At 71.8% G+C, this 54503-nt stretch carries 45 protein-coding genes, 1 pseudogene and 1 riboswitch; of the genes and pseudogenes, 22 read left to right on the top strand and 24 right to left on the bottom strand.

The genetic code is table 11. The annotated features are described in order from the left end of the window. From DSC45_RS34075 to DSC45_RS34055, 5 genes and pseudogenes are all read left to right on the top strand, one after another. A pseudogene (locus DSC45_RS34075) lies at positions 1 to 163 on the top strand (xylose isomerase); the annotation flags it as partial. 158 nt (positions 164 to 321) lie between these two features. Beyond that, the gene (locus DSC45_RS34070) at positions 322 to 1584 is read left to right on the top strand and encodes an ABC transporter substrate-binding protein (RefSeq protein ID WP_119295911.1); all 1263 of its coding nucleotides are present in this window, start codon (positions 322 to 324) and stop codon (positions 1582 to 1584) included. Between the two features lie 11 nt (positions 1585 to 1595). Next, on the top strand, positions 1596 to 2549 hold the full coding sequence (locus DSC45_RS34065; protein ID WP_119295910.1) for a carbohydrate ABC transporter permease: 954 nt from the start codon (positions 1596 to 1598) through the stop codon (positions 2547 to 2549). A gap of 5 nt (positions 2550 to 2554) precedes the next feature. Further along, positions 2555 to 3403: a carbohydrate ABC transporter permease gene (locus DSC45_RS34060; RefSeq protein ID WP_162929424.1), complete on the top strand. Its 849-nt coding sequence runs from the start codon at positions 2555 to 2557 to the stop codon at positions 3401 to 3403. 8 nt (positions 3404 to 3411) lie between these two features. Beyond that, the gene (locus tag DSC45_RS34055; protein WP_119295909.1) at positions 3412 to 4818 is read left to right on the top strand and encodes a GH1 family beta-glucosidase; all 1407 of its coding nucleotides are present in this window, start codon (positions 3412 to 3414) and stop codon (positions 4816 to 4818) included. A gap of 58 nt (positions 4819 to 4876) precedes the next feature. On the opposite strand, the gene DSC45_RS34050 is transcribed toward DSC45_RS34055, so the two are convergent. The 6 genes from DSC45_RS34050 to lnt all read right to left on the bottom strand — a co-directional run bounded on the left by DSC45_RS34050 (position 4877) and on the right by lnt (position 11653). Continuing rightward, entirely contained in the window at positions 4877 to 6118 is a 1242-nt protein-coding gene (locus DSC45_RS34050) for an ROK family transcriptional regulator (RefSeq protein WP_119295908.1), read from the bottom strand. A gap of 82 nt (positions 6119 to 6200) precedes the next feature. Next, the gene (locus DSC45_RS34045; protein WP_119295907.1) at positions 6201 to 7025 is read right to left on the bottom strand and encodes an ABC transporter ATP-binding protein; all 825 of its coding nucleotides are present in this window, start codon (positions 7023 to 7025) and stop codon (positions 6201 to 6203) included. Next, a complete protein-coding gene (locus DSC45_RS34040) occupies positions 7022 to 7981 on the bottom strand; it encodes a FecCD family ABC transporter permease (protein ID WP_119295915.1) in 960 nt (319 codons plus the stop codon). The genes DSC45_RS34045 and DSC45_RS34040 overlap by 4 nt, the downstream gene beginning before the upstream one ends. Positions 7982 to 8115: 134 nt before the next feature. Beyond that, entirely contained in the window at positions 8116 to 9186 is a 1071-nt protein-coding gene (locus DSC45_RS34035; protein WP_240435005.1) for an ABC transporter substrate-binding protein, read from the bottom strand. Between the two features lie 87 nt (positions 9187 to 9273). After that, positions 9274 to 9398, bottom strand: a riboswitch (cobalamin riboswitch). 141 nt (positions 9399 to 9539) lie between these two features. Beyond that, the gene (locus DSC45_RS34030) at positions 9540 to 10013 is read right to left on the bottom strand and encodes an NUDIX hydrolase (protein ID WP_119295905.1); all 474 of its coding nucleotides are present in this window, start codon (positions 10011 to 10013) and stop codon (positions 9540 to 9542) included. Positions 10014 to 10039: 26 nt separating this feature from the next. Then, positions 10040 to 11653 carry an apolipoprotein N-acyltransferase gene (lnt, locus tag DSC45_RS34025; protein ID WP_119295914.1) on the bottom strand — a complete coding sequence of 538 codons (1614 nt, stop codon included), beginning with the start codon at positions 11651 to 11653 and terminating at the stop codon, positions 10040 to 10042. Positions 11654 to 11882: 229 nt separating this feature from the next. Here lnt and DSC45_RS34020 point away from each other — a divergent pair, with 229 nt between their 5' ends. After that, positions 11883 to 12956: an O-antigen ligase family protein gene (locus DSC45_RS34020; protein ID WP_119295904.1), complete on the top strand. Its 1074-nt coding sequence runs from the start codon at positions 11883 to 11885 to the stop codon at positions 12954 to 12956. A 12-nt stretch (positions 12957 to 12968) separates the two neighbouring features. Here DSC45_RS34020 and DSC45_RS34015 read toward each other — a convergent pair whose 3' ends face one another. Together DSC45_RS34015 and DSC45_RS34010 are read right to left on the bottom strand one after the other, a co-directional pair. Then, the gene (locus DSC45_RS34015) at positions 12969 to 13547 is read right to left on the bottom strand and encodes a hypothetical protein (protein WP_240435004.1); all 579 of its coding nucleotides are present in this window, start codon (positions 13545 to 13547) and stop codon (positions 12969 to 12971) included. Between the two features lie 140 nt (positions 13548 to 13687). Continuing rightward, positions 13688 to 14476 (bottom strand): glutamate racemase, encoded by a 789-nt coding sequence (locus DSC45_RS34010; protein ID WP_162929423.1) that lies wholly within the window; start codon positions 14474 to 14476, stop codon positions 13688 to 13690. A 58-nt stretch (positions 14477 to 14534) separates the two neighbouring features. On the opposite strand from DSC45_RS34010, the gene DSC45_RS34005 reads away from it, so the two are divergent. Next, positions 14535 to 15785: a glycosyltransferase gene (locus tag DSC45_RS34005; protein ID WP_119295902.1), complete on the top strand. Its 1251-nt coding sequence runs from the start codon at positions 14535 to 14537 to the stop codon at positions 15783 to 15785. Positions 15786 to 15802: 17 nt separating this feature from the next. Here the strand turns inward: DSC45_RS34005 and DSC45_RS34000 are convergent, their stop codons facing one another. After that, entirely contained in the window at positions 15803 to 17107 is a 1305-nt protein-coding gene (locus DSC45_RS34000; RefSeq protein ID WP_240435003.1) for a TerD family protein, read from the bottom strand. A 170-nt stretch (positions 17108 to 17277) separates the two neighbouring features. Here DSC45_RS34000 and DSC45_RS33995 point away from each other — a divergent pair, with 170 nt between their 5' ends. From DSC45_RS33995 to DSC45_RS33980, 4 genes are all read left to right on the top strand, one after another. Next, positions 17278 to 17856: a DUF5655 domain-containing protein gene (locus DSC45_RS33995; protein WP_119295900.1), complete on the top strand. Its 579-nt coding sequence runs from the start codon at positions 17278 to 17280 to the stop codon at positions 17854 to 17856. Between the two features lie 1362 nt (positions 17857 to 19218). After that, on the top strand, positions 19219 to 19671 hold the full coding sequence (locus tag DSC45_RS33990) for a DUF6643 family protein (RefSeq protein WP_119295899.1): 453 nt from the start codon (positions 19219 to 19221) through the stop codon (positions 19669 to 19671). A gap of 401 nt (positions 19672 to 20072) precedes the next feature. Beyond that, positions 20073 to 20678: an Rv1733c family protein gene (locus DSC45_RS33985; RefSeq protein WP_119295898.1), complete on the top strand. Its 606-nt coding sequence runs from the start codon at positions 20073 to 20075 to the stop codon at positions 20676 to 20678. A 121-nt stretch (positions 20679 to 20799) separates the two neighbouring features. Next, a complete protein-coding gene (locus DSC45_RS33980) occupies positions 20800 to 23202 on the top strand; it encodes a right-handed parallel beta-helix repeat-containing protein (RefSeq protein WP_119295897.1) in 2403 nt (800 codons plus the stop codon). A 19-nt stretch (positions 23203 to 23221) separates the two neighbouring features. On the opposite strand, the gene DSC45_RS33975 is transcribed toward DSC45_RS33980, so the two are convergent. Further along, on the bottom strand, positions 23222 to 25546 hold the full coding sequence (locus DSC45_RS33975) for a hypothetical protein (RefSeq protein ID WP_119295896.1): 2325 nt from the start codon (positions 25544 to 25546) through the stop codon (positions 23222 to 23224). Positions 25547 to 25781: 235 nt separating this feature from the next. Here DSC45_RS33975 and DSC45_RS33970 point away from each other — a divergent pair, with 235 nt between their 5' ends. Both DSC45_RS33970 and DSC45_RS33965 read left to right on the top strand, forming a co-directional pair. Beyond that, positions 25782 to 26612, top strand: a complete 831-nt coding sequence (locus DSC45_RS33970) for a DeoR/GlpR family DNA-binding transcription regulator (protein WP_119295895.1) — start codon at positions 25782 to 25784, stop codon at positions 26610 to 26612. A 70-nt stretch (positions 26613 to 26682) separates the two neighbouring features. Beyond that, on the top strand, positions 26683 to 27162 hold the full coding sequence (locus tag DSC45_RS33965) for an SRPBCC family protein (protein ID WP_119295894.1): 480 nt from the start codon (positions 26683 to 26685) through the stop codon (positions 27160 to 27162). A 30-nt stretch (positions 27163 to 27192) separates the two neighbouring features. On the opposite strand, the gene DSC45_RS33960 is transcribed toward DSC45_RS33965, so the two are convergent. Beyond that, positions 27193 to 28332, bottom strand: a complete 1140-nt coding sequence (locus tag DSC45_RS33960) for a PLP-dependent cysteine synthase family protein (RefSeq protein ID WP_119295893.1) — start codon at positions 28330 to 28332, stop codon at positions 27193 to 27195. 294 nt (positions 28333 to 28626) lie between these two features. Here DSC45_RS33960 and DSC45_RS33955 point away from each other — a divergent pair, with 294 nt between their 5' ends. Next, positions 28627 to 28989 (top strand): hypothetical protein, encoded by a 363-nt coding sequence (locus tag DSC45_RS33955; protein WP_119295892.1) that lies wholly within the window; start codon positions 28627 to 28629, stop codon positions 28987 to 28989. A gap of 264 nt (positions 28990 to 29253) precedes the next feature. After that, positions 29254 to 29769 (top strand): ATP-binding protein, encoded by a 516-nt coding sequence (locus tag DSC45_RS33950; RefSeq protein WP_119295891.1) that lies wholly within the window; start codon positions 29254 to 29256, stop codon positions 29767 to 29769. Positions 29770 to 29810: 41 nt separating this feature from the next. Here DSC45_RS33950 and DSC45_RS33945 read toward each other — a convergent pair whose 3' ends face one another. The 4 genes from DSC45_RS33945 to DSC45_RS33930 all read right to left on the bottom strand — a co-directional run bounded on the left by DSC45_RS33945 (position 29811) and on the right by DSC45_RS33930 (position 35128). After that, positions 29811 to 32381: an ABC transporter permease gene (locus DSC45_RS33945; RefSeq protein WP_119295890.1), complete on the bottom strand. Its 2571-nt coding sequence runs from the start codon at positions 32379 to 32381 to the stop codon at positions 29811 to 29813. Further along, the gene (locus DSC45_RS33940) at positions 32378 to 33169 is read right to left on the bottom strand and encodes an ABC transporter ATP-binding protein (RefSeq protein ID WP_119295889.1); all 792 of its coding nucleotides are present in this window, start codon (positions 33167 to 33169) and stop codon (positions 32378 to 32380) included. The genes DSC45_RS33945 and DSC45_RS33940 overlap by 4 nt, the downstream gene beginning before the upstream one ends. Then, positions 33166 to 33450: an SHOCT domain-containing protein gene (locus DSC45_RS33935; protein ID WP_119295888.1), complete on the bottom strand. Its 285-nt coding sequence runs from the start codon at positions 33448 to 33450 to the stop codon at positions 33166 to 33168. Before DSC45_RS33935 ends, DSC45_RS33940 begins: the two co-directional genes overlap by 4 nt. Before the next feature lie 184 nt (positions 33451 to 33634). Beyond that, complete coding sequence (locus tag DSC45_RS33930; protein ID WP_119295887.1) at positions 33635 to 35128, bottom strand: ketol-acid reductoisomerase; 1494 nt, start codon at positions 35126 to 35128, stop codon at positions 33635 to 33637. A gap of 89 nt (positions 35129 to 35217) precedes the next feature. Here DSC45_RS33930 and ilvY point away from each other — a divergent pair, with 89 nt between their 5' ends. After that, positions 35218 to 36135 (top strand): HTH-type transcriptional activator IlvY, encoded by a 918-nt coding sequence (gene ilvY / locus DSC45_RS33925; protein ID WP_119295886.1) that lies wholly within the window; start codon positions 35218 to 35220, stop codon positions 36133 to 36135. Positions 36136 to 36197: 62 nt separating this feature from the next. On the opposite strand, the gene DSC45_RS33920 is transcribed toward ilvY, so the two are convergent. Further along, entirely contained in the window at positions 36198 to 37433 is a 1236-nt protein-coding gene (locus DSC45_RS33920; RefSeq protein ID WP_119295885.1) for an ROK family protein, read from the bottom strand. A gap of 166 nt (positions 37434 to 37599) precedes the next feature. Between DSC45_RS33920 and DSC45_RS33915 the strand changes: the two genes are divergently transcribed. Further along, positions 37600 to 38805, top strand: coding sequence for an MFS transporter (locus DSC45_RS33915; protein WP_119295884.1), 1206 nt, complete (start codon positions 37600 to 37602; stop codon positions 38803 to 38805). Between the two features lie 83 nt (positions 38806 to 38888). Then, entirely contained in the window at positions 38889 to 39635 is a 747-nt protein-coding gene (locus DSC45_RS33910; RefSeq protein WP_119295883.1) for a maleylpyruvate isomerase family mycothiol-dependent enzyme, read from the top strand. A 26-nt stretch (positions 39636 to 39661) separates the two neighbouring features. Here DSC45_RS33910 and DSC45_RS33905 read toward each other — a convergent pair whose 3' ends face one another. The 3 genes from DSC45_RS33905 to DSC45_RS33895 all read right to left on the bottom strand — a co-directional run bounded on the left by DSC45_RS33905 (position 39662) and on the right by DSC45_RS33895 (position 42508). Beyond that, positions 39662 to 40327, bottom strand: coding sequence for a response regulator transcription factor (locus DSC45_RS33905; protein ID WP_119295882.1), 666 nt, complete (start codon positions 40325 to 40327; stop codon positions 39662 to 39664). A gap of 78 nt (positions 40328 to 40405) precedes the next feature. After that, positions 40406 to 41662: a sensor histidine kinase gene (locus DSC45_RS33900; RefSeq protein ID WP_119295881.1), complete on the bottom strand. Its 1257-nt coding sequence runs from the start codon at positions 41660 to 41662 to the stop codon at positions 40406 to 40408. A 123-nt stretch (positions 41663 to 41785) separates the two neighbouring features. Further along, positions 41786 to 42508: a TetR/AcrR family transcriptional regulator gene (locus tag DSC45_RS33895; RefSeq protein ID WP_119295880.1), complete on the bottom strand. Its 723-nt coding sequence runs from the start codon at positions 42506 to 42508 to the stop codon at positions 41786 to 41788. Between the two features lie 478 nt (positions 42509 to 42986). Between DSC45_RS33895 and DSC45_RS33890 the strand changes: the two genes are divergently transcribed. Continuing rightward, complete coding sequence (locus DSC45_RS33890) at positions 42987 to 43448, top strand: nitroreductase family deazaflavin-dependent oxidoreductase (RefSeq protein WP_119295879.1); 462 nt, start codon at positions 42987 to 42989, stop codon at positions 43446 to 43448. A 61-nt stretch (positions 43449 to 43509) separates the two neighbouring features. Here the strand turns inward: DSC45_RS33890 and DSC45_RS33885 are convergent, their stop codons facing one another. Further along, on the bottom strand, positions 43510 to 44889 hold the full coding sequence (locus DSC45_RS33885) for a geranylgeranyl reductase family protein (RefSeq protein ID WP_119295878.1): 1380 nt from the start codon (positions 44887 to 44889) through the stop codon (positions 43510 to 43512). Positions 44890 to 45059: 170 nt separating this feature from the next. On the opposite strand from DSC45_RS33885, the gene DSC45_RS33880 reads away from it, so the two are divergent. Next, a complete protein-coding gene (locus DSC45_RS33880; RefSeq protein ID WP_119295877.1) occupies positions 45060 to 46418 on the top strand; it encodes a dipeptidase in 1359 nt (452 codons plus the stop codon). 64 nt (positions 46419 to 46482) lie between these two features. Here the strand turns inward: DSC45_RS33880 and DSC45_RS33875 are convergent, their stop codons facing one another. Further along, entirely contained in the window at positions 46483 to 47520 is a 1038-nt protein-coding gene (locus DSC45_RS33875; protein ID WP_119295876.1) for an NUDIX hydrolase, read from the bottom strand. Positions 47521 to 48137: 617 nt separating this feature from the next. Here DSC45_RS33875 and DSC45_RS33870 point away from each other — a divergent pair. Continuing rightward, entirely contained in the window at positions 48138 to 48611 is a 474-nt protein-coding gene (locus DSC45_RS33870; RefSeq protein WP_119295875.1) for an excalibur calcium-binding domain-containing protein, read from the top strand. 294 nt (positions 48612 to 48905) lie between these two features. Here the strand turns inward: DSC45_RS33870 and DSC45_RS33865 are convergent, their stop codons facing one another. Then, entirely contained in the window at positions 48906 to 49862 is a 957-nt protein-coding gene (locus tag DSC45_RS33865; RefSeq protein WP_119295874.1) for an ROK family protein, read from the bottom strand. Between the two features lie 254 nt (positions 49863 to 50116). Here DSC45_RS33865 and DSC45_RS33860 point away from each other — a divergent pair, with 254 nt between their 5' ends. Continuing rightward, positions 50117 to 51103, top strand: a complete 987-nt coding sequence (locus DSC45_RS33860) for a LacI family DNA-binding transcriptional regulator (protein ID WP_119295912.1) — start codon at positions 50117 to 50119, stop codon at positions 51101 to 51103. 85 nt (positions 51104 to 51188) lie between these two features. On the opposite strand, the gene DSC45_RS33855 is transcribed toward DSC45_RS33860, so the two are convergent. Together DSC45_RS33855 and DSC45_RS33850 are read right to left on the bottom strand one after the other, a co-directional pair. Then, positions 51189 to 52928 carry a serine/threonine-protein kinase gene (locus DSC45_RS33855; protein ID WP_119295873.1) on the bottom strand — a complete coding sequence of 580 codons (1740 nt, stop codon included), beginning with the start codon at positions 52926 to 52928 and terminating at the stop codon, positions 51189 to 51191. Between the two features lie 96 nt (positions 52929 to 53024). Next, the gene (locus DSC45_RS33850; protein ID WP_119295872.1) at positions 53025 to 54314 is read right to left on the bottom strand and encodes a DUF6986 family protein; all 1290 of its coding nucleotides are present in this window, start codon (positions 54312 to 54314) and stop codon (positions 53025 to 53027) included. Positions 54315 to 54503: the final 189 nt, after the last annotated feature.

Genomic DNA, 54503 nt, shown 5'->3' with positions numbered 1-54503 from the left:
ACTCGACGAACTCGCCCAGCCCACCGCCGCCGACGGCCTCACCGCACTCCTCACCGACCCCAGCGCCTACGACACCTTCGACGCCGACACCGCAGCCACCCGCTCCATGGCCTTCGAACACCTCGACCAACTCGCCATGGACCACCTCCTCGGCACGCGCTGAGCACTCCCCTATCGGGTGCCCGGCCCCGGCCGGGCCGGGCACCCGGCCTCTCCCCCACCCCGGTACGGCACCGCCGGACCCGTACCGGCGCATGGCCAACCTCCGCGGACACAGGAGTCCTTGACGGACCGGCACCCCACCCGAGCAAGGGCACCATCGTGACAGCACACACCCCAGACGGGACGCAGCGCAGGCGTCGCCGTCCCGGCCGGCGGGCCGTCGTCCCGCTCACCGTTGTCTCCGCACTCGTCGCCGGTATCGCGCTCTCCGGCTGCGCACAGGAGCGCGACGACGACGTCTACACGCTGCTCAACTCCTCGACGGACGAGTCGTACCACCGCTGGGACGGCCAGACCCTGGCGCGCTGCAGCAAGAAGCTCGGGATCACCATCGAGCAGCAGAGCGTCCCGGCCGCCCAGGTGATGACCAAATCCCTGCGCATGGCCTCCTCCAAGTCCCTCCCGGACGTCATCCAGTTCGACGCGTCCGAGATGCCGACCTTCGCCGAGGCCGGCGGTCTGGTGAACCTGCGCGACCTGGGCCTGTCCACGGACGGCGTCCCGAAGGGCATCGTGGACTTCGGCTCCTACGAGGGCACTTACTACGGTGCCGCGCGCACCGTGAACACCCTCGCGCTGTTCTACGACAAGGACGTACTCGAGGACGCCGGCCTGCCGGTGCCGACCACCTGGTCCGAGATGAAGGACACCGCCGAGAAGCTCACCGAGGGCAAGCGGTACGGCATCGCGCTGAGCGCCGGCGGAGCGGAGGACGGCGTCTTCCAGTTCACCCCGTTCATGTGGTCCAACGGCGGTGACGAGCAGAAGCTCGACTCCCCCGAGGTCGCCGAGGCGCTCGACTACTGGAAGGGCCTGATCGCGGACCGCTCACTGTCGAAGTCGACGGTCAACTGGACCCAGGCGGACGTCAACGACCAGTTCATGGCGGGCAACGCGGCCATGATGATCAACGGGCCCTGGCAGGTCGAGACGCTCGACAAGGACAAGGACCTCGACTGGGGCATCGCCCGGATACCCGTGCCGGAGAAGGGCGACAAGTCCGTCGGCCCGCTCGGCGGCAGCGTCCTGACCGTGCCCAAGACCGGTGACACGGAACGAGAGAAGACCGCGGCCGAGATCATCGACTGCATGTCGAGCGAGCAGGAGCAGGTCTCCTACGCGCGCAACAGCTGGATGGTGCCGGCCGACTCGGAGGCGGCCGCGCTCTGGCGCGAGGACGTCCCCGAACTCGACGCCCTCGCCGACCAGGTGGCCACCGCCCGCTCCCGTACCGCCAAGGTCGGCGCGGACTGGTCGTCCGTATCGCTCGCCCTGCAGAGCGCCTTCCAGTCCGCGCTCACCGGACAGTCCAGCGAAGCGGCCCTGAAGCAGGCGCAGCGGCGCGCCACGAGCGGAAAGTGAGCAGACCTCGCATGTCGACCACCACCGCCACCGCCGCGAGCCCGGCCCAGCGGACCCGGACGCCGTCCCAGGTGAATCCCGCGCGTGCCCGCCGTCGCCGTCGGCTCTCGCAGTGGGGATTCATCGCCCCGGCCATCCTGTTCATGCTGCTGTTCTTCGGCTACCCGCTCGTCCGCAACATCGTGATGAGCTTCCAGGACTACTCGCCGTCCACGTTCTTCGACGGCAAGGCACCGTTCAACGGGACGGACAACTGGAGCAAGGTCTTCCAGGACGACCTGTTCGGCAAGGCCCTGTGGCACACCATCGTCTTCACGGTGGGTTCGCTGCTCGGTCAGTTCTGTATCGGCCTCGGCCTCGCCGTGTTCTTCACCAAGCGCTTCCCGCTGAACGGGCTGCTCCGCTCGCTGATCCTGCTGCCGTGGCTGGTGCCCATGGTGGTCTCCGGTGTCGTCTGGCGGCGCATCCTGGACCAGGACACCGGAGTGCTCAACTCGTTCGCCGAGACCATCGGCCTCGGCGGAGGCACCCCATGGCTGACCAGCACCGGCATGGCCCTGTTCTCCGTGATCATGGTGAACATCTGGATCGGCATCCCGTTCAACATGGTGATCCTCTACGGCGGTCTGCAGGAGATCCCCAAGGAGCTGTACGAGGCCGCCTCGCTCGACGGTGCCTCCGCATGGCGCACCTTCCGCTCGGTGACGCTGCCGCTGCTGCGGCCCGTCATCACCGTGGTGCTGGTCCTCGGGTTCATGTCGACGGTGAAGATCCTGGATCTGATCCTGGCGCTCACCGACGGCGGTCCCGCCGACTCGACACAGACGCTCGGCACGCTCACGTACCAGAACTCGTTCGTCGAGCTGGACTTCGGTGCGGGCGCTGTCGTCGGCAACGTACTGATCCTGATCTCCGCCGTGTTCGCGGTGTTCTATCTGCGGGCCAACCGCAGCGAGGGGAAGTGACCGGCATGGCTTCTGTCACCCGCATGCCCGCCGCGCCCGGCACCACCCGGCCGAAGCGCCGCTGGGGCGCCACGGTCGCCGGGCTCCTCGCGCTGGCCGTGATGCTGTTCCCGCTGTACTGGATGATCAACACCGCGCTGCAGCCGGAGTCCGGGCTGCTGAAGGTGTCCCCGATCCCGGAGAGCCTCGACCTGTCGGGCTTCCGCTCGGCGGTCACCGAGCAGGGCGGCCACCTGGTGACCTCGCTCGTGGTGGCCCTCGGCGCGGTCGCGATCTGTCTGGCCGTCGCGGCTCCCGCAGCGTACGGTCTCGCGCAGTTCCGCCTGCGCGGCACCAGGACCATCGTGTTCGGGACCCTGATCACCCAGATGGTGCCCGGCATCGTCATCGCGAACGCCCTGTACAGCGCCTACGTCGACCTCGGCCTGGTCAACTCGTACTTCGGCCTGATGCTCGCCGACGCCTCGCTCGGCATCCCGTTCGCCATCGTCCTGATGCGCTCCTTCATGGTGGCCATCCCGAAGGAAGTCATCGAGGCCGCCGAGGTGGACGGCGCCGGCCGGCTGCGCACCTTCTTCACCGTGGTGATGCCGATGAGCCGCAACTCCCTGATCACCGCGGGCCTGTTCGCGTTCCTGTACGCGTGGAGCGACTTCATGTTCGCGCTCACGCTGAACACCACCGACGACGTCAAGCCGGTCACGCTCGGCATCTACCAGTACATCGGCGCCCATGTCGGCGACTGGGGTTCGGTGATGGCCGCGTCCGTCCTGTCGGCGATCCCGGCGGCGATCCTGCTCGTACTAGCCCAGAAGTACATCGCCGCCGGTATCACCGGTGGCTCCGTCAAGTAAGGCCACAGATGAACCACACGGATTCCGACCTGTCCGACGCCGCGGACTTCCCGCACTTCCCGCCGGGTTTCGTCTTCGGCGCGGCGACCGCCTCGTACCAGATCGAGGGCGCGGCCACCGAGGACGGCCGCGGCCCGTCCATCTGGGACACCTACAGCCACACCCCGGGCAAGACGCACCACGGCCACACCGGCGACGTGGCCTGCGACCACTACCACCGCTATCCCGAGGACGTCGCCCTGCTGCGCGACCTGGGAGTCGACTCATACCGCTTCTCCATCGCCTGGCCGCGCATCCAGGCCGACGGATCCGGAGCGGCCAACCCGAAGGGCCTGGACTTCTACTCGCGGCTGGTGGACTCGCTGCTCGAGGCCGGCATCGAACCGGCGGCGACGCTCTACCACTGGGACCTGCCGCAGGCCCTCGAGGACCGCGGCGGCTGGCGGGTGCGAGAGACGGCCGAGCGGTTCGCCGAGTACACGGCGATCGTGGCGGACCATCTGGGCGACCGGGTGCCGCGCTGGATCACCCTCAACGAGCCCTGGTGCAGCGCATTCCTCGGCTACTCGGTGGGCCGGCACGCGCCCGGTGCGCGGGAGGGCAGGGGCGCGCTCGCCGCGGCCCACCACCTGCTCGTCGGGCACGGCCTGTCGATGCGGGCGCTGCGCGCGGCGGGCGTACGCGAGGCCGGCATCACCCTGAACCTCGACCGCAATGTGCCCGCCACCGAGTCCGACGCGGACCTCGCCGCTGTAGTCCGCGCCGACACCCAGCACAACCTCGTGTGGACCGAGCCGATCCTCGCGGGCCGCTATCCGGCGACCGAGGAGGAGACCTGGGGCGACCTGATCACCGGCCAGGACTTCCGGCTCGACGGCGACCTGGAACTCATCTCGCAGCCGCTGGACTTCCTCGGCATCAACTACTACCGGCCCATCGTGGTCGCCGCAGCCCCGCACCGCGAGAGCGACCCGGCCGTTCGGGTCGCCACCGACAACCGCTACGCGGAGACCGACTATCCGGGCGTGCGGCGCACGGCGATGGGCTGGCCGGTGGTCCCCGACTCGTTCACCGACCTCCTCGTCGCGCTCAGGAAGGCGTACGGGGATGCCCTGCCCCCCGTGCACATCACGGAGAACGGCTCGGCGGAGCACGACGTGCTCGTGGACGGAGCGGTCCACGACACCGACCGGATCTCCTACCTGGAGGGCCATCTGTCCGCGCTGCGTGCGGCGGTGGACGCGGGCGTCGACGTGCGCGGTTACTACCTCTGGTCGCTGCTCGACAACTTCGAGTGGGCGCTCGGCTACGACAAGCGCTTCGGGATCGTGCACGTCGACTACGACACCCTGGTGCGCACTCCGAAGGACAGTTACGCCTGGTACCGGCGGCTGATCGCGGCGCACCGCGACTGACCGGTGCGGACCGTCCGCTGCCGCGCAGGTTCGACCGCGGCGTGGACGGTCCGCGCGTTCAGGCGGTGCGGTGGCCGGCGTATCCGGCCGGGTCGGCGAGCACATCGCGCACCACATGGGCCGCCGCCCCCCTGGCCGCGTCGCCGGACGACGAAGAGGCGCGCAGCCGTCCGCTGCCCTCGGTCCACAGTCCCGAGACCACACGCCCGGTCAGCTCACGGTCGGCGGCCGGGCCGAGCCAGGGCATCAGCGGCCGGAAGATGCCGCCGAGCATCACCGCGTCCGGGTCGAACAGGTTCACCGCGCCGGACAGCACGACGCCGAGCCGGCGGCCCGCGTCCTCGAGCGCCGAGACCGCCGTGCTGTCGCCGCAGCGTGCCCGCCGCTCCAGTTCGGCGAGCCCGGGCATACCGCTGTTGTCGTCGAGGCCGGCCGCGGACAGCAGGGCGCGCTGACCTGCGTACTGCTCCAGGCAGCCGCGTGCCCCGCAGCGGCATTCGGGACCGTCCGGATCGACCACGACATGGCCGATCTCACCGGCGAAGCCGTGCGCTCCGCGCAGCAGTCGGCCGTCGAGGACCAGGGCGCCGCCGACACCGATCTCGCCCGTCAGATAGAGGAACGTGTCCGGGCGCTGCCCGCCGTTGCCGAACCAGAGTTCGGCGAGGGCCGCGAGGTTCGCCTCGTTCTCCGCGCTGACGGGCAGCGGCCGGGAGGTGGTGCCGAGGGTGGTCAGGGACTGGGCGAAGAGCCCTTCGACGGCCACCCGATTCCAGCCGAGATTGGGCGCCTGGCGCACCGTGCCGCCCGACACCAGGGCCGGCAGGGCGAGTTGGGCGGCGACGGGGCGCAGCTCCTGCTCCTCTGCCGAGGAGATCACGCGGGCGGCGATCCTGGCGGCGTGTGCGATCACCTCGGCGGGCGGTACGCCGCGGTTGTCCATCCGCTCGACGAGACGGACCCGGTCGGTGCCGGACAGGTCGACGACGCAGGCCGTCACATAGTCGACGTTGATCTCGACGCCGAGCCCCGCGGGCCCGGTGCGGGCCACCCTGAGGGCGGTGCCTGGCCGGCCGGCCTGCCCGCTGAAGGTCTTGCCCCGCTCCGTCAGGAAACCCTCGTCCAGGAGCTGCTCGACGAGCGAGGACACCGCGGCCCTGGTCAGTCCGACGCGCGCAGCGACGCCCGCCCTGGTCGCCTCGCCCTCGTCATGGACGGTCCGCAGCACCAGACTCAGATTATGCCGTCGCACGGTCGCCTTGTCGGCCTTGGGCGGCGGTACGGGGGAATCGCTCGTCATCGTGGTCAGAGCCTATGCGACCGGTCCGCAAGCACGCAGGTGAGGCGTCCGCAGTCCGGCTCCGAACGGACCGGCGCCGCGTTCAGCGTGCCGTGCCGAGAGTCCCCAGGAAGCGGATGTACGGGCGTTCGTCCGCCGCGGTGGCCGGGTGGACCACGGCCCGTACGCCGTAGACGTCGGCGATCAGCTGCTCGGTGAGGACCTCTCCGGGCGGGCCCGCGGTCACCACCCGCCCCTTGTCCAGGACGACCACGCGGTCGCAGTACGCGGCGGCCAGGTTCAGGTCGTGCAGGGCGATGTACGTGGTCGGGCCGAGGCCGGTCAGGAGGTCGAGGAGCTCGAGCTGGTGCTGGATGTCGAGGTGGTTCGTGGGCTCGTCGAGGAGGAGCTCGCCGGGTTCCTGGGCGAGCGCGCGGGCGATCTGGACGCGCTGGCGTTCGCCGCCGGACAGGGTGTGCCAGTTCTGGTGCGCGCGGTCGGCCAGGCGGGTGCGTTCCAGGGCATGACGCACCGCGTCCTCGTCCCGCGCGGTGGCCGGCGCCCATGCGCCGCGGTGCGGTACACGGCCGAGGCGCACGACGTCGATGACGCTCAACTGGACCTGGGTGTCCGCCTGTTGCTCGACGACGGCTACCCGGCGGGCGATCTCACGTCGCTTGATCGCGGTGAGCGGCTCGCCGTCCAGGGTGACCACGCCGGAGGTCGCGGGCAGGACTCCGGAGAGCAGCCGGAGCAGGGTGGTCTTGCCGGAGCCGTTGGGTCCGATCAGGCCGGTCACTCCGCCGGGCACGGGGTGCAGGCCGACTCCGTCGAGGATGAGGCGCCCGCCGGTGCGCCGGGTCAGTCGGTCGCCCCGCAGCCCTTCACCGGGGCCCGGCCGGGCCCCGGTCGCGGAGGTGTCGTTCACCCTCGGGCTCCTCGGGTGCGGAAGAGGATCAGGACGAAGGCCGGTACGCCGATCAGTGAGGTGACCACGCCGACCGGTATCTCCTGCCCGTCGAGCACGGTGCGGGCGAGCGCGTCCACCCACACCAGGAACACGGCACCGGCGAGCGCGGCGACCGGCAGCAGCCGCACATGCCCGGAGCCCACCAACGACCTTGCCGCGTGCGGCAGTACAAGACCGACGAAGCCGATCGCACCGGCCGCGCTGACCATCGCCGCGGTGAGCAGTGCGGTGCCGCAGAGGAGTACGACGCGGGTGCGTGCGACCCGCACCCCGAGCGCCGCGGCCGCGTCCTGCCCGAATGCGAAGGCGTCAAGCGTGCGCGCATGTCCGAGGCAGAGCAGCAGAACCGCGATCAGCACGGCGAGGCAGGCCCCTACGTCCGTCCAGCCCGCCCCGTTGAGGGACCCGAGCAGCCAGAACAGCACACCCCGGGTCGTCTCGGCGTCCGCCGCGGTCAGGACGATCACCGAGGTCAGCGCGGAGAACAACTGCATGACCGCGACACCGGAGAGCACCACACGGTCGGTCGAGCCGCCCAGCAGATGGCTGAGCACCAGGACCGCGGCGAACGACAGCACCGCACCGGCGAAGGCCCCGCCGGACAGCGACAGCGCTCCGCCACCCGCGCCGAGCACGACGACGGTCACCGCGCCTGTCGACGCCCCGGAGGAGACACCGAGCACGAACGGGTCGGCGAGCGGGTTGCGCAGCAGCGACTGCATCACGGCCCCGCACACCGCCAGACCGGCACCGCAGACCGCGGCGAGCACCGTGCGCGGCAACCGCAGCTCCCAGACGATGCCTTCCCGGATCGGGCTCAACTCCGTCTCGCCCCAACCGAGATGGGAGAGCACCACGGACCAGACGTCGACGACTCCGATCCGTGCGGTGCCGACCACGATGGCCAGAGCCATCGACACCGCCAGGACGACGAGGCCGCCGGTCCAGGCGAACACGCTCCCGGTCAGTCTGCGGGTACGGGTGGCGCGGGCGGGTGGTGCGAAGGCGACGGCGGGGCCGCCCGTCCGCTCCCGTTCCGTGTCGACGCTCACTTCGCGAGCCCGAACTCACGCAGCTTGGCGGCCACTTGCTCGATTCCCTCCACCGTTCTGATGGTGGGGTTCATGGCCTGGCCGCTCAGCAGTACGTAGCGCTCGTCGCGTACGGCCCGCAGCTTCTTGGTGACGGGGTGGGACTCGAGGAAGGCGATCTTTCGTTTCGCTGACTCCGCGGTCTGCGACTTGCGGGTCAGATCGCCGATGACCAGGACGTCCGGATCGCGTTCGGCCACGGTCTCCCAGTTGATCTGGGGCCACTCGTCGCGGGTGTCGTCGAAGACGTTCTCCGCGCCGAGCTCTCGCGTGATGACGCCCGGCGCCCCGCAGCAGCCAGCCAGGTAGGGCGCGTCGGAGTTGGCGAACCAGTAGAGCAGTCCGGCCTTCGAGGCGTCGAGGCCCTCGGTGGCCTTGTCCACCCGCGACTCGAGGTCCTTCACCAGCTGTTCGCCGCGCTCGCGGACGCCGAACACCCGCGCCAGGTCGCGCACTTCGTCGTAGACGGGCTTCATGGTCAATGTCTTGGTACGTGCACCGTCACCGTCACCGCTGTTGTCCTTGCCCACGCAGTCGGTCGGCGACAGATAGCTGGGCACGCCGAGTTCGGCGAACTGCCCGCGCGGGGCGACACCACCCTTGCTGAGCGTCGCGGCGAACGAGGCGGCCACGAAGTCGGGCTCCACATCGAGCACCTTCTCCGCCGACGGGTACTGGTCGGCGAGACGCTCGACCTTCGCGTTCTCCTTCTCGAGCCCCTTCATCACGGGGTCGGTCCAGGTACCGGTCCCGGCCATCCGGTCCCCGAGGCCCAGCGAGAGCATGATCTCGGCCGAGCCCTGGTCGAGTGCCACGGCCCGCTTCGGCGGGGCCTCGACGGTGACCTTCTCGCCGCAGTTGTTCTCGAGCACCACCGGAAATCCGTCGGGTGCGGACTTGGCCCCCTGACCGCCTCCACCGCCGTCGTCCTGGCCGCAGGCGGTGAGCAGGAGGGCGCACACCACACCGGCGAGGGCAGGGCGCGAGAAGCGCAGCGGGGCACGGCGGGAGGCGGGTGCGGACGGCACGGGAAATCCTCTGTGTCGAGGGCTCATTGCGCGGAGCCCGGTCGTACGGGGACCTCTCCGCGGCCGGAGCCCACGGAGGGTGCCAGCAGGTCTTCGGACTCGGGGTCGTCCGGGACACGGCGCCTTCCCGGACGCTTGCGCTTCCAGTGGCCGATGCCGCGCCCGTCGCCCTCACCGCTGCGCGTCAGTTCCGGTTTCGCACCGGATTCCCTGACCCGTGATCGTCCGCATTCCCGCAGTTCAGCGGGCGGACGAGCATGAGTTCGACTGGCTCGGTCACGCTACCACGCACCCCTGACACGCCAACGGGGCCCGGACGGCCCCCGTCCGGGCCCCGTTGGCCGCCTCGCGCGCTACTCGCCGGGAGCGAACCAGGTGGGCGCTTCGCTCGACGCCTGCTTGATACGGAACAGACCGAACTCCTCGAGTTCCGGGAGCGCGTCCAGGGCGAACCACCCCACCTCGAGGGACTCGTCGTCATTCACCCGGGCCTCGCCGCCCACGGCGCGGCAGCGCATGGTGATGTCCATGAACTGGCACTTGTCGCCGTTGGGGTACTGGATCGGCGGTCGCGCCTCGACCAGGACGACCCGCTCGACGACGCATCGTACTGCCGTCTCCTCGTAGACCTCGCGGACGGCGCACACCGCCGGTTGCTCGCCGGGCTCGGGAATGCCGCCGATGACCGCCCACAGGCCGGTGTCGCTGCGCCGGCCGAGCAGGACCTGACCCTCGTCGTCGAAGACGATCGCGGTGACGCCGGGCAGGAACAGCAGTTGATGCCCTGCGGACTCCCGCACGGCTCGAAGGAAATCAGGAGTTGCCATGCCCCGACCCTAACCAGGCGGACCGATCAGCCGGCGGCGCGCTTCCTGCGCACGGCCCCCGCCCCGGCCCAGGCCATCCCGCCGAGCGCGACGGCCAGGAGCGCGAACTCCGGCGCGGTCCCCATCCGGGTGGCCGGGGTCTGCGACGTGCGCAGCGGCACCTCGTCGACCAGGGTGTCCGCGGTGAACCAGGTGGTGCGCTGGGCGACGGTGCCGTCCGGCTTGATCACCGCGCTGACACCGCTGGTCACCGGTACGGTCACGGCGCGGCTGTGCTCCACGGCACGGACCCGGGACATGGCCAGCTGCTGGTAGGTCATCTCGCTGCGGTCGAAGGTGGCGTTGTTGCTGGGTACGGAGATCAGCTGGGCGCCGTGGGTGACGGTGTCCCGGACCGCCCAGTCGAAGGCGGCCTCGTAGCAGGTGGCGAGGCCGACCTTCGTGCCGGCCATGGTGAAGACGCCGGGTTCGCTGCCGCGGCTGAAGTCCTGACGGACGAGGTCGGCCCACGACGGGTTGATCGACCGGATGAGACCGCGCAGCGGCAAGTACTCGCCGAACGGCTGAATCTGGCGCTTGTCGTAGGTGTCGGTCGCACCGCGACCGGGTTCCCACAGGATCTGCTCGTTGAGCAGCCTGCCGTCCTTGGCCAGAACGACTCCGCCCACGGCGATGGGGGCACCGACGGCCTCGGCGGCACGGTCGATGGCGTCCTCGGCGTCGGGATTGCGGAAGGGGTCGATGTCGGAGGAGTTCTCCGGCCAGAGCACGAACTCCGGTTGGTCCACCTTCCCGGCCCTGACTCGCTGCGCGAGCCGCTCGGTCTCGCGGACATGGTGGTCGAGCACGGCCTTGCGCTGGGCGTTGAAGCCGAGCCCGGCCTGCGGGACGTTGCCCTGCACGACGGCGACGGTGGCGGTGCCGTTCTCTGCCTCCGCCGTGACCAGCGGGCGGGACGCGACGGCCGCGACGAGCGGTGCGACCAGGGCGAGCACCGCGAGACCGGCCGCCGTGCGGCGCAGTGTCCCGGTACGGCGCCACTCGACGGCGGTGCGGACGGTCTCGGCGAGCCCGAAGCCGCAGAGCACGATGGCGAATCCGAGCACCGGTGTGCCACCGAGTGCGGCCAGCGGCAGGAACATGCCGTCCGCCTGTCCGAAGGCGACCTTCCCCCACGGGAATCCGCTGAACGGCACCCGGGCCCGAACCGCCTCGCCCGCGATCCACACCGCGGCCGCCCACAGCGGCCAGCCCGGCAACCGGGACACCGCGGCCATACCCATCGCGGTGGCACCCACGAAGAGCGCCTCGATGACGGCGAGCGCCAGCCACGGTCCCGGGCCGACCTCCACTCCCGTCCACACGAGCAGCGGCAGCAGGAAGCCGAGGCCGAAGAGGCTGCCGAGCCCGAACGATGCCTTCAGGCCACGGCCGCGCAGACACCAGGCGAGTCCGGCGAAGGCCGGCAGGGCGAGCCACCACAGGGTGCGCGGCGGGAAGCTGACGTAGAGCAGTACGCCACTGAGCGCGGCCGCGGCCGGGGTGAGCAGGCCGCGCAGCAGGCGTCGGCCGCGCGAGCCGGTGGCCGCGCCTGCCGGGGCCTGATCCGGCTCGTTCTTCGAGGTGGTGGTGGCTGTCACGTTCGGGAGTGTACGGCGCTTCGGCGGGGCGCCCGCAGGTCGGTCACCCAGCGCTGGCGGCCGGGTGCGCAGGGTCTCGGCATGCACCTCAGCAGCAACGTTCCTGCGCAACTCCTGCACAAACCGGTGTCCGAGCCGTTACCGTGTGCGTCAGTCTCCGCGGCGGCTGGATTCCGGCCACAATCCGCGGGGCCCGTCACAGTTCAAGGGCGGACGGGGGGACGACGGGATGGCTGAAACAGCCGCCCGACCGGGGTCACGGGACCAGCGCAGCACGGCCGATGCCACGGGTGTCGTCGTGCTCGGGGCCTGCGCGGTCTGGGCGCTGGTCTCGGCGACGGCACGCGACGGGCGTCCGGAGGGCGTACTGCTCGCGGTGCTCGCCGTCGCGGCGGGCCATGCCGGCGGCCGGATCTCCGGAGCGCTGCTGCCTGCCGGCGCCTTCGCCTGTGCGTCGGTCGCCGGTGTGGCTCTGGCCGCGGTGTCCGTGGCCACCAGCGATGTGCCGGGCGCCGGGACGACATCGCCGCTCGGGCACACCGGGGCGGCCGCCGCACTCCTGATCCTCACCACGGGTGCCGCCTGCTGCGGCGCCTGGTCCACGGACCGGCCCGCGGCGCGCATCGGCCTGCGGCTGCTCGCTGCCGGGATCACCGTGGCGGCCGCGGCAGTCGGCTCCACGGCGGCGCTCGTCGCCTGCGCGGGGATCGTGCTGCTCTCGGTAGCGGCCGCCCGGATGCGGCGGCGCACGGTGGGTCTCGCCGGGCTCGCCCTCGTCACCGCCCTGGTGTCCGGGGTGTCCCTCGCGGTGGCGGAGGACGTACTGCCGCACGAGCTGACGGTGTCTCTCGAGGGGCCGCTCACCCAGCACCGGGTGCTCCTGTGGCAGGACGCCGTCGATCTGGCCAAGGACGAGCCGGTGCTCGGTTCGGGGCCGGGGCGCTTCGGGGAACTGAGTGTCACCGCGGGGCAGACGCTCGACTCGGACGGCCGCCCGCATTCGGCACCGCTCCAGCAGGCGGCGGAACAGGGTGTCGTCGGGGTCGTGCTGCTCGCGGCGGCCTTCGGCTGGCTCCTGCTGTCGCTCTCCCGGGCACCGCGTGGCACGCCGCTGGTGCTGACCGCCGCAGCGACGCTGTCGGCTCTGGCCGCGGTCGCGGCGGTCGGCAACGCACTCAGCTTCACACCGGTGACAGCGGGCGCCGGTCTGCTCGTCGGCCTCTCGACCGCCCGTCCGCTGAACGACGACCTGCCGCCGCCGCACACCGATCCGTCGGTGCGGCCGGGGCGACTGCCGCAGTGACTGCCCGGGCCCTCAGGCGCTCGCTGCCGGTCCCGTGGCGGCGGGCGGACCGAGCCGGTCACGGATCACGCGCACCGCGGCTTCCGCGTCATCGACGGTGACCGTGAACTTCCGGCCGTCTCCGAGACTGAGGACCAGGCCCTCACCACGGCGTACGACCACGGCGGTGCCGCGCTCGGGGCGCCACCGGTAGCCCCAGCCGCCCCAGTGCCTCGGTGTGACCCGAGGTGCGAAGTCGGCGTCGACGACGTGTGCCAGCTCGATCCGGCGACGCGGCAGGCCCATGTGCCCGCAGCGCACCTCGAGGAAGTCCTCCTCGATGCGCACGGCCACATGAACGAACGCCAGGGTGCCGTAGAGCATCAGCAGTCCGGCGGCGACGCAGCCCACCACGGACATCAGCAGCGGTGCGATACCCGAACTCCAGGGGGAGTCGACGGCCAGCTGGACGCCGAGGGCCATGCAGGCCGCGCCGGCCGTGGCGAGCAGCCACTGGTAGCGGTTGGTCGCGCGGCCCGACCAGAGTTCGCCAGCGGGCACCGCGGTGTCGTGCGGTTCGCGCGCGTCGTGCTCGGAGTGGGGGTCCCTCATGTCTTGCAGGCTACTCGTGATCCGCAGGGAAAGCAGGGGAGCACGAAGGGTGACGAGGAGCGGCGCCCACGTGCGCGCAAGGCCGTCGGTGCGGTCCCGCGGGACCGCATCGGCGGGCCCGCACCCGAGGGGCCGAGGCGTCAGCGGACCGGGCTCACCGCGGCGAGCAGCCGGCCTTCGGCGTAGGTCAGCGCCGCCTCGGGAAGTTCCGCCTCGCGGCCGCTGAGGAGCACCGTCAGGCCCCCGGCCAGACCGCCGTCGGGCTCCGCCGCGGCGATACGGCGCATCAGCTGTGCGGCGACGGCGCCGGCCGAAGCGTGCAGGACGAGCGGCTCCGCGCTGTCACCGCGGACGGCGACCGCCTGGCGGATGCGCTCCCCCACCAGTTCGTAGTGCGTGCAGCCGAGGACCACGGAGCGTACGTCGCGCGGGGTGCGCTCTGCGGCGTCGGCCACCGCACGATCGATGGCCGCCTCGTCGGCGTTCTGCACCGCGTCCGCAAGGCCCGGGCAGGCGACCTCGGTGACGTCCACACCGTCCGCGAACCTGCCGATCAGATCGCGCTGGTAGTCACTGCCCGTCGTCGCGGGAGTCGCCCAGATGGCCACCGGACCGCCACCGGCGGCGGCCGGCTTGATGGCGGGCACGGTGCCGATCACCGGTACCTGAGGCTCGAGTCGGGCGCGCACGTCGGCGAGCGCGTGCACGGAGGCCGTGTTGCAGGCCACGATCAAGGCGTCGGGTCCGTGGGCCGCGGCGGCCTCCGCTGCGGCGACCGCACGCGCGGAAACGTCGGCGGTGGTACGGGGCCCCCAGGGCATGCCATCGGGGTCGCTGGAGAGTACGAGATCGGCCGACGGCTGTAGGCGCCGCACCGCGGCAGCGGCTGGAAGGAGTCCGATTCCGGAGTCGATGAGCGCGATCTTCACCCGCTCACCATAGTCGATCGCCCTTGTGGGGCCTGCCTCGTGGGGCACACTCCGGGACATGAGCGCCCTCGCATGGACCGCATCGGCCTCCCTCGCCGCCTGGCTCTGGCTGCTCCTCGGGCAGGGCTTCTTCTGGCGGACCGACGTGCGCCTTCCGCCCGGACGTGAGCCCGCGGTGTGGCCCTCCGTACGGATCGTCGTCCCCGCCCGTGACGAGGCGGCGGTGCTGCCGTCGAGCCTGCCGTCGCTGCTCGCTCAGGACTACCCGGGGCGGGCCGAGATCGTCCTCGTCGACGACTCGAGCTCCGACGGGACCGGCCGCCTGGCACGTGAACTGGCCGCGGGTCGCGGCGGGCTGCCCCTCACTGTGACGACGCCGGGCGAACCTCCGGCCGGCTGGACGGGCAAACTCTGGGCCGTACGGCACGGCATCGGCCACGCGCGCGTGGGGGACGAAGACTGCGCGCGGGACGACACGCTCCACGCGCGCGTGGAGGACGAAGGGGAAACGGCGGCCGTCGGCCCGGAGTTCCTGCTGCTCACCGATGCCGACATCGCACACGCGCCGGACAGCCTGCGGAAGTTGGTGACGGCCGCGACCGGCGGCGCATACGACCTGGTGTCGCTGATGGCCCGTCTGCGGGTGGCGAGCGTCTGGGAACGCCTGGTGGTGCCGGCGTTCGTCTACTTCTTCGCGCAGCTCTACCCGTTCCGACGGGTACACCGGCCACGCGCGCGTACCGCCGCGGCCGCCGGCGGCTGTGTGCTGCTGCGCGCGAGCGCGGCGACGCACGCCGACGTGCCCGCGGCGATCCGTCAGGCGGTCATCGACGACGTGGCGCTGGCCCGGACCGTCAAGCGCGGCGGCGGACGGATCTGGCTTGGGCTCGCGGATGGCGTGGACAGCGTGCGACCGTATCCGCGCCTCGGTGATCTGTGGCGGATGGTGTCGCGCAGCGCGTACGCCCAACTGCGCCACAACCCGCTGCTGTTGCTCGGCACCGTCGGCGGACTGCTCCTGGTGTACGTGGCGCCGCCGGTGGGCCTGGCGGCCGGGGTGCTGTCCGGCGACACGGTGGCGGCGGTCGTCAGCGGCGCCGCCTGGCTGTTGATGGTCCTCACGTATCTGCCGATGCTTCGCTACTACCGGCTGTCGGCCGGGCTCGCTCCGCTGCTGCCGGGGACGGCCGTGCTGTATCTGCTGATGACGGTGGATTCGGCGGTCCAGCACTATCGGGGCAGGGGTGCCGCCTGGAAGGGACGCACCTATCCGCGCCCGGAACGTGCCGGGGCGGCACCCAACCCGTAACTGCCGTGCGGTGGGGTCTACTTACGGCCCGGGGTCCAGTTCATGCCCCAGCCGTAGGTGTAGTCGACGGTGCGCTGCGGGCTGACGCCGCGCTCGGGGACGAGGTAGCGGGCCTCACGGTTGACGATCAGTTCGCCATCCTGGTTGGTGATCAGGGCCAGGGCGCAGACCGTCGAGGGCACGGTGCACTCGTCGAGGTGGAACTCGACGGGGGCGCCGTGCTGCGGCTGCAGCGTCACGGTGGCGTTGAGGTCGGCGAAGCTCCGGGCGCCCTCGTAGATGGTCACGAAGATCAGGACACGGCGCAGCTGGTGCTTCTGGTCGAGGTTGATCGTGAGGTTCTCGCCGCTGTCGACCGCGCCGGTGCGGTCGTCGCCGTCGAGGTGGATGAACGGCGGCTGGTTCAGGGCTCCGAAGGCGTTGCCGAGGGCCTGGACGACGCCCTTGCGGCCGTCGGTGAGCTCGAAGAGGGCGCACAGGTCCAGGTCGAGGTCGGCGTGCATGGCGACGGCGCGGCCGAGCTTGGCACCCCAGCCCTTGAACTGCTTGCGCACCTGCCAGTTGAGGTTCACGCGCATCGCACCCGTGCTGCCGCCCTGCTTGGCGAGGGACACCGACGGCGCTTCCTTGGTCAGGGTGACCTTGGTGAGTCGTACGGGCTGCGCGGGGGCGGGAGCGGGGGCGGGCGGTGCCGGAGGAGGTGCCGGGGCCACCGGGGCGGGCTGCTGGGGCGCCACGTAGGTGGGCGTCGGAGCCGGCGACGGCGGGGCCGGCTGCGGCGGAGCGGGGGCCGGCGCCTGCTGCGGCTCGTCCACGCTGATGCCGTAGTCGGTGGCGAGGCCCTCGAGGCCGGTGCCGTATCCCTGGCCCACGGCGCGGAACTTCCAGGCGCCCTGGCGTCGGTAGAGCTCACCCAGCACGAAGGCCGTCTCCACGGAGGCGTCCCCGCTGTCGTAGCGGGCCAGTTCACTGCCGGTGGCCGCGTCGAGGACGCGAATATGCAGGTCCGGGACCTGTCCGAAGGTGCCACCGTCACAGGAGGCCGCGAGCACCACGGTCTCGATCGCGGGCTCCACGCGCGCGAGGTCCACGGCGACGGTGTCCGTCACCGTGCCACCGGCCGTCCGCTTGCCCTCGTGCTGCACGGCGCCCGAGGAGTGCGTGGGCTGGTTGTAGAAGACGAAATCCGCGTCGGAGCGGACCTTCCCGGCGGCGAGCAGCAGAGCCGAGGCGTCGGCGTCGGGAACGCCGGCACCCGAGCGCCAGCCGATCTCGACTCGTACCGCGGGTGCCGGCACCGGCACGTTCGATCCCTTAGGCATTGACATGTCTGTCCCCATCGCGCGTCGTCGCGTCCAGAAGTGCTGCCGATCCGTACACGGCCAAACCTATTCCCGTGGTTGCCTCCTACGCGCGCAAGGTCCGCAGATCACGATCCGAGCACTGTCCACAGCCGCGGGCACGACCACGGTTTCGTCACTACGCTGTGGGCATGGCGGCCAAACCCGAGGTCAAGTCCTGGCAGGAGATGCGCGACTGGCAGGTCGGCCTCCTCGAACGCAACACGGGCCGGACGCTGGCCAGTTGGACCCGGTCGGTCGAGGAACGCGCGCCGGCCGACGAGCAGCAGCTCCGCGCCTGGCTGGAGGGCGAGGGGGTGCGGGGTTACGCACAGCAGCTGCTCGTGCACGAGACCTTCGGCTATCCGGATTTCCTGCGGCAGAGCGCGGACGACCTGATCGACGCCCAGTACGCCGACCGGCCCGGACTGCGGCCGGTGCTCGACGCCGTACTCCTGCACGCCGCACCGCTTGCGCAGGTGACCCTGCAGGTCCGCAAGACGTTCGTGGCGCTGGTCGGGCCGCGCCGCACCTTCGCGCGGGCCCGGCCCACGACCCGGACCCGCGTCGACGTCGGCCTGCGACTCCCGGACGCGGCACCCGGCGGCCGGCTGCTCTCCGCGAAGGGCCTGGGCGACGGGATGGACGTGCGGGTCGCCCTGTCCGCCGTCGACGAGGTCGACGACGAGTTCGCGGTACTGCTGCGCCGGACCTACGCCGCCAACGTCTGACCGTCGCGCGGGGCGTGGAGGCCGACTCCCGTCGTATCGCGCGCGGGCGAATTCTCGGTCCTCTCGAGTCACCGCACGAAAATGCTTTTCGGAGTGCTGAAATGAGCCGCCGAAATCCGCCGTGTTCTGTCAGGGGCGAAGTCCGTACCGCGGGTCCGAACCGGCCGTGAAACACCACTCGCCGACGGCGCGCGCCTGCCGCGCGGGCAGCGGCTTCAGGGAGTCTCCGCTCACGCCCCCGACCAGCTCAGAGCTTTCTTCGGGCCCGTTTGGCGGGAGTGAACCGAGCGTCCCCGCGGACTGCGCACCCCCGAGCCGCCGCCCGGTGAACGGCCCGCGTCGCGAGCGGGTCGCCGTTGTGTGCGGGCCCCGACCAGCGGCTCTACCTGGTCGAACGCGCCTCGCGCCACAGCCGACGGCCGATCATCGCAGCAGACGGAAGAGGTACGACAGCGGACAGGACCACGCGCCCGACAATCCCTACGGTCGCCAGGGAATCACCCTTGAACGGTGAATGAGCATTCACGTCGGGCACTCGATCAACAGGGAACCGGCCAGCTATTTCACGGTGGTAAAGAACCATCGGCCGAATTTCCGGTACCTCAATGGCGCGAAGGCGAGTACCCGCTCCATGCGCGGATGGCAGGATGCCGGGTGGTGATTCGCGACCGACGCTCCCGAGTCGACGCACAGGCCGGCGCCCTGTCCGCAGGCGGCGCCCCGACCCTCCGGCACACTCCGACCCCTGCCCGACGCCGCGAACTTGACCGAAAATCACGACCGGCCCGACGCGGCGCGTCGTACCGGGCACCGAGCGCATCGACGGGGCGTAGTCCTTTGTGCACGGGGCGTACGCAAACCCCGAGGCCCCTGTCCGGGCCCAGAAAGCGCGAGCGATCCGCACCTCCCGTGCGACGCAGCCCGCTGCGAACTCCCGCGGCCGACGCCCCCGATCCCCTCTCCCCCACGTCACCGCACGAACACACGATGGGCACCCGCCCGTACAGCCATCCCACAGCCCCCGCACCCGCGCCCGCCCGCCCGAGTTCCGCACCGCAGCGCCGCTTTCGCGGGTGACAGGGCACCAACAGGACGACGTGAGGGGAAACTTCACGCCCCTCCCCTCATCATTCCGGCTGAATTCCAGGGGTACCCCGCGCCGGAGATCGGATGTCCGCAGCGGCCCCGGCAAACCGTGAATGCGCTGGTCGGTTACCCGCAGGTACCGACGTCAGGCAATGGCGCACCCCCGCAGTTTCTTCGTAACGAAGGGAGTGCAGACGGCGGACGCATGATTTCCACACACGCCACACCTATGTCAGGGCTATCCAACCAGCACATCGTGGGCTTAACTTATGTGCCATGACCTCCCCCCGCGCCACCTACGGCAGCGGTTACTACCCCGCGCCTTCATTCCCCGACACCCCGATCTACGACTCGCTCGTAGCCGAACGCGGCACACCGCAGATCGCTCCGATCCGTGTGCCGGCCGCGTACGACACCGGCAGCCAACTGCCCGCGCTGCACTCGTCGTTGCCCGCGCTGCCGGCCGCGCCGTCAGCCCAGCAGCCGCACTACGGGTACCCGGGAGCGGCGCAGCCCGCACCGCTCCAGCACGCCCCCGCGCCCTACATCCCGCAACAGGCCGCGGGCCCGCGTGGCTATCCGGCGCCCCACCAGCAGCAGCGACCTCCGCAGAACGGCGGCTACGAGGCGATGCGCCCGGCGGCTCCCCGTCCCGCGCCCATGCAGCCCGCACCGATGCAGTACGAGGACCCGCACCGCCGCCCGTATCCAGGAGGGCACGGGTACTGACACGGTCAGCTTCGGACGCCGGGACCGACCACCCGGCCCGAGGCTGCATCCGGGCCCTGGAGGGGGAAGGCCAGGGCCCTTTGTCATGCCTGGACAGCCACGCGGTGCCATGCCTGGACAGCCACGCGGTGACCGGACGCCCGCATGCCGTGACGCCCGGCAGAACTCTTGTCCGAGTGGAGGAGTATTCTGCGCGCGGGCGACCCCCCGCGGGTCCACGCCCGGGCGCACGCGACCGGTGATGCCGGCACCGCACAGAAGCTGACGGCCCGTTCGGGGAACACAGCGGTCATACACGGCCGTTGACTCACCGGACGGGTGATTTCGCTCTCTCTTCGTCCCGCCCGCGCTTGGACTGTGCCGCGGCGGGTTAGGACGGACGCGGAAGGGGGTGCGGCATCGTGCGGGCTGTGGTGGGAATCTGGCGCTGGCGGCGCAACGGGCTGCGCCGTAGAACAGACCTGGTGGAGGCCTGGACCGCCCTGGTGGCCGTCGCGTTGATCGTGTTCGCCGCCCCGGCTGTCGGGTGGATAGTGGGCTCCACGGCCGACGAGGCCCTGCAGCGCAGCGTGCAGGCGCAGCACGATACGCGGCACCGGGTGACGGCGACCGTGCTGACCAAGGTGGCCGCCCCGCCCCTCGACCCCGACCCCGAGACCTCCACCGCACGTGATTCGGGCAGTCGCGTCACCGCACGCTGGGCCGCGCCGGACGGCAGCAGGCGTTCCGGCCCCGTGAAGGCGAATCTGCGCAGCCCCGAGCCGGGCGACCGGTTCCGGCTCTGGACCGACGACCGGGGGCGCCCGGCGACCCGGCCGCTGGACTCCGCCACGGCCGGCTCCCATGCCGTCCTCGCAGGTGTCGCGGCGGGCGCGATGTCGGCGGGCCTCGTCGAGGGCGCACGCCGCCTCGTCGTATGGCGCCTGGTGCGGGCGCGGTACGAGGCCTGGGACAGCGAGTGGGCCAAGGCCGGTCCGGACTGGGGCCGCACGGGCACGGGCAGCTGACCGGACGTTCCTCCGAACTCGTCGAAGGTGCTCCGGACCGGTCAACTCGCCGCCCCTGCGCACGCTACGGTGGTCCGGCAGGTCCGACGCGAAACGCATGAGGTGGGGGCACGGCAGCGCCATGGCACAGGGCACGGTCCAGGTGACACACAGCGGAACTTCCCGCTGGCGGCGCCGCACAGGTGAGTACGGTTCGCTGTCCGCCGCCCTGGAGGCCGCGGGCGACGGCGACGTACTGACCGTGGCGCCGGGCACCTACCGGGAGAACCTGGTGATCCAGCGCGCGGTGACCCTGCGTGGCGAGGGCTCCGTGGGATCCGTACGCCTCGCCCCGGCGGACGGAGTTCCGCTGACGGTCCGCTCTTCCGCGGTGGTGCAGGACTTCCAGGTGGAGGGGCAGGACACCACGTCGCCCGCGGTCCTCGTGGAGGACGGCGCCCCTGAACTGACCGGGCTGCGCATCGTGACGCGTTCCGCGGCCGGCATCGAGGTGCGTGCGGGCGCGCGTCCCACGGCCCGCAGATGCACGGTCGACAACCCTGCGGGCGTGGGCATCGCGGTGCTCGGCGGCGGTGGCGGGGTGTACGAGGAGTGCGAGGTGCTCGCGGCGGGGCAGGCCGGAATCGCGGTACGCGACGGCGCGCATCCGCGGTTGGAGCGGTGCCGCGTGCACCACTCCGGCGGTGCCGGCCTGTCGGTGATGGGCGACAACTCGGCGCTGGAGGCGCTGGGTTGCGAGGTGTACGAGATCAAGGGCTCGGGCGTGCAGGTCACCGGGAGGGCCGCCGCGCACCTCACGCACTGCACGATCCACCGCACCTCCGCGGACGGGGTCACCATGGACACCGACGCGGTGCTCACGCTGGCCGACTGCCGCGTGCACGACATCCCGGAGAACGCCTTCGATCTGCGGTCGCGCTCGGTGCTCACGCTCACCCGCTCCACGGTGAGCCGCTTCGGGCGCAATGGCCTCTCGGTCTGGGACCCGGGGACCCGGGTGGACGCCAATCAGTGCGAGATCCACGACAGTACGGGCGACTATCCGGCGGTGTGGGTGAGCGACGGGGCCACCGCGGTGCTCGACTCCTGCCGGGTGCACGACGTGCCGGATGCGCTGTTCGTCCTGGACCGCGGTTCGCGGGCGGACATGGTGGACAGCGACGTCTCCCAGATCCGCAACACCGCCGTTTCGGTGAGCGACGGGGCCGTCGCACAGCTCGACGACTGCCGGATCCGGGACGTGGCCACGGGTGCCTGGTTCCGCGACCACGGCAGCGGCGGCACGCTCAGCAACTGCACCTTCGAGGGTGCGCAGACCGGAGTGATCGTCACCAAGGGCGCGGACCCGACCGTCGAGCGGTGCACCGTGACCGCGCCCGCGGAGGCCGGATTCTATGTGTCGGCCGAGGGCCGCGGCACGCTCGAGGGCTGCCGGGTGACCGGCAGCAGCGGGTACGGGTTCCATGTGATGGACGGCTGCCGCACCACGCTGCGCAAATGCCGCACCGAGCGGTGCGCGCGCGGCGGCTTCGAGTTCGCCGAGGACGGCCCGCTGGTCGAGGACTGCAGCAGTGACGAGAGCGCCGGCCTGCGGCCGACCGCGCCCGAGCGAGTCGTACAGACCGCCACGCAGCCCGGCGGACTCCTCGGCTCCATTCCCGGTCAGCGCAGCCCGGAGCCCGAGGCGGCGGCCGCTCCCGAGCCCGCGGAACAGCGGTCGTCCAAGGCGGTGCTCGGTGAACTCGACGCCCTGGTCGGCCTGGACAGCGTGAAGCTCGAGGTGCGCGCCCTGACCGACATGATCGAGGTCGGACGGCGCCGGATGCGGGCCGGCCTCAAGGCTGCTTCCGTACGCCGCCATCTGGTGTTCACCGGGTCGCCCGGCACGGGCAAGACGACGGTGGCGCGACTGTACGGCGAGATCCTCGCCTCGCTCGGTGTGCTGGAGCAGGGGCATCTGGTGGAGGTGTCCCGGGTGGATCTGGTCGGAGAGCACATCGGCTCGACGGCGATCCGCACCCAGGAGGCCTTCGAACGGGCCCGTGGCGGCGTGCTGTTCATCGACGAGGCCTACGCCCTGTCCCCGGAGGACTCCGGTCGCGACTTCGGCCGCGAGGCGATCGACACGCTGGTGAAGCTGATGGAGGACCACCGCGAGTCCGTGGTGGTGATCGTTGCCGGCTACACCTCGGAGATGACGCGGTTCCTTTCGGTCAACCCCGGTGTGGCGTCACGTTTTTCACGGACCATCACCTTTGGCGACTACGACGCCGGCGAGCTGCTGAGGATCGTGGAGCAGCAGGCCGAGGAGCACGAGTACCGGCTGGCGGAGGGCGCCGCCGAGGCGTTGACGAAGTACTTCACGGAACTGCCGAAGGGCGCCGCGTTCGGCAACGGGCGCACGGCCCGGCAGACCTTCGAGGCGATGGTCGAGCGGCATGCGGGCCGCGTCGCCCACTTCGACGACGCGACCACCGACGATCTCACCCTGCTCTACCCGGAGGACCTGCCCGAACTGCCGTGACCTCCGCCGCTGTCGGGGGCTAGCCGTTGCCCGCGCCGTCCGGAGGGCCGGGCTGGTGCGGGACGGCGGGTCGCAGTCGGGCGAGCAGAGCGGCGCGTTCCTCGGCGAAGGCCGGGTCGGCCTGGTAGTCCGAGTGGCCGAGGATCGGTGCGGGCAGCGGGTGTTCGTCGGTACGCGGATAGGCGAGCGGATCGAGCAGCGGTGCGTCGTCGACCTCGGCGCCCCCCTTTCCGGCGAGCCGCACCGGTCCGCCGATCGGGTCCGTCAGACGGTGCAGATTGCGCCAGCAGACGACCTCCAGGTGCAGGGCGTCGAGCGCGGCCGGGCCGAAGTGGGCGGGGAACCAGCGTCCGTAGAGGCGTTCGAGCGGCGATCCGTACGTGAGCAGCGCGACGCGTTTGCGGACCGCGGCGGGCAGTTGCCAGGCCGCGGCGGCGGCGAGGACGCTGCCCTGCGAGTGGCCGGAGAGGACCAGGCGTCCGCCCGTCTGCCGGGTCCAGGACACCATGCGCCAGGTCAGGTCGGGGACGGCGCGCTCCGCGTAGCAGGGCGGCGCGAACGGGTGCGCGGCGCGCGGCCAGAACGTGCCGACGTCCCACAGGATGCCGATGGTCCGTCGCGCCGAGGGGTCCCGGTAGGCGCGGCGCCCCCAGGTGACGAAGAGTATGAAACCCAGACCGATCATCCAGGAGCCGAGTGCCTGTGCGGTCTGCGCGGTACCGCTCACGAACCCCGGTGCGTCGGCGGCGGCCCTGCCCGGCACCTCGCCCGTGGCCCAGGCTCCCGCGAGCGCCGCGGCGCCGAGCAGCAGGGTCACGGCCGAGACGACGCCGACGATGACCGGTGCGCGGTCGGTCAGCGCCGCACGGGCGCGCGTACCGGCGATCTTCCTGGTCCGAACGGCGTCGTCGTCCTGGACGTCGTAGAGCGCGCACACTGCGTCGATCTCCCGGCGCCTGCGCTGCAGGGTGCGCATCGCCAGGTGGCCGGCCAGCAGCAGGACGACGACGAGCAGTACGGGGATCACCGCAGCCTGCCAGGAGAGCACCACGGGCGGGCCGGCCAGGGCGCCGCCTTCCTGGCCCGGGGTACCGCCGCCGTCCAGCCAGTCGGCGACCCGTTGGGCGACGCCGCCGGACATCACGCCTCCGAGGGCGCAGGAGAGCATCGCGACGGCGGGGCCGCCCAGTCCGCCGAGCGCCGTACTGGGTACCCGCGTCGTCCGGTAGAGCACGATCGCGACGCCCGCGAGAGCCACCACGAGCAGGCCCTGTACGAGCGCGATGCCGCCGAAGGTCGCGTCGCCGGGGAGCCTGCCGACGGAGCGCCAGCCGGGCCGGTCCCAGGCGGCGTAGGTGACGGCGAGCACGAGCAACGCCAGTGCCACGAGCGGGAGCAGAGAAGTGACGGCACGGTCGAGGCGCCGGTCGAAGGTGCGCTCGCTGCGGCCGCGGCGGCAGACGACCGCCACGACGACGAGCATGCCCGCGATCAGCGTGCCCTCGACAACCCGGCCGAGGAGGTCGAGCGGAGCGGAGCCGCCGGGAGTCCGGTCGAAGCGGGCCGCGGAGGTGGAGACCGCGGCGGCCACCGTGAGGAGCCCCGCGGCGGTGTGGGCGGCCCGGAGTCGAGCAACCGGCCGGCGGCCGTACCAGAATCCGGGGCGGCTGAGCTGGCGGGCGTCGCCCTCGGCCGGCTCGTCCTGCGGCAGCGGCCGCTGGGCCTCGTAGGCGATCCAGGTGCGGCGGGAGAGGAACCACAGGAGCGCGGTCAGGGCGGTGGGGACCAGGGAGGCGAGTGCGAGCCGGCGGCCCGGCTGCGTCCACCAGCCACCGCCCCCGTCGGCGTCGGGCGCCAGGAAGCCGAGCCAGGAACGGTCGTCCGCGCAGGCATGTGTGCCCGCGCACTGCCAGGCCATCAGGTCGAGAGCGACCTCGCAGGCGGCGGCCACCAGGAGCACGGTGAGGGTGAGTCCGACGAGGCGGACCAGGACGCCGTAGACGCGGACGGCGCCGGGCCTGCCGTGGGCGCTCGGGCGCATCCAGTGGGCGAGGTTGACGACCATGAACGGCAGGAGGAGCAGCCACAGCGCACGGGTGCCGTTGCCGGAGGTGAGGTTCGCCCAGCTGTAGGCCTCCGGCACGGGTTCGCCCCGGTAGTCCTCGGGCCGTTGCTCGGCGTCGGTGTCGTCACCGCGCCGGTGCACCGCCGCGACGTCGTCGCCGCTGACCCGGACCGTGCGAGGGTCGCTGAGCATCTCCTGCGGTGTCGTCCCGCCGACTCCGTGGACCAGTAGCTCGAGCGCGATCTCCTCCGTCTGCGTGGGCGTGGCTTGCTGCGGCACTTGGTGCGGCTCCCCGTGTCTCATCTGTTTGTGGTGCCCCGTACGGACGTAAAGGATCCCGCCCGGACTGGCCGGACGCGCGGTCGTCACCGAATCTCCCCCTGGTCGGGTGGCTTCGAGCGACCGCGCGGCGACGGGTGCCGGGGAGGTCACAGCCGCTGTCCCCGCGCCGGGCGTGGCGTGGCAGGATGAGGGATCTCCAGGCGGGAACCACGAGGGAAGGACCGGACCGGGCGTGAGCGAGCAGCAGAACCTCCTCGCGGAGCAGCGACGTGCGCTCATCGTCGACGAGGTCCGGCGGCGCGGAGGCGTCCGGGTCAACGAACTGACGCGCAGGCTCGGCGTGTCGGACATGACCGTACGCCGCGACCTGGACGCGCTCGCTCGGCAGGGCGTACTGGAGAAGGTGCACGGCGGTGCGGTGCCGGTCGTGGAGGCCAGTACGCACGAGCCGGGTTTCGAGGCGAAGTCGGGCCTCGAGCTGAGCGCCAAGGAAGACATCGCACGCACCGCGGCGTCCCTGGTGGCGCCGGGCAGTGCACTGGCGCTGTCCGGGGGTACGACGACGTACGCGCTCGCGCGGCATCTGCTCGACGTACCGGATCTGACCGTGGTGACCAACTCGGTGCGGGTGGCGGACGTGTTCCACGCGGCGCAGAGCGGTACGGAACGGCGAGCGGGCGCGGCGACGGTCGTACTGACCGGGGGTGTGCGCACCCCGTCGGACTCCCTGGTGGGCCCGGTGGCCGACCAGGCGATCGGCTCGCTCCACTTCGACGTGCTCTTCCTCGGCGTGCACGGCATCTCTCCCGAGGCGGGTCTGTCCACGCCCAACCTGGCGGAGGCCGAGACCAACCGGCGGCTCGTGCAGTCCGCCCGGCGGGTGGTGGTGGTCGCGGATCACACCAAGTGGGGGACGGTGGGCCTCAGTTCATTCGCCACGCTCGAGCAGGTGGACACCTGGGTGACGGACGCGGAACTTCCCGACGAGGACCGCACGGAGATCGGCGAACATATAGAGCGACTCGTCGTGGTCGGTGAGCCGGAGCCCGCCGCAGACAATTGACGCTCCGTCAACTATGGTGTGCGGGCGTCGCACAGCCCAACCGCCCGGACTCGCAGGGGGTTTCAGGACCATGGCACGCCGACTGAGCCCGGTGGGGCTGGAGTTCATCGAGACGGCACCGTTGCGCTTCACCTTCACCCGGGAGATCGGTTCGCCGCCGGCGGCGGTGTACCGGGCGCTCGCCGAGGACGTCGAAGGCTGGCCCGCGTGGTTCAAGGCAGTGTCCCGCGCGCAGTCGACGGACGACGCCAAGGGCCGCTCGATCAAGCTCAGAGTCGGCGTGCACTTCGCCGAGACGATCCTCGCGGCGGACCCGGACGAGCGCTACGCGTACCGGGTCGACGCCACGAACGCGCCCGGCGTCCGCCACCTCGTCGAGGAGTGGCGGCTGACGCCTGCGAGTGGCGGCACCCGGGTGCGGTGGACCTTCGCGGCGGACGGTTCCGCGGCGTTCCGGATCGGTCTCAGGGCGGCCAGGCCGGGACTCGGAAGCTCCTTCCGCGACGCGGTCACCCGGCTCGACAGCCGACTGTCCGGCACCCCCGCGTAAGCGCTTGTCGCGCGCCGGGGCACATCCGGTTCAGTCGGTGCCCGACCACACCCCGGTGGCGATCAGCGACTCGATGGCGGCCGCGTACGGGCTGATGTCCAGGCCCTGCTCCTCCAGCCAGGCGTCCGAGTAGTACTTGTCCAGGTAGCGGTCGCCCGGGTCGCAGATGAGCGTCACCACACTCCCCCGGCTGCCCTGCGCCACCATCTCGGCGACGATCTTCAGGGCGCTCCACAGACCGGTGCCGGTGGAACCGCCGGCCTTGCGGCCGATCGCGGCTTCGAGCGCACGCACCGCCGCGACGCTCGCCGCGTCCGGGACCTTCATCATGCGGTCGATGGCACCGGGCAGGAAGCTCGGCTCCATCCGGGGCCTGCCGATTCCCTCGATCCGCGATCCGCAGTCGGTGGTGCAGCCGGGATCCTCGTTCACCCAGCCGTCGAAGAAGCAGGAGTTCTCCGGGTCGGGCACGCAGATGCGGGTGTCGTACTGCATGTAGTGCACATAGCGCGCGATCGTCGCGGAGGTGCCGCCGGTGCCGGCCGTGGTGACGATCCACGCGGGCTCCGGGTAGCGTTCCAACTCGAGCTGCTGATAGATGGATTGGGCGATGTTGTTGTTCCCCCGCCAGTCCGTGGCGCGTTCGGCGTAGGTGAACTGGTCCATGTAGTGGCCGCCGGTGCGGTCGGCGAGCGCGGCGGACTCGGCGTACATCGTGCGGGAGTCGTCCACGAAGTGGCACCGGCCGCCGTGGAACTCGATCAGACGGCACTTCTCGGCGCTGGTCGTACGGGGCATCACCGCGATGAAGGGCACGCCGATCAGCTTCGCGAAGTACGCCTCGGAGACGGCCGTCGAGCCGCTGGAGGCCTCGATCACGGGGTGTCCCGGCCGGATCCAGCCGTTGCAGAGCCCGTAGAGGAACAGCGAGCGGGCGAGGCGGTGCTTGAGACTGCCGGTGGGGTGCGTCGACTCGTCCTTGAGATACAGGTCGATGCCCCACTCCTCCGGGAGCGGGAAGCGCAGCAGGTGTGTGTCGGCCGAGCGGTTGGCGTCGGCCTGGACCTTGCGTACGGCCTCGTTCAGCCAGGTCCGGTACGTCGGGTCGCTGCGGTCGACGTCCAGGGTCGGCGTCGCCGACGCGGTCGCCCGCTCCTGAGGGGTACTCATCGGGCGGCTCCTTCAGCCTTCTCGCGGGGCGCGGTCCGCCCCGTCGGCAGCTCCGATCATAGACACCTTCACCCCACCTCTCACCTGCATAAACAGTCCTTGGAGCGCCCCAAAGCAACTGCTGGCCCCTCACGTTGCACCCTGCGCGGGCAGGCGTGACGATGCCTGTCGACGTGCTCCGTACGCAGGACTGGGACACTGGTGTGCGGGCCGCATGTGCGGGCACACTGCGAGCACGGCCCCAGGGCCACGGGGGCAAGGGACCGCGGGGACATGGAGCAGGGGGCGAGCGGCATGACGGAGCCGGACTTCACGGCCACGGGCGTACGGATCGACCGGCGGCTGCGGCGCTCGCTCACCCGGGCGGGCCAGGTGCGCATCAGCGACGGCCGCCTCGAGTTGCTCACGAGCTACGGGAGCGAGATCGACAGCGCACCACTGAACACCGTCCGCGCAGGCCGCCCTTGGTTCTCCACCGCCGACCGGGCCCGGGCCACGGTCAACGGCAGGCGCTACTCCCTGACGCTGCGGGCCGACGCCGGCGAGCCGGATCCGGACGTCCCCCCGGCCGAGCCAGAGCCCGCGAGCAGCACCTCCACGGCACGACGCTTCCTCGAGGCGGTCCGCCGGACACGCGGACGACTTTCGCAAGGCTGAGGCCGTCGGCCGCCACCTGGCGGCGGACCGCTGTCACCTGCCGGAAAGTATCCGCGAGTTGCAGTACCCCACCCCCTGAGTCACCCTGGTCACACGTCACTCAGGGTTTACCGGCGGTCACGCTGCGAACCAGCAGCACCGCCCAGCAGGCAGCCACTGTGGAATCCGTGGTTCTCCGCCCGGACCGTCTCGTCGAGTTCCGGAACGGTGCTTCCCGCGGAACCGATCTTCGTCTTCCGGACCTCAATTCGGGGAGTCGCAGCCGTGATCAGCCAGCAGAGCAGGCACTGCACGGTGGAGCTCCAGGCCCTGCCGTCCCGCATCCGACAAGTCCGCAGAATCATCTCGGCGCAATTGCGCCACTGGCATCTCGAACCCTTGATAGACGAGGCCACCCTCGGCGTCACCGAACTGCTCAGCAACGTCCACCGGCACGCAGGACCGGACAAGCAGTGCACGGTGGAGATCGTGCTGCGCCCCGACCGGCTCACCGTGTCCGTGCACGACCACGACCCCCGGTTGCCGCAAGTGCACCGGGCCGAGTCCCTGGACACCTGCGGGCGCGGGCTCGCCCTGGTCGAGGCCGTCAGCGAGAGCTGGGGTATGCGGCCGGAAGGGCCCGCGGGCAAGGTCGTCTGGTTCACCCTCCCCACTCCGGTTCCGGCCGCTCCGCCGCGCCGTGACACCGCGCCGCTGTACGCCACGGCACGCCCCCACCGGGCCGGCCGTCCCGTACGGATGCCGGAGAAGACTCCCGCCCGGTCGGCCGTCGCCGGCTGACCGGGCGGTGACTCGCCCCTTCCCCGGGCGGAGTCCCGGGTTCACTCCGTGGCGATCGCGCGCAGCACGTCCAGGCGTGCCGCCCGCCGCGCCGGGCGCCAGCCGGCGAGTGCTCCGGCCGCAACACCCACCAGCGCCACGACGACGAGCTGGACGGGCGGCAGAGCGAAGGCGAACGGGCTGTCGCTCGCTCCGTCCGACGCCTCGACCAGCACCCAGCCGAGGAACGCCCCGAGGGCGAGACCTCCCGCGGTGCCGAAGGCCGCGACGAGTACCGACTCCCAGCGGACCATCCCGCGCAGCTGGCCGCGGGTCTGGCCGACGGCCCTGAGCAGACCCAGCTCACGGGTCCGTTCGTGGACGGCGAGGGTCAGCGTGTTGGCGATGCCGAGCAGCGCGATCAGAACGGCAAGGGCCAGCAGGGCGTAGACCAGGGTGAGCATCATGTCGATGCCGCCGGCCGCCGACTCGGCGTACTCGTCCCGGGTCTGTACGTCCGGGTTGCCGTAAGGGGAGGCCGCCTTCTCCACCGCGGCCTTCCCGTCGGCGGGGTCGACGCCGTCCGCGAAGGTGACGGCGATCAGGTTGTCGGCGTCCTGGGCGCGGTGCGGAGCCCAGGCCTGCCGGGTGACCAGGTAGTCGCCGGCCAGTTCGGGCTCCTCGTAGACCGCGCGCACGGTGAAGGTCTCCCGCTCGCCGTCGGTGAAGCCGAGCTCGGTCCGGCTGCCGGGCTTCAGGCCACGCGCCTCGGCCTCCGTGGCGGATACGGCGATGCCGTCCGTGCCGAGCCGGTCGAGCGAGCCGTCCACCGTGCCGAGGTCGAGGCCGTCGGAGAGCGCCTTCGGGTCGGTGACGGTGAGTTCCCGGCCGGCGCCGTCGACCTGGGCGACCCCTCGGCCGAGGCCGACCGCGTTCGCCACCTCGGGCCGCTCCCCGATGACTCCGGCCAGTTCCGGGCTCAGTCCGCTGCCGCCCGCGCCGAATCCGGGCACACTGACGGCCACGTCCCCGGCGAACGAGCGGGACACCGTCTGGTCCATCGTCGCCTTGAGCGAGGCCCCGAAGACGGTGAACAGCGAGACGACCGCGACGCCGATCATCAGAGCGCTCGCCGTGGCAGCAGTGCGCTTGGGGCTGCGCAGGGCATTGCGCCCGGCCAGCCGCCCCGTCGTACCGCGCAGCCGCCCGAGGGGCACCCCGAGCACCCGTACCGCCCTGCTCGACGCCACCGGGCCGAGGATCACGAAGGCGATGAGGGCCATGACGGCTCCGGTGCCGGCCAGCCACACCGAGGGAACGGCCACTACGCCGGTCAGGGTGACACCGAGTGCGAGCAGTGCGAGGATCCCGCCGGCGACGGCTCGGCCGCGGGAGGCGCCGGACTGGTCGACGGAGGACTCGCGCAGCGCTGCCAGCGGCGCGGTGCGCCCGGCCCGGACGGCCGGCAGCAGGGCCGAGCCGAGGCAGACCACCATGCCGACGGCCAGCGGCAGCGCCATAGACACTCCACTGATGACGAGGTCGCCCTCCGGGAACGGGAAGCCGATCGCCGGGAACAGCGCCTGCAGTCCCGCCGCGATGCCGATTCCGCCGGCCAGTCCTGCCGCCGATGCGGCGACGGCGACCATCGTCGCCTCCGCGAGCGTCGCCGCGACGACCTGCCTGCGCGCCGCGCCGAGAGCCCTGAGCAGGGCGTTCTCGCGGGTCCGCTGGGCGACCACGATCGCGAACGTGTTGTGGATGGAGAAGGTGGCGACCAGCAGCGCGATCCCACTGAAGACCAGCAGGAACGTGGTGAACAGGCCGAGGAACTGACCGGAGATCATCTCGGTGTTCTCCTCGGCCGACTCCTGGCCGGTGATCGCCTCGGTACCGGCGGGCAGTACGCGGCCGAGTGCCTCGACGAGCTCGCTCTGGCTCGTCCCGGAGTCCGCGCGTACCTGGATCGAGGCGGCTTCGCCGGGCTCGGGCGTCAGGTACTTCTCGGCGTCCGCCCTGGTCATCCCGGTGAAGGTGACCTGGGCCATGCCGTCCTCGCCGCCGAAGGTGGCGAGACCCACCAGGGTGACCCTTACGGGCTCGGGGGTGCGCAGGATCGTGGTGTCGCCGATGCCGAGGCCGGCCGTGTCGGCTGCGCCGCGGTTGACGATGACCTCGCCGGACTTGGCGGGGAGCCGGCCCTCCGCCAGCTGGTACGGGTTGAGTTCGGGGTCGTCGATCCAGTTCCCGGCCAGCGTGGGCGGGCCCTGTCCGCCGACCGGTTCGCCGTCGGAGCCGATGAGCTGGCCGGCGCCCTGGATGTCGGGTTCGGCCGCTGCGACCTCCGGCACCTGCCCGATCCGCTCGGCGAGGTCGGTGTCGACGGGCTGCCGTACGCCCTGGCTCTCGCCGGGAGTGGTGATCGTGTCGGCGCTGCGGACGACCGCGTCCGTACCACTGGAGGCGTTGCCGAACATGGTGTCGAAGCCGGCCCGCAGGGTGTCGCCCATGACCAGCGTGCCGGCCAGGAACGCGACGCCGAGGAACACGGCGGTGAAGGTGCCGGCGAACCTGCGTTTGTGTGCGCGCAGCGAGGACAGGCTGATCCGCGCCGTCGCGGATGCGGCACTCATCGGGGCACCTCCTGGGGAGCCGGCCCGCCGGACGCCGCCAGGTCGAAGGCCTTCATCCGGTCGAGGACCTTGTCCGCGGTGGGCGCGGCCATCCGGTCGACGAGCCGGCCGTCGGCGAGGAAGACGACCTCGTCGGCGTGGGCGGCGGCGACCGGGTCGTGGGTGACCATGACGACCGTGCGCTCCGTGCCGCGGACGGCACGGCCGAGCAGGCCGAGTACTTCCTCGCCGGAGCGGGAGTCGAGGTTTCCGGTGGGTTCGTCGGCGAAGACGACGTCGGGACGTCCGGCGAAGGCCCGGGCCACAGCGACGCGCTGCTGCTGGCCGCCGGAGAGTTCGGACGGCCGGTGGTGCAGCCGGTCGCGCAGGCCTACGACGTCGATGAGCGCTTCGATCCACTCGGGGTCGCCCCGGGTACCGGCGAGGTCCAGGGGCAGGGTGATGTTCTCCGCCACGTTCAGGGTCGGCAGCAGGTTGAAGGCCTGGAAGACGAAGCCGATACGGTCGCGGCGCAGGACGGTGAGCCTGCGGTCGTCGAGCGTGCCGAGCTCGGTGTCCCCGATGAAGGCCGCGCCTTCGGTGAGGGTGTCGAGCCCGGCCGCGCAGTGCATCAGCGTGGACTTTCCGGAGCCCGAGGGCCCCATGATCGCGGTGAACCGGCCGACCGGAAAGTCGACGCTCACCCCGTCGAGGGCCCTCACCTCGGTGTCGCCGCGGCCGTAGACCTTCACGGCGTCGACGACCCGGGCCGCACCGGGGGTGCGGAGCGTGGTGCCGGTGGCGGTCATGACGGTCCGCCCTTGGAGGCGGGGCCGAACTGCTCGTCCAGGACGGACAGTCGGCGCCAGTACTCGTCCTCGTCGATCTCGCCGGAGGCGAAGCGGCGGCCGAGCATGGCGATGGGCGACTGCCCGTCGGGCACGGGTCCGCCCGGCCGGCCGCGGCCACGGCCGCGCCACACGGTGCGCCGCAGCACGGTTACGACGCCGATGACGACCGCCGCCCAGATCAGCGGGAAGAACAGGATCCATGGGCCGGGGCCACCGTCCCACTGCGCCAGCGTCTGCATCTGAACCATCTCCTCGGATGCGATTCCTCGATGTGCTCGATGCTTCGAGAGTCGCTCCGGGAGGTGCCCCGAGTCGTCGTACGGCCAGCGGCCGTCGCGGTACCTCCTCGGGAGTAGATGGCGGCCCTGCGACTGCTCCGGGGCGGCGGTACGGCCTCGATGCGGTACTTCGGGGCCGGACCGCTCAGGCCACCGAGATGTCCACCGTGGGCCGCAGTCGCGCTGCCGCCGCGAGCGCGGAGTGCAGCGGGTGCGTGCGGAAGGCCTCCGTCATCGCCGGGTCGGCTGCCGTGTCCGCGGCCGGGAAGCAGATCTGCTCGTACACCGCCTGGAAACGCGGTCCCCAGCGGCGCGCGCCCAGTCGGGCCGTACGCGAGCAGTTGTCGACCATGTGCGCCACGTCGCGGGCGTGCATGTAGGGCAGCAGCGAGTCGACCGCTTCGATCACGGACTCGTTGACGATCTCCGACCAAGGGTGGCCCCTGGCCGCGAACTCATCGGTCTGAGCCGTCATGGTCGCGACGAACACCCCTGCCGTGAACGGGTCCGCGGCATCGGGGAGCGCGCCCCGGCCCGCCCGCACCTCATCGCCGTGCCGCCACATCCCGGAGCCTTGGATACTGGTCATCTCCCGGGCGGCGAGCCGCCGTTCGGCCAGAACGACGCTGCGCAGCTCGGTTCCGTCCGCCACCTCGTCGTAGATCTCCGCGATCAGATCGCGCGCGGGACCGTAAGTGGCGCAGTAGGCGCGGTCGAAGACGTCACGGCCGACGTCGTCCAGGTGCTCGCGGACCGCGAGGAGGCCTTCGCGGGAGATGGTGCGTGCCACCGGGCCCGTGACGGTCTCGCAGGAGCGGCGGTACGCCGTGACTGCGTCGTCGCCCTCGATGAGGAACCGGCGGTACAGGCTCTCGACCAAGCCGTGCACCGCCCCGAGGAGCACGGCGCGCTCGCCCACGATGTCGGAGAGGTACTCGCTGCGCAGCGTGGTGCGGAAGGTGTACGGCGACCCGAGCGCGACGGACCAGCCGAGCGCACGGTCGACGGCATGGCCGTCCGGGTCGGCGTGTACGGCGAAGCTGCTGTTGATCCCGGCACCGTCGACCTCGGCCCCTTGGACGTAGAGCCTGCGCACCGAGTCGCCCATGCCCTTGGGGCACACGGCGATCACGGGATGTCCGTCGGGGAAGGAACGGCCGCCGGCCTCGAGGTGGCCGAGCAGGAACCCGTGCGAGAGACCGATGGTCGCTCCGGGACGCAGCACGTCGAACACCTCCTGGTGGCGGGCGGCGAGGGCCGCGTCGGCGATCAGGAGCAGCACCAGGTCGCTGGAGGCGGCGACATCGAGCCAGTCCCCCAGCGTCCGGTCCTCGGTCCTGAAGCCGTGCGCCCGGGCATCGGTGACCGAGGCGGACCCCGGACGCAGGCCGACCGCGACCTCGATGCCCGTACCGGCGAGCGAGTCCCGCAGGTTGAGGGCCTGGGCTCGACCCTGGGGGCCCCAGCCGATGACCCCGATCCGGCGGATGCCGGCGAATGCGCGGGGCAGCAGGGCGAACGAGTCGCGGCCGCCGCGCAGGATCGTCTCGGTGCCGCCGGGGACCTCGATCGACTCGACGTCGAAGACTTCGGAACGGAAGGAGTTGGCGGACGGTGCCGCCGAAGTGGGGTTCACCATGGGTGAGTTGTAGGCTCCGCCTCGCCATTGCGGCAAGCGCAACATGTGCACCGCCGCGTTGCAGCCGATGAAAGGCGCAGGTGGTTCCCGTGGACGAACGCCGCGAGCTGGCCCTGTTCCTCCATCTGACGCGGTCCCTGAACTTCGGCCGCACCAGTCACGACTGTCATGTCAGCCCCGCCACCCTGACCCGGGTGGTGAAGCGGCTCGAGGCGTCCGCGGGGCACCGGCTGCTCGACCGTGGACCGAGCGGGGTGTCGCTCACCACCGAGGGCCTGCGCTTTCGCAGCTACGCCGAGGACGCGCTCGCACTGTGGGAGGCGTACCGCCAGGAGCGCCCCGGCATGGCCGAACTGACCGGCAGACTCTCGCTGTTCGCGACGGTGACGGCTTGTCAGGCGCTGCTGCCCGACTTGCTCGGGCCCTTCCGGGCCGCGCATGCGCAGGTACATCTCGACCTGCGTACGGGCGACGCGGCGAGTGCCCTGGCGCGGCTGGACGAGGGAGACGTGGACGCGGCGGTCGCAGCGCTGCCGGCCCGGCTTCCGGCTTCGCTGGTCAGCCGGACCGTGGCCGGCACCCCGCTGGTGTTCGTCAGGGCCCGCACGGCGGACGAGGCCCGGGGACGGCCCGAGGAGGAGAGTGCCGCGGACGGGCCGGCGCCGGCGGCCGAGGCGCGCGGACCGTACGTACTCCCCCATCGCGGCCTGGTCCGCGAAGAGGCGCACCGGTGGTTCCAGAAACACGGTGCGGCCCTCGATGTGTGCTCCGAACCGGACGGTCACGAGGCTCTGTTGACGCTGGTGGCGCTGGGATGCGGGACGGGGATCGTGCCCCGCCTCGTGCTGGAGCAGAGCGCGATGCGCGACCGGCTGACCGTGCTGCGTCCGCCGCGGGGCGGACCGGCGTTGCGCCCGCTGCGTATCGGTCTGTGTGTCCGGCGGGCTGATCTACGCAGGCCCATGGTCGGTGCGCTGTGGAGCCTCACGGCGGGCGGGTGTCCCTGACGGTCGCGGTGACGGGAGTGACTGATCGGCGCGGTGGCGCGGGCTGTCGGGCCGTCGCGGGGTCAGGCGGCCAGGGCCGTGAGCGGGTCGTCGAGGACCGGCTGCCAGGCCAGTTCCGCGGCGCCGACGAGGCTGTTGTGGTCCAGGGTGCAGGCGAGGATGGGGACCGAGCCGCTGCGGCCCCACAGGCTGCGGTCGGCCACGACGGCGCGCAGGCGTTCCGGGTCGGCCGTGAGCAGCTCGCGGTGCAGGCCGCCGAGGATGATGCGGTCGGGATTGAGGATGTTGACCAGTCCGGCGAGGCCGAGGCCGAGCCGGTCGATCAGCTCCTCGGCGGCGGCGCGTACCAGGGGGTCGGCGTACTCCCCGGAGAGCAGGCCGCGCGCCTGGGCGAGCAGCGACTCCTCGGGGCCCGGGGTACGGCCGGCGGCGGTGAGCAGGGCCATCGGGTCCGTCTCCACGTCCAGGCAGCCGCGGCTGCCGCAGTGGCAGGCACGGCCGCCGTCCGGGTTGACGGTGAGGTGTCCGACCTCCAGGGCGAGGCCCGAACTCCCGGTGTGCAGGCGGCCGTCGAGGACCAGGGCGCCTCCGACGCCGCGGTGTCCGGTGGCCACGCACAGCAGGTCGCGGGAGCCGCGCCCTGCGCCGTGCCGATGCTCGGCGAGGGCCGCGAGGTTGACGTCGTTGCCGGTGAAGACGGGGACGTCGAAGCCGGCTCCGCTCACCCGTTCCTCGAAGATCTCGCGGACCGGAGCGCCGACGGGCCAGGCCAGGTGCAAGGGATTGAGCGCGTTGCCCTCGGGTTCGGCGACGGCGGAGGGAACGGCGAGTCCGGCTCCCGCGCAGCGGCGTCCGGTGTCGCGCAGGAGCTGGGTTCCGGCCTCCACCACCGACCCGATGACCCGCCCCGGGTCGGCGTCGACAATCTCGCAGCCGGGGGTGGTGGCGACGATCCGTCCGCCGAGGCCGACGAGGGCCGCGCGGTATCCGTCGGAGTGCACCTGGGCGGCGAGGACGACGGGTCCGTCATCGGCCACGACCAGTCGGTGCGAGGGCCGGCCCTGAGCTCCGGCCGCGGAGCCGGGTTCGACGTGGATGAGGCCCAGCGCCTCGAGTTCGGCGGCGACGGCGCCTGCGGTGGCGCGGGTGACGCCGAGTTCGGACGTGAGGACGGCCCGCGTGGGGGCGCGACCGGTGTGGACGAGTTCAAGAGCCGGGCCGAGCGCACCACGCCCTCGCTCGAGTCGAGTTCGGGTCGACACCTGCCCCGCGGCGCGGGGTGCCTCCTTGCCGTTCATGAGGGGGAGTCTCCCATGATCCGCGGCGTGCGTTACCTGCCTGGACCGGCCTGTTCGACTCGATGGGCACCGACGGGAGCCGGAGCGGCGGATCGTCGGCCCGGTACGGCACTTCGGACACGCGAGCGACTTGCCCAGCGGTCCGGCGGACCCCTAATCTGATTTTGTGCCGACATTGAACAAACTCCGGACGGCCGGATCCCGTCACCCCGGGGATCCCGCCATATCCCGGCTCCGTATCGCACTCACCGTGTTCTTCGGACTCGACGGGTTCATCTTCGCCGGGTGGGTCGTCCGCATCCCCGCGATCAAGGAGCAGACGGGCGCCTCGGCCAGCACGCTCGGTCTGGCGCTGCTCGGAGTGTCCGCCGGAGCCGTCGTCACGATGACGCTGACCGGGCGGCTGTGCCGGCGCTTCGGCAGCCATCCGGTCACCGTGGCCTGCGCCGTCCTCCTGGCGCTGAGTATCGCGCTGCCGCCGCTGACCCACTCACCGCTGGTGCTCGGCACCGTCCTGCTGGTGTTCGGTGCGGCGTACGGCGGGCTCAACGTGGCGATGAACAGCGCCGCCGTCGATCTCGTACGCGCCCTCGGCCGCCCCGTGATGCCCAGTTTCCACGCGGCGTTCAGTCTCGGCGGCATGATCGGCGCCGGCCTCGGCGGTCTGGTTGCGGGCAGCCTCTCGCCCACGCCACACCTCCTGGCACTGACCGCCATAGGCCTCCTGGTCACCGCCGCGGCGGCGCCGACCCTGCTCCGCCAACCGCCGCCCGCGCCCGCGCCCCGATCGTCCGCGCCCGGACGTTCCGGCGGCTCCGCCGGCGGCACCCCATGGATCGTCGCCGTCTTCGGCCTGATCGCCCTGTGCACGGCGTACGGCGAAGGGGCACTGGCGGACTGGGGCGCTCTGCACCTGCAGGACGACCTGCACGCGAGCCCCGGAACCGCGGCGGCCGGCTACTCGCTCTTCGCCCTGACCATGACCGCCGGGCGACTCTCCGGCACGCTGCTGCTCGAACGCCTCGGCCAGACCCGCACACTGGTCGCCGGCGGTGCCACCGCCGCGGCCGGCATGCTGGCGGGTGCGCTCGCACCGTCGGTGTGGGCGGCGCTGCTCGGCTTCGCCGTCACCGGCCTCGGACTCGCCAACATCTTCCCCGTGGCGATCGAACGCGCCGGCGCCCTGGCCGGCCCGAGCGGAGTCGCCACCGCCTCGACGCTCGGCTACGGCGGCATGCTGCTCGGCCCGCCGATGATCGGGTTCATGGCCGACTGGTACTCGCTTCCCGTCGCCCTGACCAGTGTCGCGGCCCTCGCCGCGGTGTCGGCCGTGATCGGTTTCGCCGTACGAGGCGCCTCCGCACGCACCTGACTCGAAACCGGCGTCCGGCCAGACCGCTGGGGCGCCCGTATCCGCCGGACGCCGTCGATCGCGTGGCAGGGCAGAATCACTCCATGGAGATCGCCGAACACATAGGGGCCCTCGACTCCGCGGGCCGTCTGCTCGCCGAGCGCGCCGCGGGCGCCGGACCCGACGCCGAGGTACCGACCTGCCCCGGCTGGCAGGTCCGTGACCTGCTGCGGCACACGACGATGGTGCACCGATGGGCGACGCGGTTCGTCGCGGACGCCCACACCTCGCCGCTGCCGGCGGAGGAACCACCACCGCACGTGGACGGCGACGAACTCCTGGACTGGTTCACCGAGGGCCATGGCGGCCTGGTGCGGGCGCTGCGCGAGGCGTCTCCCGACGTGGAGTGCTGGACGTTCATGGCCGCCCCTTCGCCCCTGGCATTCTGGGCTCGGCGCCAGGCGCACGAGACGACCGTGCACCGCCTGGACGCGGACTCTCCCCTGCCCGGTGCCGCGGCCGTCCCGGTGGATTCCCGACTCGCCGCGGACGGCATCGACGAGCTGCTGACGTGCTTCCACTCCCGCTCGAAGAGCCGGGTCAGGACCGAGCGGCCGCGGATTCTGCGAGTCCGCACGACGGACACCGGCGACGTGTGGACCGTACGCCTCGGAACCGAACCGCCCGCCACCACGCGCGGCCCGGACGAATCAGCAGTGGACTGCGAACTGAGCGGCTCCGCAAGCGAGTTGTACGCGGCGATGTGGAACAGGCGGTCCGTACCGGAGATCTCCGGCGATGCCTCACTGGCGCGGCTCTGGCGGGAGAACTCCGCGGTCAGCTGGCGCTGACGGAGCACGCCTGCGCGGGCCCGTGATCAGCCCAACCATCCGGGGCGGACGAGGCCCGACTCGTACGCGAGGACGACAAGTTGGGCGCGGTCGCGGGCACCCAGCTTGATCATGGTGCGGCTGACGTGGGTCTTGGCGGTGAGCGGGCTGACCACGAGGCGGCCGGCGATCTCCTCGTTCGACAGGCCGATGCCGACGAGTGCCATCACCTCCCGTTCCCGCTCGGTGAGTTCACCCAGGGCCGCAGCCGCGGACGGCTCCTTCGAGCGCGCGGCGAACTCGCCGATCAGACGTCGGGTCACCCCGGGCGACAGCAGGGCGTCGCCTTCGACCACCGCCCTCACCGCGCGCAGGAGTTCGTCCGGTTCCGTGTCCTTCACCAAGAACCCGGACGCGCCCGAGCGGATCGCCTCGAAGACGTACTCGTCGAGCTCGAACGTCGTCAGCATCACCACCTTCACCGCCTCGAGAGCGGAGTCGTCGGTGATCTCCCGAGTGGCGGCGAGTCCGTCGAGCCGGGGCATGCGGATGTCCATGAGGACGACGTCCGGGCGCAGTTCGCGTACGAGACGGACGGCCTCGGCGCCGTCGGAGGCCTCGGCGGCCACCTCGATGTCGAGCTGCGCGTCGAGGAGCGCCTTGAATCCGGCCCGTACCAGGGACTGGTCGTCGGCGAGCAGTACGCGGATCACTTCTCGGCTCTCCTTCGTCACCGGGGCGGTGCGATGCGTAGCGGTTCGGTCCGGTCGGTCACGCGCTCCGGTGGGGCGTCAGGGCGTGGCCTTGGGCGTCTTCGGCAGTGCGGCCCGTACCCGGAAGCCGCCTTCGGGCCGCGGACCGGCTTCGATCGTGCCACCGAGGGCCGCCGCGCGCTCCCGCATTCCGGCGAGTCCGTTGCCGGAACCACCCGCGTCGGCGCGGGTCGCCGGACCGTCGTCGTCGATCTGCAGATCGAGGCCGCCGCCCGCGTAGTGCACCCGCACGCGAGCACGGCGCGAACCGGAGTGCCGCACCACGTTCGTCAACGCCTCCTGGACGATGCGGAAGGCGGCGAGGTCGGCGCCCGGAGCCAAGGCGATGCGCTCGCCCTCGGTGGTCACTTCGACCGTGAGGCCGGCGCCGGCCGCCTGCTCGACGAGTTCCGGAAGCCGGTCGAGGCCGGGAGCGGGTGCGCGCGGGGCGTCGCCCGGGGTCCGCAGCGTGTCCAGCACCTGCCGGACCTCCCCCAGGGCCTCCTTACTGGCGGACTTGATGGTGGTGAGCGCCGCACGGGCCTGCTCGGGGTCGCTGTCCAGGAGCGCCAGGCCGACGCCCGCCTGCACATTGATCACCGAGATCGAATGCGCCAGTACGTCGTGCAGCTCGCGGGCGATGCGCAGGCGTTCCTCGTCGGCACGCCGTGCGGCCGCCCGCTCCCGCTCGATCCGTTCCTTGGCCCACTGTTCGCGGCGGCTGTGGGCGAGTTCGGACACTGCGATGATCGCCACCACCCAGATGACCACGCCCAGTTCCTGGCCCCAGCCGTACGGACCGTCCCCGTCCGGCGGCAGCCATCGGTACAGCCAGTGGCTCACCAGCAGGTGCCCCGCCCACAAGAGTCCGATCGCCCCCCAGGCCGCGCGGCGCCGGCCCGCGACGATCGCGGCGAAGCAGCCGAGCGCGACGGTCAGGAAAACCGGCCCGTACGGGTATCCCGCGGCCAGATACACCAGCGCCGACGCCGCCGTGCCGTAAGCCACGACCACCGGCATCCGATGACGGAACAACAGCAGTGCACTGCCGATCAGGAGCAGGGCCCGCGCCCAGAGGTCCAGATCCACACGGCCGCCGCCGGTCTGATCGTGCGCCGCGAACGACGTGCCCACCTGCACGAACACCGCGAGCAGCGCCGTGGTCCGCCAGGGCAGCCGCCCCGGATCCGACCTGACCTCCTCCCAGCGCCGCAGCCCCGGAGTGTCGGGTCGGCGGCACGGCGGTCCGCCCCGCCACCGGGCCATGCCGGCACCGCGTCCCTGCTGCTCATCCATACCGCCAACGCTAGCGGCGACCCTGCCTCACCAGCGTCAGCCCGGCGCAGTGATCACGCCTACTCCGCGGGGAGTACCGGTACCCGCCACCCACCCCACTCCGTCGGCCGGAGCTCCGACGCGTCAGCGCGGCCCCGGGTACACAAGGCCTACGTCCTGGGCAAGTTGGGCGACACTCAGCTCGAAGAACGTCGCACGGTCCTCGACCACCCCGTGGAAGTGCCCGAACACCTCGAACGACACCAGGCCGAACAGTTGCGCCCACGCTCCGACCAGCACCGCTGCCGCGGCCGGCGGCAACTCCGGGACGATGTCGGCAGCGATCCGCTCCGCTTCGGGGCGCGCCTCCACGGGGAGTCGTGCCACGGCGAGGCCGGGGCCCTCGTACGCCTCGAGGGTGATGCCGATCAGTACCCGTGCGACCCGCGCGGCCGGTCCGACGGTGTCCTGCGGTGCGGCGTACCCCGGCACCGGGGAGCCGTAGATGAGCGCGTACTCGTGCGGTCTGGCCAGGGCCCACTGCCGTACCGCGCTACAGACAGCGACCCAGGTGCGTGCCGGGGTCTCCTCGGCGGCGCTCGCCTTCCGCTCGGCCCGCTCGGCGGCTTCGCCGATCGAGTCGTAGGCGTCGACGATCAACGCGGTGAGCAGGTCGTCGCGGCTCGGGTAGTAGCGGTAGAGAGCGGAGGACACCATGCCGAGTTCACGCGCGACGGCGCGCAGGGACAACTTCGCCCCGCCCCCGACGGCCAGTTGCTTGCGCGCCTCGTCCTTGATGGACGCGGTTACCTCGATACGGGCTCGGGCCCTCGCTCCGGGCGTGGGGCCTCCTGCGGTGCTGGTCATGGGGCGAGTGTGCCAGATCAGGCCCTGCAAACAAGAGCACTGCTCCAAAACGTGAGCGGCGCTCTCGGAGTAGGGCATTGCTCGCCCCCGGAAGCGGTGCTCTCACAGGCGCTCTCGCGCGAGATCAGGCACTCCATTCTGAGAGCGGTGCTCCAAACCGAGAGCACTGCTCTTGCTTTGGAGCACCCTCCCGTGCCAGACTCGAGCCAAGCGGAGCGAGAGCGGTGCTCACATTTCGGAGCACTGCTCTCGATTCAGATCACCAGTCACGCCATGGAGCGACGCTCACGCACCGGAGCACCGCTCGCACCGGGGAACAGCGCTCACGTCTCGGAGCGCCGCTCACGTCTCGGACCCCCACTGACCAATGGAGCACCGCTCGCACGCCGGAGCACCGCTCACCGCCGGCCCCGGATCCACGGGACCGGCATCGCACCGCCCGTCCTTCACCAGTCGACCGCGCCCACAGGAGTCCGCCATGTCGCAGCCCGCTCAGCCGTACTACCTGCAGGCCGGTCCGCTGGCCACTCGACTCAACAACTCCATCGGCTGGCTCGCCCGGCACGGCGTGAGCTTGCTCGGCTCCGCGGAACTCTCCGTACGCGGCCGCAAGAGCGGCAACCTGCAGCGGATCCCGGTCAATCCGCACACGTACGAGGGCGACCAGTACCTGGTCTCGGCCCGGGGCCACTCGCAGTGGGTGCGCAACATGCGCGCCGCAGGTGGCGGCGAGCTGCGCACGGGCCGCAAGGTGCGCAGCTTCACCGCGGTCGAGATCCCCGACGACCAGGCCAAGGTCAGGCTCATCCGCGCCTACCTCAAGCGCTGGGGCTGGGAGGTCAACGGCTACTTCAAGGGCGTGACCGCGAAGTCGACGGACGCGGAGATCCTGGCGTCCCTTCCCGACCACCCCGTCTTCCGCATCACGCCCACCGGGTGACGACGCCTCGGCCCGCGCCGCCACCCGCACCCACACCCACACCCACACCCACGCTCAGGGCCTACGCGCCCCTCCCCCGCGAGTCCGAGCCCGCCACATCCGATCCGGCACCTCCCGAATCCGGGCCGTCCGGGGCGCCCGGGCCGGTGTGCTGCGTCTCCGAGGCATCCGCGCCCCGCGCATCCGTTCCGCTCGCATCCCCGCGCTCCGCGGCGTCCGGCTCCACCCGGCGGTCGAGCGCGCCGACGGCCCGCCGGGCCATCGGGTGCGTACGGACCAGTTCGGTCAGCGAGTAGGAGCCGCGGGTGATGCGCGCGAAGGCGTTCCACGCCGGTCGGAAGCCGGTGAGGGCTGCGTGCAGCATTCCCGGGCGCCGCTCGAACGCCGACAGCATGCGCCGACCGATACTCATCTCCACGCCGAGTCCGGCCTTGATGGCGAAGGCGTAGTTGAGCGCCTGGCGCCGCGCGTCCACCGCGTCCTGCGACTCGGCGATCCGGACCGCCCACTCCCCCGCGAGCCGGCCCGAGCGCAGCGCGTAGGAGATGCCCTCCCGGGTCCACGGTTCGAGCAGGCCGGCGGCGTCCCCGCACACCAGCACCCGCCCGCGCGACAGCGGTGAATCGTCGCTGCGGCAGCGGGTGAGGTGACCGGAGGAGATGCGCGGTTCGAAGCCGGCGAGACCGAGACGGGCGACGAAGTCCTCCAAGTACTGCTTGGTGGCGGCGCCGTCGCCCCGCGCCGAGATGACACCGACGGTGAGGGTGTCCCCCTTCGGGAAGACCCAGCCGTAACTCCCGGGCATGGGGCCCCAGTCGATCTGCACGCGCCCGGCCCAGTCCTCCGCGACCGCCTCGGGCACCGGGATCTCCGCCTCGAGTCCGAGGTCCACCTGGTCGAGCTTGACTCCGACGTGTGACCCTATGCGGCTGGCGCTGCCGTCCGCGCCGATCACCGCGTGGGCCAGTACCGTCTCGCCTCCGGACAGTTGGATCGCCACCGTCCGCCGGTCGGGCACGGACCTGCCGTGCTGCTCGACCCCGGAGACCGTGACGCCCGTGCGCAGTTCGGCCCCGGCCTTCAGCGCGGACTCGACCAGCCCCTGGTCGAACTCGGGCCGGTTGATCAGGCCGAAGAGCATCCGGCGCGACCGGCGGGTGCGGGCGAAGCGGCCGTCGAGGGAGAACGTCACCGCATGCACCCGGTCCTGCAGGGGCAGTTGGAACCCGGGCGGCAGCGCATCGCGCGAGAGTCCGACGATCCCACCGCCGCAGGTCTTGTAGCGCGGCAGTTCGGCCTTCTCCAGGATCAGGACGCGTCTGCCCGCCACCGCCGCGGCGTTGGCCGCCGAGGCTCCCGCCGGGCCGGCACCGACCACGACGACGTCCCACACCTCGCTGCTCTCGTCCGCCGGGTTCTCGCTCGAATTCTCGCTGCTCACGATGGGCTGCTGCTCCGATCCAGCTGATTCACGCCACTGTCCACGGCATCCTACGGGCGGCCGCTGCCGCACCCGCCTGTGGGAAGATCGGCAGCGCGTTCGCCCTGCGCACACAGGCGCGCGGACGACGTCCACACAGGTACAACGTCGCACCCACAAGGAGCGTGCCCATGTCCTCGAACCGGATCGCCGAGACCGTCGACTCCCTGATGCCGCGTGCCCAGGCGGAGCTCGCCGATCTCGTCGCCTTCAAATCGGTCGCGGACTTCGCCCAGTTCCCGAAGAGCGAGAGCGAAGGCGCTGCCCGCTGGGTCGCCGACGCCCTGCGCACGGAGGGATTCGAGGACGTCGCCCTCCTGGACACCCCGGACGGAACCCAGTCCGTCTACGGCGTACTCCCCGGCCCCGAGGGCAGCCCCACCGTTCTCCTGTACGCGCACTACGACGTACAGCCCCCGCTCGACGAGGAGGCGTGGACCACGCCGCCGTTCGAACTCACGGAACGGGACGGGCGCTGGTACGGCCGCGGTTCGGCGGACTGCAAGGGCGGCGTCATCATGCACCTGCTCGCGCTGCGCGCCCTCAAGGCCGAGGGCGGCCTCCCGGTGACCGTGAAGTTCATCGCCGAGGGCTCCGAGGAGCAGGGCACCGGCGGTCTCGAGCGGTACGCCGAGGCCCACCCGGAACTGCTGCGCGCCGACTCGATCGTGATCGGCGACAGCGGCAACTTCCGGGTCGGCCTGCCCACGGTCACCTCGACATTGCGCGGCATGACCCTGGTGCGGGTGGAGGTCGACACACTGGCCGGGAATCTGCACTCGGGCCAGTTCGGCGGCGCGGCACCCGATGCCCTCGCCGCGCTGATCCGGGTCCTGGACTCGCTGCGCGCCGAGGACGGTTCGACGACGGTGGACGGTCTCGAGGCCGATCAGTCCTGGCAGGGCCTTCAGTACGAGGAGGCTGATTTCCGCGGTGACGCGAAGGTTCACGAAGGCGTCGGACTCATCGGTTCGGGCACGGTGGCGGACCGTATCTGGGCGCGGCCCGCGGTGACAGTGCTCGGCATCGACTGCCCGCCCGTGGCGGGTGCCACGCCGTCGGTTCAGGCGAGCGCCAAGGCGCTGGTCAGCCTGCGCGTCGCACCCGGTTCGGATGCCGCGGAGGCCACCGGGCTGCTGCGTGCGCATCTGGAGGCGCGCACGCCGTGGGGCGCCCGGATCCGTACCGAACAAGTCGGTCAGGGCCAGCCCTTCCGCGCCGACACCACGAGTCCGGCGTACGCGGCGATGGCCGAGGCGATGGCGGTCGCGTATCCCGGTGAGGAGATGCAGTACGCGGGCCAGGGCGGTTCGATCCCGCTGTGCAACACCCTGGACTCGCTGTACCCGGAGGCGGAGATCCTGCTGATCGGTCTGAGCGAGCCCGAGGCGCAGATCCACGCGGTGGACGAGAGCGTCTCGCCGTCCGAACTCAGCCGACTCGCGGTGACCGAGGCGCTGTTCCTGCAGAACTACGCCGCCTCGAAGTGAGCCCGGCGGGCCGGTGCCGTCCGGCCCGCCGGGCACTCCTCCGTGTGTCCGAGCAGGGGTTCCGTCAGGCGACCGGCACACCTGCCTCGAGATAGAGAACGGCTCCGCGCTCCCTGGCTCGCAGGGCCCAGCGGAGCCGTTCGTACCGCACCGGGGGCAGCAGGCTCACCGCCTCCTGTTCGGTCACGAAGCGGCAGCCGCGCAGTTCCGGCCCGGGCAGCAGGACACGTTCCCGGACCGCGCCGTCGAGGCGGCCGCCGTCGAATATCAGGCGCATTCCGCCGAATCCCGGCGGAACCGGTGGCTCCCAGTCCGCCACGAGCAGGCGCGGGGTCCGCTCGAGCCCTATGCCGGTTTCCTCTGCGACCTCCCGTACGCCTGCCTGCGCAGGCGCCTCTCCGGGTTCGACGACACCGCCGGGAAACTCCCAGCCTGCCTTGTAGGTGGGATCGACGAGCAGCACCCGGTCCTCGTCGTCGAAGAGCAGCACACCGGCGGCCAGGGTCTCGGCCGTCGGTTCGGGTGTCTGCACGATGTCGCAGCGGCCGCGGTCCCCGCTCCGCACCGATTCGGCGATGCGCTCGGCGGTTTCGTACGGCGTGATCGCGCTGTTGTCGACGAGGTGTGCGTCGGCGCTGAGCCAGGAGGCCAGGGCCGCGCGGTAGGGCTCGATGTGGTCGTACGACCACTGGCGCACGCGGAGTTCGGCGTCGATGCCGGATCCGACTCCCCGGTCGGCGATCCGGCTGCGCAGGATCGTTTCCGCCGGGGTGAGAGCCACGTGGCGTACCGCGATTCTCCGGGCGGCGAGGCCGCCGAAGATCTCGTCCCGGTACTCCTGGCGCAGCAAGGTCATGGGGACCACGAGGACGCCGCCGACCTCGGCGAGCAGCGCGGACGCGGTGTCGACGACGAGCCGTCGCCAGATCCGCAGATCCTGGTAGTCGCTGACTTCGTCGAGGTGCTTCGGCGGGAGCAGCAACGGCAGGCCGCTGCCGACGATCTCGGGGTCGAAGAGCGTGCTGTTCGGGATCAGGTCGATCAGTTCCCGTGCGGCGGTGGACTTCCCCGCACCGAACGCACCGTTGATCCAGACGATCACGGTTCCCCCTCTTCTGTTGGCCCCCTGTGGCTTGCCCGCAACACCCTGCCACGGAAACCACCTCCGCTCAGGAACCGTGTCCTGGCCGCATCGTCGCCGGTGGGAGGGGTGTCCGGGCGGACCCGGCGCCGGGGATGCGGCCGCCGCCGGTCCGCGCGGGGCGGAGGCCGACGGCGGCCGCGCACGTCAGGACGGCGGCTCCCCCTGCACCGTTCCTGTACGTGCGGGCCCCTTCCGGCGCCTCGGGATGCGCGGGAGTTCACCCCGGGTTGGAGCAGGCCGGAGGGGCGGGCCGGGGCCGTGTTGTCGGCGATACGGCCCCGACCGGCAGGTGTGGTCGGAAGGTCCCGGCACAAGGGACGACGAGGCGGGCTCAGAACGGTGAACTGCGGCGCCGGGCGGCCCGGTTCACGCTCCGCCACCCGATCGTAGGACCCGGGCCGTCGTGGTGGGAAGGAAGCATCCGGCCTCGGCTCGCACGGTGCCCCGTCCGGCGCGCGAACGGGCAACCACCGCCCATGGATTACGAATCGGTCATGCAGAATCCATACATCCTCCACAAGAGGAATGCCCGAACTACCTTCCCCTCACTGGAAAACACCCCTGGGGGGCACATCATGAACAATCCACACTTTCCAGCCGGCGGACCGTCCCCACGCATTGCCCCGCGCTGGGCACGCAAACGATTCGTGCTGCCCGCCCTCGTCCTCTCCTTCGCGATCGGGGCGACAGCGTCCGACGGCGGAGCGGCCGGCCATGACGCGCCTCCCGAGGTGAAGGCCGCGGCGCTGCCGGCCCCCACAGTGACGGTGACCGAGCAGGCGGCACCCGATCCGCAACCGGCGCCGACGGTGACCGTGCGTGTCACCGAAACGGCCCGGGCGACGGTCACCGCGGCACCTGCCGGAGGCGGCAACACCCGTACAGCGGGCGGGAGTTCGGGCGGCGAAGGCTCCCCGGGCAGCGCCGAGGTGTCGTACGGCAACTGCAGCGAGGCCCGTGCGGCCGGGGCGGCTCCGGTACACCGCGGCGAGCCCGGTTACGGCCGCCACCTGGACCGCGACGGGGACGGTGTGGGCTGCGACATCTGACGACCATGAGCCGACGACCGGGCGGCCCGCGCCGACCGGCTGGCCCTCGGCGGCCACCGGGCCGACCCGGTCACCTGAGAAACCCGCCGAGCCTCGTCCGCATGCACACCGGCCCGCGTACCGTGCAGCGCATTTCGGCCAACCTCAACGATCAGCCACCGAAGGCGCCCGGCCCGTAGCACCGCCCCATCCGGACCGACGCGCACGCACGCCCGGCCGCACGACTACGTCCCCGCGAACTCGTGCGGGCCCGGCCGCAGTTGAGCGAAGGCCTGCGAGCGGCTCGCCTTGGACTCAGCCCGAAACAGCTGCCGTGGATGCCGTCGCCCCCGCGATGACGGCAGCAGCGGCGCCGACCAGACCCGCGTCCGTACCCGTGACCGCCGGGGCCAGGCGCAGGTCCTGCACGAAGGACAGCGTCGCGTAGTCGCTCAGCGCCTTGCGCAGCGGCGTGAAGAGCACCTCGCCGGACTTGGCCACTCCCCCGCCGATCACCGCGATGTCGATCTCGACCAGTGTCGCCGTGGCGGCGATGCCCGCCGCAAGCGCCTGTGCGGCGCGCTCGAACGATCCACGGGCCACCGGGTCCCCCGCCCGCGCCGCGACGGCGACCGCGGCTGCCGAGGTGTCGCCGTCCGGGCCCGGGAGCCAGCCCCCGTCCAGGGCCCGCCGGGCGATGTTGGGCCCGCTGGCGATCCGCTCGACGCAGCCGCGGGCTCCGCACGGGCACGGGTCGCCGTCCAGGTCGACGCTGATGTGGCCGATGTGCCCCGCGTTCCCGGTGGGCCCCGCGTGCAGCGCACCGCCGAGGACGAGTCCGCCGCCGACGCCGGTGGAGACGACCATGCACAGGGCGTTGTCGTAACCGCGTGCGGCGCCCTGCCAGTGTTCCGCGGCGGTGATCGCGGCGCCGTCGCCGATGAGGGTGACGGGCAGTCCGCCGGTCAGTGCGCGCACGCGCTCGACGAGCGGAAACCCGCGCCAGCCGGGGACGTTGACCGGCGAGACGGTGCCCTTCGACGCGTCCACGGGACCCGCGCTGCCGATGCCGAGTGCATGGACTTCTCCCCACAGGGAGTGGGCCGTCAGCTCACCGAGTACGCTCTGCACGGCACCCATCACCGTGTCGCCGTCCTCCTGCGAGGGAGTCGGGCGTTGCGCACGGACCAGGATGCGACCGCCTCCGTCCACCAGGGCTCCGGCGATCTTGGTGCCGCCGATGTCGAGCGCGGCGACGATGTCGTTCTGCATCAGAGTCGGTTCTCCTGGTCGTCAACGGGGCCGGATCTCCTGGTGAGACGGGCCGCGAAAGATTCGAAGTCCAGTCTCCCCTGCCACTGACAACGTTGTCTAGGCTCTATGCTCGATGCCACACCTCCGAGCCCCAGGACAGGACCGCACACGTGGCCGAGAACAACCGCCGCCAGCCCGGCTTTCCGCACGCGTCGGACGGACCGCAGGGGCCGCCCCGAGCCGTCGAACCGCGCTACGGCAACCGGCCCACGATGAAGGACGTGGCCGCCCGGGCCGGCGTGGGCCTCAAGACCGTCTCCCGCGTGGTCAACGGCGAACCGGGCGTCACCACCGACACCGAACGCCGCGTCCAGGAGGCCATCGACGCCCTGGGATTCCGCCGCAACGACAGCGCCCGCGTGCTGCGCAAGGGCCGTACCGCGAGCATCGGCCTGGTCCTCGAGGACCTTGCCGACCCGTTCTACGGTCCGCTCAGCCGTGCCGTGGAGGAAGTGGCCCGCGCCCACGGAGCGCTGCTGATCAACGGATCCAGCGCCGAAGACCCGGCCCGCGAGCAGGAGTTGGTGCTCGCCCTGTGCGCCCGACGGGTCGACGGACTCGTGGTGATCCCGGCCGGCGACGACCACCGCTATCTCGAACCGGAGATCAAGGCCGGCGTGGCGACCGTCTTCGTCGACCGCCCCGCCGGCCGGATCGACGCGGACGCGGTGCTCTCCGACAGCTCCGGCGGCGCACGTTCCGGGGTCGCCCATCTCATCGCGCACGGCCACCGACGTATCGGCTTCATCGGTGACCAGCCGCGCATTCACACGGCGGCCGAGCGGCTGCGGGGCTACCGGACGGCCATGGAGGACGCCGGGCTGCCGGTCGACAGCTCCTGGGTGTCGCTCGGTTCCACCGAACCGGACCGGGTCCGCGAGGCCGCCGCGGCGATACTGGACGGCCCGACGCCCGTCACCGCGTTCTTCGCGGGCAACAACCGCGTGACCGTGACTCTGGTACGGGTACTGGCCGAACGGCGGCAGCGCGTCGCCCTGGTGGGCTTCGACGACTTCGAGCTGGCCGACCTCCTGGACCCGGGGGTGACGGTGATCGCGCAGGACGCGGCCCAGTTGGGCCGCACCGCGGCGGAGCGTCTGTTCCGCCGTCTCGACGGAGGGCGCATCGGCACCGAGCGGAGCGTGCTTCCGACCCGTCTGATCGCCCGCGGTTCGGGCGAACTGCCGCCGGAGGGCTGAGAGTTGCTTCCCGCATCGGCGTCATCCGCACCGATGCGGGAAGGCGGGCGCGCACCCGGTGAAGTCCGCACCCGCCACAGCTGCGTCAGCAGGTGGGCAGCCCGGGCACCGGTGTGTCGTTCTTGCCGCCCTTGATGTTCACGACGTTGACCTGGACGTTGCGGTTTCCGCTGTCGTCGTCGGTCCTGGCCCACCACACGTTCGTCCACCCGCCGTGCGTCTCGCGCCGGCCCGAGTTCTCCTGGCAGTAGAAGTAGTTGGTGCCGGAGTTGAGGACGCCGGCCTCCGCACCACCGGCGGTGTAGGACGTGGCGGCCCGCCAGACCTCGCAGTTGTACTTGCCGGCGCCGGCCGGGTGACATACGGGTGCCGGTGCGGGGTCGCCTCCGCCGCCGTTGCCGCCGCCACCGCCGGAACCCGAACTCCCTTCGTCTGGCGCCTCGGTGGGCTCGGATTCGCCCTTGCCCGGGTCCTGGGCGCCACCGGTGCCGGCCTCTTGCGAGTCCTTGTCCTTGCCCTTCTCGCCGTCTTCCTTGCTCGGCTCGGGATCCGCGGACGGGCTCTTCTTGTCGCCCTGCTCCTCCGGTTTGGAGGTGCCCGTCTTCTCGCCGGGCGGCTGCGAGGCCTTGCCGCTGCTCGGGTCGTCCCGCACGCTGCCGGAACCGGCCCCGGCCTCGTTCTTCGGGTCGCCCGAGTCCGCGAGGAGAACGTAACCCCCGCCCGCCAGCGCGAGTACGAGAGCCACGGCCGCCCCGGCGTACAGAGCACGGCGGCTGCGCCGGGGGCCCGCGGGCGGCACGGTGGCGACGACGGGCTCCTGCGGACCGGGCGGCGGAGCGGCGGTGCCCGGATGCCCGAAGGCACCGGCGGGCCCGAATCCCGGAGGCGGCGCACCCGGCGCAGTGCGTACGGTGGCGTCGCGCGGCGGCCCCTGCGGCGTACGGAGTGCGGCGGTCGTCTCGTCGCCGGAGGCGCCCGCGATCTCCTCGAGCAGCACCCGCGCCCGCTCCGCATCGGGCCTGGTCTGCGGGTCCTTGGCCATCAACTGCTGTAGTACGGGAGTGAGTTGACCCGCACGTACCGGGTCGGGCAGCGGGTCCACCACGATCGCCGTGAGCGTCGACCAGGTCGAGGTGCGCCGGAACGGCACCGAGCCCTCGACCGCGCCGTACAGCGTGGCACCGAGCGCCCATACGTCGGATGCGGGTCCCGGGTCCTGGCCCTGGGCCCGTTCCGGCGCCAAGTAGTCGAGCGAGCCCACGAGTTCGCCGCTGCGCGTGAGGTGGGTGGACGAGCCGTCTCCGGGGTCGTCCATCGTGGCGATGCCGAAGTCGGTGAGGACCACACGGCCGGAGCGCTCGAGCAGGATGTTGCCCGGCTTCACGTCGCGGTGCAGGACACCGGCCCGGTGCGCGGCCGCGAGCGCGTCCATCACCTTGGCTCCGATGGCGGCAGCCTCACGCGGCGCGAGGGTGCCCTGGTCGCGTAGTACGTCGTCGAGGGAGGGGCCGTCGACGAGTTCCATCACGATCAACGGCCGTCCGTCGACCTCCGCGACGTCGTGCACGGCGACCACTCCGGGGTGGCGCACCCGGGCCGCGGCGCGCGCCTCGCGCTGCATCCGCAGTTGCAGGTCGGCGAGTTCGGGCGCTCCCGCGTCCGTGAAGGTGCGCAGTTCCTTGACCGCCACCTCACGGCCGAGCACCTCGTCGTGCGCCCGCCAGACGACCCCCATGCCGCCGCGGCCGAGCCGGTTCACGACGCGGTAGCGGCCCGCCAGCAGGCGGCCCACGCCGTCGCCCTGTTCGTTCTCCCCCGAAGTCACCGTTGCCCCGTTCTTCGTACGTCCGTGGTGGCGTACACACTACGGGGCAACGGTGAACGTTGTGCCGGGTGATGCCGGCCGGTGAAGGCGGGCCGCCTACTGCGCGGAGGCGGTGAGGGCCGCGCGGCGCGGGATCGCGAAACCCTCCAGGTCGGCGCGGGTGAGGCCGGTGAGCCGGGCGACCTCGCCGATGTCGAGCGCACCGCAGTCGAGGCCGCGCAGCAGGTAGCCGCTGAGCGCCTTGGCGGTGGCCGGCTCGTCCATCACGTCACCGTCGAGCTGGTTGGCGTACGCGGAGAGGCGGGAGGCGGCCTGCTCGAAGCCCTCGCGGTAGAAGGCGAAGACCGCGGCGTAGCGCGTGGGGATGTGACCGGGGTGCATGTCCCAGCCCTGGTAGTAGGCGCGGGCCAGGGCGCGGCGGGTGAGGCCGTAGTGCAGCCTGAACGCCTCGTGGACGTGCTCGGTGCTGCCGACGGGGAGGACGTTGGTGGAGCCGTCGCAGACGCGGACTCCGGTGCCGGCGGCGGCGACCTGCATGATCGCCTTGGCGTGGTCCGCGGCCGGGTGGTCGCTGGCCTGGTAGGCCGCGCTGACGCCGAGGCACGCGCTGTAGTCGAAGGTGCCGTAGTGCAGGCCGGTGGCACGGCCCTCGGACGCCTCGATCATCCGCGCCACGGCGGCGGTGCCGTCGGCGGCGAGGATCGACTGGCTGGTCTCGATCTGGATCTCGAAGCCGATCCGGCCGGCCGCGAGCCCGTGGGCCTTCTCGAACTCCTCGAGGAGGCGCACCATCGCGGTGACCTGCTCGGGGTAGGTCACCTTGGGCAGTGTGAGCACCAGGCCGTCGGGCAGGCCGCCGGCCTGCATCAGGCCGCTGAGGAAGATGTCGAGGGTGCGGATGCCGCGGTCACGGACCGGGGCCTCCATGCACTTCATGCGGATGCCCATGTACGGGGCGGCGGTGCCCTTCTCGTACGCCTCGGCCACCAGGCGGGCCGCACGGGCGGCGTCCTGGTCCTCGTCCGTACCGGAGTAGCCGTCCTCGAAGTCGATGCGCAGGTCTTCGATCGGCTCGCGTTCCAGCTTGGCGCGTACGCGGTCGTGGACGGCGACGGCGAGGTCGTCGCTCAGGCCGAGCACGGAGGCGAACGCGGCGGCGTCCGGGGCGTGTTCGTCGAGCGCCTCGAGTGCCTGGTCGCCCCAGGAACGCACGGTGCCGGAGTCGAAGACGTTGCCCGGTACGTACACGGTGTGCACGGGCTGGCGGGTGCCCGGGTCGCCCGGGTAACGACGTGCGAGTTCCGCGTCGACCGGGGCGAGGGAGGCACTGATGCCCTCACTGACCGCGCCTGCGAGGCTCGTCGCCACCTGCTCTTGCTGACCCATTGCCGCACCCTCCAGGTTCATTATTCCGCTTCACGGAATCCATAATCCGCATAGCGAAGTTATCCGGGTACCTTCCCGCTGGTCAACACCCCGCAGTACCCGCGCGAGGAGTCAAACGCCCAGGCCCCCGTGTCCGGCGCGGTGGGGCGTCGGGTGCGGGGGCCTGGGTGCGTGATGTGGGGGTCGGTG

The organism is Streptomyces sp. YIM 130001, from assembly GCF_003574445.1.
Classification (GTDB): Bacteria; Actinomycetota; Actinomycetes; order Streptomycetales; family Streptomycetaceae; genus Streptomyces.
The sequence above is the reverse complement of the archived record's forward strand: the minus strand, read 5'-3'. Positions and strand labels throughout refer to the sequence as shown.

Coding starts and splice junctions, on each gene's coding strand:
- DSC45_RS33955 (WP_119295892.1), top strand. CDS start 28,627: ATGACGGAGCCGGACTTCACGGCCACGGGCGTACGGATCGACCGGCGG.
- DSC45_RS33940 (WP_119295889.1), bottom strand. CDS start 33,169: ATGACCGCCACCGGCACCACGCTCCGCACCCCCGGTGCGGCCCGGGTC.
- DSC45_RS33945 (WP_119295890.1), bottom strand. CDS start 32,381: ATGAGTGCCGCATCCGCGACGGCGCGGATCAGCCTGTCCTCGCTGCGC.
- DSC45_RS33860 (WP_119295912.1), top strand. CDS start 50,117: ATGAAGGACGTGGCCGCCCGGGCCGGCGTGGGCCTCAAGACCGTCTCC.
- DSC45_RS33990 (WP_119295899.1), top strand. CDS start 19,219: ATGACCTCCCCCCGCGCCACCTACGGCAGCGGTTACTACCCCGCGCCT.
- DSC45_RS33920 (WP_119295885.1), bottom strand. CDS start 37,433: ATGAACGGCAAGGAGGCACCCCGCGCCGCGGGGCAGGTGTCGACCCGA.
- DSC45_RS34065 (WP_119295910.1), top strand. CDS start 1,596: ATGTCGACCACCACCGCCACCGCCGCGAGCCCGGCCCAGCGGACCCGG.
- DSC45_RS34040 (WP_119295915.1), bottom strand. CDS start 7,981: ATGGCTCTGGCCATCGTGGTCGGCACCGCACGGATCGGAGTCGTCGAC.
- DSC45_RS33870 (WP_119295875.1), top strand. CDS start 48,138: ATGAACAATCCACACTTTCCAGCCGGCGGACCGTCCCCACGCATTGCC.
- DSC45_RS33910 (WP_119295883.1), top strand. CDS start 38,889: ATGGAGATCGCCGAACACATAGGGGCCCTCGACTCCGCGGGCCGTCTG.
- DSC45_RS33995 (WP_119295900.1), top strand. CDS start 17,278: ATGGCGGCCAAACCCGAGGTCAAGTCCTGGCAGGAGATGCGCGACTGG.
- DSC45_RS34000 (WP_240435003.1), bottom strand. CDS start 17,107: ATGCCTAAGGGATCGAACGTGCCGGTGCCGGCACCCGCGGTACGAGTC.
- DSC45_RS33900 (WP_119295881.1), bottom strand. CDS start 41,662: ATGGATGAGCAGCAGGGACGCGGTGCCGGCATGGCCCGGTGGCGGGGC.
- DSC45_RS33935 (WP_119295888.1), bottom strand. CDS start 33,450: ATGCAGACGCTGGCGCAGTGGGACGGTGGCCCCGGCCCATGGATCCTG.
- DSC45_RS33980 (WP_119295897.1), top strand. CDS start 20,800: ATGGCACAGGGCACGGTCCAGGTGACACACAGCGGAACTTCCCGCTGG.
- DSC45_RS33960 (WP_119295893.1), bottom strand. CDS start 28,332: ATGAGTACCCCTCAGGAGCGGGCGACCGCGTCGGCGACGCCGACCCTG.
- DSC45_RS34055 (WP_119295909.1), top strand. CDS start 3,412: ATGAACCACACGGATTCCGACCTGTCCGACGCCGCGGACTTCCCGCAC.
- DSC45_RS34015 (WP_240435004.1), bottom strand. CDS start 13,547: ATGAGGGACCCCCACTCCGAGCACGACGCGCGCGAACCGCACGACACC.
- DSC45_RS34020 (WP_119295904.1), top strand. CDS start 11,883: ATGGCTGAAACAGCCGCCCGACCGGGGTCACGGGACCAGCGCAGCACG.
- DSC45_RS34005 (WP_119295902.1), top strand. CDS start 14,535: ATGAGCGCCCTCGCATGGACCGCATCGGCCTCCCTCGCCGCCTGGCTC.
- DSC45_RS33880 (WP_119295877.1), top strand. CDS start 45,060: ATGTCCTCGAACCGGATCGCCGAGACCGTCGACTCCCTGATGCCGCGT.
- DSC45_RS33850 (WP_119295872.1), bottom strand. CDS start 54,314: ATGGGTCAGCAAGAGCAGGTGGCGACGAGCCTCGCAGGCGCGGTCAGT.
- DSC45_RS33890 (WP_119295879.1), top strand. CDS start 42,987: ATGTCGCAGCCCGCTCAGCCGTACTACCTGCAGGCCGGTCCGCTGGCC.
- DSC45_RS33965 (WP_119295894.1), top strand. CDS start 26,683: ATGGCACGCCGACTGAGCCCGGTGGGGCTGGAGTTCATCGAGACGGCA.
- DSC45_RS33865 (WP_119295874.1), bottom strand. CDS start 49,862: ATGCAGAACGACATCGTCGCCGCGCTCGACATCGGCGGCACCAAGATC.
- DSC45_RS33930 (WP_119295887.1), bottom strand. CDS start 35,128: ATGGTGAACCCCACTTCGGCGGCACCGTCCGCCAACTCCTTCCGTTCC.
- DSC45_RS34050 (WP_119295908.1), bottom strand. CDS start 6,118: ATGACGAGCGATTCCCCCGTACCGCCGCCCAAGGCCGACAAGGCGACC.
- DSC45_RS34030 (WP_119295905.1), bottom strand. CDS start 10,013: ATGGCAACTCCTGATTTCCTTCGAGCCGTGCGGGAGTCCGCAGGGCAT.
- DSC45_RS34060 (WP_162929424.1), top strand. CDS start 2,555: ATGGCTTCTGTCACCCGCATGCCCGCCGCGCCCGGCACCACCCGGCCG.
- DSC45_RS33895 (WP_119295880.1), bottom strand. CDS start 42,508: ATGACCAGCACCGCAGGAGGCCCCACGCCCGGAGCGAGGGCCCGAGCC.